This window comes from Acidobacteriaceae bacterium (assembly GCA_035944135.1).
Classification (GTDB): Bacteria; Acidobacteriota; Terriglobia; order Terriglobales; family Acidobacteriaceae; genus Granulicella.
This window is the reverse complement of record DASZBM010000008.1, coordinates 230686-283340: the sequence shown is the minus strand read 5'-3', so window position 1 is coordinate 283340 and position 52655 is coordinate 230686. Positions and strand designations below refer to the sequence as shown.

The following is a 52655-nucleotide window of genomic DNA, read 5'->3' as shown; positions in this document are numbered from 1 at the left end:
GCCCTTGCCGCCGCGCGACTGGAGGCGGTAGGCGTCGACGTCGGTGCGCTTGCCGTAGCCGTTCTCGGAGACGGTGAGGATGAGGCAGGGGGTGAGGCCGAGCTTCTCGTCGAGCTTCTGGAGCTTGGCGGCGGCTTCCTCAGAGAGCGCGGGCGCGGCGGCCACACGGCGGCCTACCAGCAAGCGAGGAGGCGGTGAGCTCCTATACGACACAAACTTTTTGTGTGACTGGTTGCTGTCCTGGACGAGTGCCTTGGGTTCAGATCGGGCCGTCCTCTTTGGCCTGATCCGAGCGGCGTGCGGAGCTGATCACAGCTGCCGCAAATGAAAACGGGGCTCTCAACTCTTTGACCCGGAGGAGAACCCATATTTTCGGATGGTTGCGGGGGCAGGATTTGAACCTGCGACCTTTGGGTTATGAGAAGCGGCACCATAAACTAAGTGCTTTAGAATCAGTCGTCCGCTTCTTGCAAACTGCTGCCCCACAACGCCTATTGCCGACGTAAATACAGTCGATTCAGGTCGATAGAGAACACCAAAGGCCGCCCGGTTATCCACAATCGGCTTTTCAATTAAGAGAGGATGCGTGGAACACTCTCTAAGAGTTGGCTATGGCTTCAAAGCACGGGGATTTGCGTTTGATGCAGGGAGATGCGTTCGACCTTTTTCAAGAACTGGCCCCCGGCAGCGTGGATTTGGTTATCACAAGTCCCCCCTATTGGGGGCACCGCGAGTACGGCCTCGGCCACAATTGGGACTTGTTCAATGACATCCCGAGCGTTCGGAAGATAGGTGAGGTGTCTCCCGGATACGAATGGTACAGGAGCAATGCTGGAGTCTTGGGTTTAGAGCCGTACCCAGAGTGGTATATCACTCATCTCACCGAGATTTTGGACCGTGCAGCGAGGTCGCTGAAGCCCACCGGCAGCATGATTGTCAATATCGGTGACACCTACTTCGCTCGATGGAGCAGCGTGAGGGACGCGGGTCGTCAGGGACTTTCAGAAGAGGGCAGGTATCGGAGGAAGACACCGCTCGGAGGATTCCGACAAGAAAAGCAGCTTCTTCTGATTCCGGCTCGGTTTGCAATCGCTATGCAGTCACGTGGCTGGATACTGCGCAACGACATCATCTGGTACAAGCCGAACGTGACGCCCCGCCCCGAGGGCGACCGGCTGAAGTTGTCACACGAGCATCTTCTCCACTTCGTCAGACGCGCAAGTGTAGGGCGTCCAAAATATTATTTCGATTCGAAGGCGGTAGCAGACCGCCACAACGATGTTTTGCTGGTTAACGTGGCTCCGGGAGAAAACGGGCATTCGGCAACCTTCCCGCGTGACCTTATCAGACCTCGCATTTTGACCTGTTCACCACCGTCTGGGGTCGTGCTTGACCCGTTCTCCGGTACCGGCCGGGCGCTCGAAGTCGCGCTTGAGGAAGGTCGGAAGGCAATCGGCTTCGAGTTGCAAAAGAAGTTCAGTGACGCTGCTATTTTGAAATTGACATGCCACCAAAAACCGCGAAAGTAACCCCAGAAAACGAGCTGCCCCCCGGCAACTATGTGAGCGAATGGCTCGGACACCGTGTGTATCCATCTGTGAAGATGGATGTTTCGCAGTTCTTGGGCAAATCATTCGGTTCGTGCCCGTTCCTCTCGGAGGCTCTGCAAAAGCCAACGACCTGCGTCAAAAATGAGAATTCCTTTGGCGTTTGCACCGTGAGTTCTGGCAGCAACGGTTCGATTCAGGACTGGCTTGCATGTCCGTATCGTGTTATTTCGAGTGACTTGATTAAGAGTGCGTGTGAGCGCATTTTTGCTCAAACAGATGTTGTTCAGCCGGTGCCCGTCACTTTGCTACAGGTTCCGCCAGAGCTTCAAAAGTTCAAGGAAACTATTCCCTCTGGAAAGTCCGGATACGTGTTTTTCCAAGCAAAGCTTGGCGGTGAAATATCCGTCATTGGAACATCTAAGTCGCCAGAAATGTCGTTCGATGTCACGCTCGTCGAAGTTCGAAACGACGATGGAAACTTTAAGATAGGGCGGTACGGCATCGTCGAAATTCAAACGATGGACTTTCACGGTTCCTATCGAGCGGCTGTGCAAAATCTGCGCGATGCCCTGAGGCTCCATCGAGGAGATTTTCCGGATGCACTTCGCAACAACATGAGATGGACGTGTGAGGGTGTCGAAGGACCGAACATCGCCAATGTATTCAAGCGCACGTTCTATCAGATACTCATCAAATTCCAACTGGCGGGCCAGGGTGCCGCCGCTGGAACTGTCCTCGCCATTCCAGAAGCCGTGTGGGATAGCTGGCAACCATTTTTGGGAGCACCGGAGTTGCAGAGCGTTAGCGAGAATGTTTTCACACTTAAGCCGGTTGACGACGCTCCCAACTCAAGCTCAAGCACTAACGCTTACATAACAGTGTTTGACCTCGATGGTAATGCTGATGCCGCGATAAGCCCGGTCAGAGTGAAAATGCATATCAAAGTGGACGCAGAGCAGTTGGCCCATCACGCGTTCAAAGTGGTTCCGTCAGGAATGCTCAAGTCTTTGTCAGAGGCGGATTCGATTCTCACCCGCATCAAAGAAAGACTTGCAAAATATTGGCCAGAGCTAATCTAGCGAGAAGCACAGGATGCACTTTAGACGCTTCCTCCACAGTCCGAGAAAACTGTGAAGGAAGCATCCGTCTGGGCTGGATTCAACGGGCAGACCTAATCGCCTTTCCCAGATGGTTCGCCCAGTCCTCTGCAACTTGCTTCGACAAATCGTGGCTCCCGCTTTTCTCCGAGGAATACGAGAAAGCGACCGCGCTCGACTTCGGGTCGATTACTGCAATGCTCGCGCTGTAGTTGGTACGCTTGTGTAAAGGACTCACCAGAGAACCATTACCGCTAGTACCGCCGTCAGTTTCTCTCCAACTACCGGTCACCACGTAATCGGCTTGGGACTTATCAAGCACAATGGTAACCGGAACATTCTTCGCCAGAAGCGCAGCCGATAGGTAATTCTCAAAGCCGTTCATCGGGGCGATATAGACCTTGGCGTTTGCTGGTACACCTCCAGCGAGGGCGGCGACACTAGTCATTGCGAAGGCAACAAACAAAAAGAGCGACAGAAACAGACGAGTTTTAGATGACACTGATGACTCCTCCACGAGTTGTATTGAGACACGACTGCCTGATTTGAAGACGAGCTTACCTAAACTCTTCAAGGGCATACGACGACTTAGCGGTTTTGTTGCGGGGCTATCTTATCACCACTCCTTTTAAGCATTGAACTCCCCGCAAGGGGCTACAGATTGCTGTGCTGGTGGGAGAATGCGTCAGAGGGTATAGCTCGACTGACTCAGTGTTGTTTCGTAGCGTATCCGATACGCTTCGCGTCTCATGTAGCTACGCGGCGTACTTCAGAATGCGTTGCACTTGAACAGCGGACCATTGACCGCCACGCGGCGCAGGTGTTCCCTCAGCATTCAACGCTTCTGCAATCGCTCTCAGTGTGACCAACCCTTGGCGCTGCTTCTCTTGAATGAGAGGCAGCACATCCGCCCGGTATTTGGCCGCGTTCTCGTGGCGGGTCCGCAGAGCTGCTTTGCGTCCTTTATGCCCCACCTGAGTGATGTCCCAACGTAGACCGCCTAGCTCTGTTCCACGCGACTTAGCAGCGGCGAGCGCAGCCTTCGTGCGGGCGCTGATGGCTTTGGCTTCGTACTCCGCCATCGCCGCCATGATGTGAACCGTGAGCTCGTTTGCTTGTGGCAGGTCCACCGCAACGAACTTGACGCCGCTCTCCATGAGGGTGGAGATGAACGCGACGTTACGCGCGAGTCTATCGAGCTTCGCGACCAACAAGGTCGCGCGATGCAGACGGCAAAGGGAGAGGGCTTTTGCCAGCTCTGGGCGGTCGCTACGCTTGCCGCTCTCGACTTCAACCAATTCAGATACCAGCGTCCACTTGCCGCCGTCCAGAAAGCCTGCTACGGCCTCACGCTGAGCTTCTAGGCCGAGGCCGCTCTTGCCCTGCCGCTGTGTCGAAACCCTCAAGTAGCTGACGAACTTCCCATTCATGTCCCGATAACCCCGTGTAACGTCTTTAACGATGCTCGTTGTTAGAAACGTAACACTTCACACCACAGGATGCAACACTACCTTCCCGTCCATCGACCCATCCTCGGCGCATCTTTGAGCTTTGTAACTCACGAGACAAAAGGATGGTAACGTCCCTAACCAACCCTGCCGTTGACCCCACGGCGGAGGCGCCCGGCGACCGTTCACACTCGTCTGCTCATGGCGCGGCCAGAGTCAGAGAAGCGGCACCGCAGTTGCGATGAACTCGTGAGGCGCCTACTGCAACAGGTGTCGTGCAGCACATTTCCAGCAAACACGAGGGTCTGAGAGACGATTTGCGAGTCGAGATTGAAGGTGGGGAAGTGGGGGAGAACACCCAGGACTTCGAGGGGGACTTGAACTCCCAAAGAAATATGAAAGAGTTTTGCCGTTTCTTCTTGACACAACCGACATTCTGTGCTTGACAAATCGGCAACTTTCCTGTAGCATAGATAGATACTGGATAGCTGCCAAGAGCACCAGTCAGCGGGTTGAGCGTTCTACCACTTTACGTTCCCCCCGCTTTTTTATGTCGGCGAAGGTCGCCACCATAACAACCCAATAAGGACCAGTACTTGTAATAACGTAAGAGCATTTTGTCGGTAGACCTCTGCCGATAACGATGCTTTTGCTCAGTACTGGTGCGGGTTGACATCATTCCCTGCTATGGGTCACTGGGTAAATCTTGGCTATTTCTATTCCCGTCATCAATCGCGTATCCCACGAGATTGAATCACTTCTTACGCAGCGCGGTTTCATGGAAGACGCTGTTCGCCTCAACAACTGCTTCGGATATAAACACTGCCATAGCGCGTACTGCATGAAGTGCGCCAGTCGGAGAGTCTACCGCCAGCGGAAACACCTGCTGACTAAGCTCCCTGCTCTGCTCTCCGAAAATCCCCGCTATCAACTGTGGTTTATCACCGGTGCTGCTGCCGATAGCCCTGACGTGTATGCCTCTTCCCGCGCAGCCGTTACCGGCATGAGGCGGCTTCTGAAGCACGCACGCGTGAAGCATCGGGTTGTCGCGCAATTCTCTGTTCTGGAGATTGCTCACAAGCCCGGCAGAGAGCATCCTTGCGCTCATGTGCATACGCTTGCCGTAACGAAGACATTAGACAAGGGCAAATACCGCATCTCCAAAAAAGATTGGATTGCGATGTGGGAGGAGGCATGCGCTCTGCACCGGAAGCCTCTGCTCGTACCGTGCTTCCCACGGCAGGGACGCCCCTCGAAGACCAGACGTGTAACAAAGACCAGACGTATCGCGTACGCCAAACGTGCTACCGAGAAGAAAGCTCACGAGAGCCTCGTGGCTAAATTAGTACCGCGTGACGGACGCCACATTCTCCGCGTAATTCGTTACGTCACGAAGTGGGCGAATCCCAGAAGAATCGCATACGACTACCGCCGTCTCATGAATCCCAATCCCGACGTTTTCTTGGAACGGGTAAAGGCTCTCAAGGGTGTGCCTCGGTTCTTCGGTGAACTGCATGCTCCGGCGTGATTTGATGCCCATTGCCCGCGTTTGCAGGGCCGTGGAGCCATCGAGAGTGGCCGGGGACACCTCAGACCTATCGAAATGTCCTTGGGGCTTACTACAGCAGCGTTCGCGTACACGGTACGCTTGTGCTTCCCCAACTCTCTGGCGGGGCTGGTTTCACCTCAAATCGGATTGCCTATCGCGGCACTTGGCTGCGAACGTGAACCGAAGCGAGAAGACAGGGGCGATAATCTCCGCTTTGTGGGCACCCCGTATGCCTCGGGACCATAGGTATCTCGATGATTGCTTCGGCCTGCGAAGCGACCTCGAACAATACATCTGAACTGTTGAACCCTCCGGTTCTCAGTTCGACCATCAAGCCGCGTCGCAACTTTTTGGGTAAGCGGCTTCCCAGAACCTCTAAACTCAAGAGCACGACTGGTTCTACTGCACGGAAAGAAGACCTCGTGCAACGTAGACGATTCCAAAAAGGAAGTGTGTATCAGAACAAAACCAAAACTCTGTGGAAGGGCGGATATTCAGAGTACGTCCTGAACGAACACGGAGTGGAGGTCCGCAAACGTCGTGAAGTCATGCTCGGGCCGGTCAAGAAGGCTGACGGCGCGACAACAACAAAACGAGAGGCTCAGCGCCTTCTACAACCGTTCCTTGACAAAGTGAACTCGTCCATCGCGTCGCCAGCTACGGCGCGAAAGTCCGCAACCTTCATGGCCTTCTCGGAGGTGTGGGAACGAGATTACCTGTCGCTCTGTAAGCCCGCCACTCAAGTGAGCGAACGGAGCAACCTAAAGCGGCTCAAGGCAGCTTTCGGTGAGAAGGACATCAGGCTGATTGATGCCGGAGACCTTCAGCGGTTCATCGCTTCCAGCACGGCAGAGGGCCTGAGTCCGAAAACCATCCGTAACCTGTGGGGAACAGTAAGCCGTATCTGGGACGCTGCTCACGCACAGAAGTTTGTGGACGCGGTTCTCCCAAAGCCCAAGTTGCCGCGCAGACGGAAACCTAAGCCTCGGACCTTCACTCTGCCCGAAGTCGCCAAAATCATCGCTTCGTCCCAAGGAGGACACCGGGTGTTCTATTGGCTCGCTGCGGAGACGGGACTCAGGGCAGGCGAACTGGCTGGTTTGAAGCTGGATGATATCGACGGGGAACGGCTTAGAGTGGACAGCTCCATCTGGGGTGGTAATGAACAGGCGCCGAAGACAGAGAATGCGCTTCGGACGCTTGCCATCTCACCCCAACTGCTCGGACTCCTCTGGGAACAGGTCATGCGCCAGAAGCAAAGAGGGCACGAGTACCTGTTTAGCAGTTCAACAGGAACGCCTCGGGACATGAACTGTTTCCGTGGACGGAAGATGAAGAAGCATCTCGAATCTGTCGGAATCGTGAAGGCAGGTTTCCACGCATTCCGCCATTTCAACTCTGGGATGATGCTCGCACTGGGCGTTCCTCTCACAGTGGTCAAGGAGCGAATGGGTCATGCTGCCATCGGCATCTTCACAGTGGATGTGTATGGGGGACAGCCGGACTGGCAACATAACCTCGATGCCGCTCGAAGGATTGGCGGGGAAATCGAGCGAGCAGTCGCGAAGGAGGAACAGCAGCAAACGGCTGAGGCCGATGTCAGCCTAACTACAGTTGCAATACCGGAAACGCAAACGGCTCAGGAGGTCTAATCTCCTAAGCCGTTTATTTCCTACAACTAATCTTGGTTGCGGGGGCAGGATTTGAACCTGCGACCTTTGGGTTATGAGCCCAACGAGCTACCGGGCTGCTCCACCCCGCATCCCTATGATGCCACTCGCCGGCGCCCGGGTCAAACCGGCGCTGACCGAATGAGAGCCCGATCGCCCAAGCAATCGGGTATTCACCGGGAATGCTCAGCTCCGAGCGGAACTTTTCCTTCCAAGTAGCGTCTGATTTGATGGACGGCGCCTGCCCGAAGTGTCTGCAAACCGCTAGCGATACCTCGGCGCCGACAGGAGCACACAGACTATGAGCCTCAAAGGCTTTTCTCGTATCAGCCACCCCATCCTCGTTGGCAGCTTCGTCGTGGGCACTGCGGCCTTCGCCCAGAACCAGCCCACGCAGGGCAACATGCCGGACGCCCAGATCGAGGCCAACGTCCTCCGGGCACTGGCCAGCGCCCCCGAGCTTTCGACCCAGAACATCCAGTCCGCCACTGTCTATGGCACCGTCACCCTGACCGGCAACGTGCACGACGAGGCGATGCGCACCAAGGCTGAGAACCTGGTCGCGCGTGCCGTGGGTGTCAAGAAGGTCGTTGACGAGCTTGCACTCGGCGACTCTCCCGCAACCTCCGATCAGGCCGCTGTCGATCAATCTGGCGATCAATCCGCTCAGGCCGCTCAGCAACCGCCCGCTGGCGGTCAATTGCAGTCAGACGGCAGCTACGCTCCGGCCCAGCCACCCTCGGAACAGGCCGAAAACACTGCTCCTCCAATGCCGAACCAGCAACAGCCGGACTACAACCAGCAACAGCCGCAACCGCCCAACGGCACCCAGCAGGCGCCGGACGGCAGCCAATATCCGGGCGGCTATGGCCCTCCGCAAAACCAGCCTCAAGCTCCTTACGGCCCACCTCAGGCCAATCAGCAGTACCCCGGCGGCTACGGTCCTCCACAGGGTCAGCCTCAGCAGCAGCCGTACGGCGCACCTCAGGCTAATCAGCAATACCCCGGCGGTTATGGACCTCCTCAGGATCAGGGTCAGGCGCAACCATACCCCGGCCAGCCGCAACAGTATTCGGGTCAAGCACAGCAGTATCCTGGTCAAGCACAGCAGTATCCTGGCCAACAGCAGCCCTATCAAGGCCAGCCGCAACCATACGGCCCGCCGCCTCGTCGTCCGCTATACAACAACGGTCCGGACCAGGCCTACGCCCCTCCCGGAGGACAGCAGGCAGGGCTTTCGGTCACAATCCCCGAAGGAGCGATGCTGCGCATCCGCATCAATCGCGGCCTCGACTCAAATCACATCAAGCCTGGCACACCGTTTGACGGCACCGTCATCAATGACGTAGCCGCCGATGGTGCAATTGCGATCCCGCGCGGCGCCTCCGTGCAGGGCACCGTCGTTGACGCCACCAAAGCCGGTACGCTGAGCGGTCGCGGCGAGCTCAGCCTCGCCATCAACAGCGTCACACTCGCGGGCGTCAGCTATCCGCTCGAAACCAAACTCTGGGAGCAGCACGGCCGTGACAAATCCACCACGACCGCCAACAGCGCCCTTGGGCTCGGCGCCCTCGGAGCCATCCTCGGCGGTATCGCCGGCGGAGGCACGGGCGCTGCCGTTGGAGCCGTCGCCGGTGCCGGCGTCGGGGTCGCCGGATCCGCCTCATCGCCCAGCGGACGCGTCATAGTTCCTCCCGAGGCAGTCATCACCTTCCAGCTCGCCCAGCCGGCCGTCGTGAAGACCGTCTCCGAGCAGGAGATGGCTCGACTTGCCTACGCTGCCGGTGCCAACCCCCAGCAGCCGCCGATGCGCCGTTACTACAGCCCCTATTACGGTTACTACTACGCTCCCTACTATGGCCGCTGAGGTCTGATACCTGAAGACAGAAGGGCTGCGAATCCGCAGCCCTTTCTCTTTTTGAATCAGCGCTTGCGCCGATTGGCACATTCCGCGCACGAATGTTCCCTGCCCTGCTGATTTATACTCAGAATGAAGCCCCTGCAAGCAGGCGTGATGCGTCTCGGCAGCGAGACACCAATTATCCTGCGCAAAAATCCCGGGCACACGAGACCACTCCATGTCTCGTTTTGAAGTGAAGGTCGTCAACCAGGCATGATCCGCATCTTTCAGCAGGACAATAAAGCCACCAAGATCATCTTCGGTCTCATCATCGCCGCCGCCAGCGTCGCCATGGTCATTACCCTGGTACCCGGCATCTTCAGTGGTGACGACACATCGAACAATACCGCGGTCTTCGCGACCGTTCGCGCTCCCGGACTCTGGGGCCGCCTCTTCGGTGGCAGCGATGCCATCACGATGCAGGAGGTCTCGCAGCAAACCGAGCGCCAGATGCAGCAACAGCACTACCCAGACTTCGCGCGCCCCATTCTCATGAACAAGGTCGGCCAGGAGCAGGTCGAGCGTGCTGTCCTCGTTCGCGAAGCCGACCGCCTCGGCCTCCAGGTCTCCGACGACGACCTTCGTCGTGAGCTCCAGACCGGTCCGCTCTCGCAGTACCTCTTTCCCGGCGGCAAGTACATCGGCGATCAGGGATACATGAACTTCGTCGAGCAGTTCTTCGGCGTCGGCGTCTCTCAGTTTGAGAAGGAAGTCAAAGAGGACCTTGAACTCGCACGCCTTCAATCCCTAGTCACCGGCAGCGTCACCGTCTCTGACAGCGCCGTCCGCGCCGCGTACCTCCAGCAGGGTCAGAAGGTGAAGTTCAACTACGCGGTCATCTCCGCTGACGACATCAAGAAGACCATCAATCCTTCTGACGCCGAGCTGCAGGCCTTCTTCAACCAGAATTCCGCGCGCTACGCCAACGCCGTACCTGAGACCCGCAAGCTTTCCTTCTTTGCCTTCGACGACGCCAGCCTTCCCGGCGGCAAGCCGCAGGTCAGCGAGGCCGAAATTCAGGCCTACTACAACGGCCATCAGGATCAGTTCAACGTTCCTGCGCAGGTCAAGACACGTCACATCCTCATCTCCGCACCCAAAGGCGCCGACACGGCCACCGACAACGCTGCAAAGGCGAAGGCACAGGACGTCCTCAAGCAGCTTCAAGCTGGCGGCAACTTCGCAGAGCTCGCCAAGAAGTACTCCGATGACCCCGGTTCCAAGGACCAGGGCGGTGAACTTCCCCTGATGCCGGCCAGCAACCTCGATCCCGCCTACGCTTCAGCGGCGATGGCCCTCAACCCCGGCCAGACCTCCGGTCTCGTTCGCTCGCAGTTCGGCTATCACATCATCCAGACCGAACAAAAGCAGGCCGCGCACACCAAATCCCTCGCCGAGGTGCATGACTCCATCGTCGCCGCACTCGAGAGTCAGAAGGCTGCTTCGGCCGCACAGAACTACGCCAACCAGCTCGTCACCGAAGCCCGCAAAGACGGCCTCGAGAAGACTGCGCAGGCACACAACCTCCATGTCGTCACGACCGATTACATCGCCCATGACGCCACAATCCCCAGCCTGCCTGATTCCACCGGCCTTCTGACCGCAGCTTTCAGCGCCACCAAGAATGCTCCTCCGCAGAGCGCATCGACAGGCGAAGGCTACGCAGTCTTCCAGGTACTCGATATCAAGCCCGCGCACGCGCCCGACTTCGCATCCTGGAAGTCGCACGTTCTCGATGACTACCGCGAGCAGAAGGCGCCTGAGCTCCTCAACGCGCAGCTCATCAAGCTCGCCGATCGCGCCAAGGTCCTCAACGATCTCTCCAAGGCCGCTGCCGAGATGAAAATCCCGGTCAAGACCAGCGACCTCGTCGGCCGCGACGCCCAGGTCCCTGATATCGGTTCCATGACCGGCCCCGCATCCGTGCTCTTCTCGCTTCCGAAGGGCGGCATCTCGGGCCCGATCAATGAAGGCCCCAATGGCTCTGTGGCTCAGGTTGTTGACAAGCAGGAGCCCACTCCCGATGACATCGCCAAGAACCTCTCCGCAACCCGGGAGAAGCTCCTCGACGATCAACGCCAGGAGGCCTTCGGTCTCTTCGCTACCTCCCTGATGCAGCGTTACCAGCAGGGCGGGGCCATCATCTACAGCCGTAAGCAACCCGGCGGCCTGCCGTAAACTCGTCGCACTGCGCAGGCAGGATCGCGGCATCCCGCCTGCGCATGACATACGTCCTACGCTTCAGGTCACAAGCGGGTGAAGGAGCGCAATGACGTCAGAGCGGGTTTCAGGAGTTCTGCTGCACATAACCTCGCTTCCCTCCTACGGCGGCATCGGCGACTTCGGGCCGGCCGCCTTTGCCTTTGTCGACTTCCTGGCCGCAGCCAAGCAGCGGCTCTGGCAAGTCCTCCCGCTTAATCCCACCGGATACGGCAGCTCGCCCTACTCCGCGCTTTCCGCCTTCGCCGGCAATCCGCTCTTGATCTCGCTCGAGCGCCTGGTCGATGCCGGTTGGCTTTCCCCACACCGCATCGAAGGTCTCCCCGGCCACAACGGCCCCTGCAAATTCGAGCTCGCCTTCGAAGCCAAGCGCCCACTTGTCGAAGAGGCCGCCGCCAACTTCCTCGACAACGCAAGTCCCGACGACCGCGCCCGCTTCCAGCGCTTCTCACAGGACAACATCTCCTGGCTCACCGACTGGGCCATGTTCGCCGTCCTTCGTCACCGCTTCAACTACTCCGGTTGGATCTCCTGGCCGTCCGAGTACGCTCTCCGTCAGTCCGACGCGATGACTGCACTCCTCAATGACTCCAGTCGCGAGATCGCCATCGAGCAGGTCATTCAATTCTTCTTCGCCGAACAGTGGAACGCTCTCCGTTCCTACTGCGCCGAACGCAAGATCAAAATCCTCGGCGACATCGCTATCTTCGTCAGCTACGACTCCGCCGACGTCTGGACCCACCCCGAAATCTTCGAGCTCGACGATCAGCGCAGGCCCACCCGCGTCTCCGGCGTCCCACCCGACTACTTCTCCGCTACCGGACAGCGCTGGGGAAATCCGCTCTACAAGTGGAGTCTGCTTGAAGAGCGCGGCTTCGACTGGTGGATCGCGCGCGTTCGCCGCTCGCTTGCCCTGTACGATCTCATTCGCCTCGATCACTTCCGCGGCTTCGAAGCCTTCTGGTCCATTGCCGCCGATGAAGAGACCGCGATGAACGGTCACTGGGTCAAAGCTCCAGGCCACGCCCTCTTCAATCGCCTCAAAGAAATCTTCGGCGATCTCCCCTTCGTCGCCGAAGACCTTGGCCTCATCACTCCCGAAGTCGACGAGTTGCGCGAATACTTCGGCATGCCCGGCATGCGCATCCTTCAGTTCGGATTCGCCGAGCGCGGCGGCCACACCTACCTGCCCCACCGCTACATCGCCAACACCGTCGTCTACACCGGCACGCACGACAACAACACCACACTCGGCTGGTGGCGCGAAGACACAACGCCCGACGAGCGTAACAACGTACAGATCTATCTCGGCCCCGTCGACCAGCACAACGACTGCGAGATCGTCTGGCAAATGATCCGCGCCGCCGCCGATTCTGTCGCCAACATCGCCATCTATCCGCTGCAGGACGTCCTCGAGCTCTCGAGCGAAGCCCGCATGAACCGCCCGGCCGCCGCCTACGGCAACTGGTCCTGGCGCTTCGGTCTCGACGAGCTCAAGTCAGAGTTCGCTCACCGCCTCTGCGCCATCACCGAGATGTCCGACCGCGACGGCTACCAGAAGCCCATCGAGGGCGAATCCGCCGGCAGCCCCACCGACTCCGCCGCTCTCCGCATTCAGGAAGGCGCCGCCCGTTAGCCGACAACTTCACAGCGCAACCGCGTAAACTAACACCAGACCACACAGGAGATTCTGCAGTGCCTCTTTCCGGTGAAGCCATCCGCACCATGAACTACGTTGACGACATCTCCGTCACCCTGCGCCGCATCCTCTCCGTGCTGCCCGTACTGTCTGACGAAGAGAAGGCCCGCGTCGCCGACCACATCCGCCAATCCGAACCCAGCTACGAGTCTGTCCTCGCCGCACTCACCTCAAAGTAAGCCCGCACCGATGCATACCTCCTGCCCGCTGCGCCGCATTGCGGTCATCGGTGCAGGAGCGGCAGGCCGCGACTTCGCCCTTCGCTCCGTTCGCGCCGGCTTCGACGTCATCCTCGAGGACGTCATGCCTTCCCGCCTGCGCAGCGCCCACCACGCCATCGCTTCAGAAACACCTGCAGGCGCGCTTCATCTCGCCTCCACCGTTGAAGAAGCCGTTCGCGACGCCGACCTCGCCATCGACTTCGTTCCCGACGAGCTCGAGTCCAAGCTCGAAATCTTCTCGATGCTCGACCGCATGGCGCCTCCCCGCACCATCCTGGGCACACCAACCACCGCACTCAGCATCGCCGATCTTGCCTCCTGCACCTATCGCCCGCAGTTGTGCTTCGGCCTTCGCTTCCCGACTCAAATCTCCGCCGAACTGATCCACACATCGCGCACATCGGCCGACGCTCTCTCCGCCGTCGCCAGCTGGCTTGCCGCAATCGGATTCGCCGTGACCTCTCTGCGCGATACAGCCGAAGCTTCTCTATAGCTGAAATGAAATCTGCACAAAACCTGGTCACGGCGCACACCCCCAGATTCGCGTCCTATCAGCCCAGGTGATTCTTCTCAAAGCAATCGTCGCTGTGATCCACGCGATCCTGCAAACTGCGGCATCCGTTCTGCTCGCCGGTACTTCTCTCCTGATCGTCATAGCCATTGCCATCGCAGTCGTCGTCGCGCTGATTGCAACGCTCGCCGGCGGGCTCGGCTTCGGCGGAGTTCACTGGCTGCGCCGCCGCTGGCGCGACCGCCGCAACCCCGGTTCCAGCGATGATCCACCCTCCTCGTAAATCCCTCCGCTCTGTATAGTGAGGCCATGCACCGTCGGGTCCTCGCAGGAATTTTTTTCCTTTTGCCCTGCCTCGTCGCGGCCCCGCAGACTTCTACTCCAACGGCAGCTGTCAGCACCGCGACCGACTCCGCCGCTGCCGACCCACCCGCTCCTCTGCCCGACATCCAGACGCTGCTTGCCCGCGTTCGCGCCCGCTACGACGCCCTCGAAAGCCTCCGCAAAACCTACGTCTGCACCATGAGCCAGGTCGCCGACGAGTTCTCCTCCAACGGCAGCAAGAAAACTCACACCGACGAGTACCAAGCCTTCTACGTCGCCAACACCGAAGTCCTCCAGCACCTCTCGCACGACGGAAAGCCGCTCTCCGCCCAGGAAGCGCAAAAGGAACAGGAACGCGTCGATAAGCAGGTCGCCAAACTGAAATCCCAGCAGAACAAACCTGCAAGAGACGAAGTTCGCCTCAGCGCCAGCGCCCTTCTGAGGCTCGCAACGTTCAGCAATCCTCGTCGCGAAGTACTCAACGGCCGTCCCACTCTCGTCTTCGATTACGTAGGCAATCCGCACGCGCCCGCCAAAGACCTCAGCGAAGAGATCATGCGCGAACTCACCGGCACGCTCTGGGTCGATGAGCGTGACAACGCAATCCTTCGCCTCAACGGAACCCTGCAGGAGAACTTCCACATAGGCGGTGGTCTGCTCGTCAATATTAAGAAAGGCAGTTCGTTCGACTTCACCGAAGCGCCCGTCAACGGCGAAATCTGGTTCCCCCAGCAATTCACCGCACACGTCGATGGTCGCTTCCTGCTCCTGAAAGGTTTCAACGGCAACGCCCGTGACACCTTCTCCGATTACCGCAAGCTGAAGACCTCGATCACCATCCTGCCCGGAACCAAAGTACTCGACGACTCAAACGCCCCGGTCACCACTCAACCCACCGCTCCGCAGCTGCAGCAGTAACCTCATCACCCGCAACAGCTCATTAACGGAGACAGGGACAGCCTTCGCTGTCCCTTCTCACATCTCGTAGCGTCCCTACAAGCCTCAAAAAAGTTGAATCTGTGGGGGTGCCGACTGATCGATGACTACAGCGGCTGAACGTCAGACGCCTGCCAGCCCTTGGGCCCCTTCACAACATTGAACTGAACGGCCTGACCTTCTTGAAGGCTCTTGAAACCGTTCGTATTGATTGCTGAGTAATGTACGAAGACGTCCTCGCCGTTCTGCCTACTGATGAAGCCAAAACCCTTGGCGTCGTTGAACCACTTCACCGTTCCCTGTTCCATGTCTCGTAAATCCTTCGTGTTGTGACTTTGACGCTGAATCCAAATCGGGGCTTCGGCCGGTTGAAACCTGCGGAAAACCAATCTGTTTCAAACGATGTGGGAATGGTAGCACGGCGGCCTAAATTTCCACCAAAAAATTCATTCATAGGCTGATTGCACTGTGTTTAGTGCAACTTAGCCTGCAATTTACCCGCCTCCACATGGCTCCGGACGATCTCCTCAGCAGCCGCCAGCACCTCCTCCAGCGTCATCGCCGTTGAGTCCAGAATCACCGCGTCCTCCGCTGGCCGCAGCGGCGATTCCGCCCGATTTCGGTCCCGCGCATCCCGCTCCCGCAGCTCTTTCAACACTGACTCTTCAGTAACCTTCGCCTGCTCCGGGACGCGCTGCCGGTAACGCCGGCTCCCACGCACCTCAGGCGCCGCATCCAGAAAAATCTTCACCTCGGCGTCCGGAAAAACCGCCGTCCCAATGTCCCGGCCTTCCATCACCACGCCGCCGAGCTCGCCCAGCTTCCGCTGTTGTCCAACCATCCACGCCCGCAGGCCCGGATGAACCGACACCTTGGAAGCCGCCTCCGTCACATCCGCATCCCGCACCCGCCGCGAGACATCCACGCCATCCAGGATCACGCGATTTCCCTCAGCCTGCGGCTCCAGCGCAATTCGCGTGTACTCGGCCAGGTCCATCAGCGCCGGCTCATCCTCAAAGGCGAGGTCATTCTCGATGGCCTTCAGAGCCAGTGCGCGATACATTGCCCCGGTCTCCAGGTTCAGAAAACCAAACTTCCGCGCCAGATGCGCCGCGAGCGTGCTCTTTCCAGCTCCCGCCGGCCCGTCAATGGCAATCACCGGCCGCTCCCGTCTCGCCGGCTCTCGCCCCACCCTGTCGTTCGCTGCTGTCTCACTCATGCGTTGCAGCTACTCCTCGGTCTCTTTCCGCGGCCCGCGCGTTCCCTCACCCTTACCTCTGGCCCTCATATCCTTGGCCTTCACATCTCTCGCTCGCGACGGCTTCGACTCGCCTCCAAATTTCCCCTGGCCGCCACCCGGCTTCGCAGGTCCACGCTTCGCACCAAATTTCGGTTTGCCCGCAAATCCCGACTTCGCTCCAAACTTTGGTTTACCGCCAAAGCCCGGCTTGCCTCCAAACTTCGGTTTGCCTCCCGGGCCACCGCCGAATCTCCGCTCACCAGCCGGACGCGAACGCTCTCGGCCCTCTGTCGAACGGAACGGGCGCTTGCCGCCCTCGCCTTCCTCTCTTCTGCGATACGGCTTCGCAGGCCCTGCACTACTCCGCTCGCCTCCACCCTCAGGCCGTGCACGGAATGGCCGCGCGCCGCCTGCACCTTCACTACGCGGACGAAACGGCCTCTCCCCACGCCCACCTTCGGGCCGCGGACGATACGGCCGCTCTCCGCCACTGCCTTCGCTGCGCGCACGGAATGGCCGCGCCTCGCTACCACCTTCACGCCGCGGACGGAATGGACGCTCGCCTCCACTGCCTTCACGCCGCGGACGAAACGGACGCTCTCCTCCGCTGCCTTCGCTACGCGCACGGAATGGCCTCGCCTCGCCACCAGCCTCACGCCGCGGGCGGAATGGCCGTTCTCCGCTCCCGCCGCGATCCGATTCAGCGCTCCGCGGACGAGCCGCACCGAAGTCTCTCTTCGGCCCCTTACCAAACTGTGGCTTCCTGCCGAACGCCGGCTTCGCGCGGAACTCTCCTCCAGCTCTCTCGCCGGATTCTCTGGCAGGCCGCTCGCCTTCCTTCCTCTCACCTTCATCTCGCCGCGGACGAGGCTTGCGATCCTCATCCCACGGACGCGAGAAGCTCTTCTTCGCGCGATCTCCGCCTGACTCCGCCCGATCCCGCTGGAACGGACGCCGCTCCCGCTCGCCGAAACTCTTGCCCTCGGCGCTGCGTGCAGGCCTGCGCTCCCCGAATGGCTTCGCCGGCCCGCGACGCGGGTCACCTTCTCTGCGAACTGGACGATCACCGCGCGGTCCGCCTTCCCTGCGAACCGGCCGCCCACCACGCTCGCCACCTTCTCTGCGCACTGGCCGCTCACCACGCTGTTCGCGCGGCGCGCGAGGACGGTCAAATCTCCGAATCCGCTCTTCTTCAACCGGCTCCGGAGCAGCTTCCGCCTCACCCTCCGCCGCCACGGCTTCAACCGCAATCTGCGGAAACTCCGGCAGCGCCCCCGGAATGTACACCAGCGTCTTGCCCTCGAGCACCACCGGCTCAAGCTGTCTCGCCGCCGTCAGCCCATGCAGCACATCGCGCACGCGCGATCGCGCCGCCAGCGGCGACAGAAAGATCTCAATCTCCTCTTCCGTTGCTGCAAAAACCTGCGCCAGGTACGAAGAAATCAGAGCTGACAAAGCGGTCGGCTGCCCCGCATTCGCCCCCGCCTTCATCTGCTTCGTAAAACGCCGCGAGGTCAGCTCCCACATCGTGCCGGCCCCGTCCTGCTGCAGCAGCGGAATCACCCGCATCTGCCCCCACAACTCGCTCAGCGCGCGCGCAATCGCATTCTCTGTCACCTCGCGCCCGAGCTCTGTCACCAGCTCCGCAGCTGTCATCGCCGTGCCCTGCGCCAGCGCCTCATACACCTTCAGCGCCAGCGGTGACACCTTCACCGAGCCAGACGTCGAAGGGGGCTGCTTCCAGTTCTTGTCGCCGCGCAACGTGAACACAAACCCAAACATCTGCGCCGCCACCACAAAATCCGGCAAATCGCCCGGCCCGCCCAGCAAATTCAGCGGCAGCACCGATCCCTCCGCCACCATCCGCGCCACCAGCCCGCGCGCCGTCTCGCTGTCTGCTGCCGTCGGCGCACTCACACTCTTTCCCAGCGTCGCCTCCACCAGCGAAGGCGCCGGAACAGGCAATTGATTCCCCCGCGGGGCAAACAACACCAGCCCCGCTTCACTCACCCACTCGCGCGCCGCCTCAATCGTCAACAGTGCTTCGCTACCCTGGTGCCAATGTTCACTTCGCGCGGCAGTCAACTGCGCCACATCAAACTGCGGTGTAGAACTCAAAACAAACTCTCTCAGACTGCGGAGCTTCCTCCGCGTGAACGGCACTCGCGCCGCGTACTCACGGCCTCGAACAGGCCCAGATGGTATCCAGACAGCATCAACCTCCGCCCGCGGCGGAGGTCCTCAAAATCTTTCCTGCAATAAGATGCGCGGCGTCAAATCCGCTGGAAGGCGCGCTGAATCTCTTTTAAAGAATACCGCAACGCAATCGGCCGCCCATGCGGACAGCTCGTCGGGTGCTCCGTCTTCGCCAATTCCCCCAGCAGCCAGTCGATCTTCGCCCCCTCCAGCGGCATATTCACCTTGATCGCCGCATGGCATGCAATCGACGCCGCAATCCGCGTCCGCCGCAACTCCTCGTTCTCCACCTGCGCCGACTTCTCCGTCACCCCGAGCACTTCCTCCAGCATCCGCTCCAGCTCCCTGCCCTCCAGCCCCACCGGAGCCGCCTTGATCGCCAGCGTCCGCGGCCCGAACGGCTCCGCCTCAAACCCGTTCCTCTCCAATTCCTCCGCAATCTCCGCAAACGTCACCATCTGCTCCGGCAGCAGATCCACCAGCACCGGCATCAGCAGCCTTTGCCGCTGCACCTTCTCCACCTCGCGCTCGCGCAAAATCTTCTCAAACAGCACGCGCTCATGCGCCACATGCTGGTCGATAATCCACAAACCCTCCTCATTCACCGCCAGGATGAACGAGTCCCGCAACTGGCCCAGCGGCCGCAACGACGCCAGCGAATTCAGCGTCCCCCGCTGCTCCTCGCCCCCGACACCTTGGGTGCCCCATTCACGCGCAGCTTCATCGCGCGTGGGTGGGGTCGCACTCCCGTCCCCATACCCCACCGCCATCCCCGCGCCTTCAAACCCCAGCCTTCCCGGCGACGGAGCCACCACCCTCTCTCTCAACTCAAAACTCGCCACATCGCCCGGCTCAACTACACCCTCGCTCTGCGACACCATCTGCTCGCCCGGCCGAAATACCGGCTGCTCCACCCCCGGCAGCGGACTCACATCCACCATCAGCGACTCCCCCGCCGTCGGCGCCGCGCTCAGCGCCTGCAAAAAGCTCGCCGCCGGCCGAGCCTGCATCAGCGCTGTCCGCACCGAATCCCTCACAAAATCGTGCACAAACGCACCCTGCCGGAACCGCACCTCCGTCTTTGCCGGGTGCACATTCACGTCAATCTCCTGCGGCGGCATCTCCAGAAACAGCAGCACCACCGGGAACGACGTCGGCGGAATGATGTTCCTGTACGCCTCCGTCAGCGCATGCAGCACCAGCCGGTCGCGAATCAACCTCCCATTCGCAAACACATAGATCGAATTCCTATTCAGCTTCTGCAGCTCCGGCTTCGACACAAAACCCGTCATCCGCAGAAACCCCGGCTCCGGCGGCTCCCAATCCTCAGCCCGCTTCCACGGCGGAGGCTCCGGCAGCCCCGCGCGCGCAAAATCAATCTCCGCCGCCACCGGAATCAAGCTCTCGAACGTCTCGCGCCCAAAGATCTGAAACAGCCGCTCGCCCGCATCCGCCACCGCCGGCGCCATCACCAGCGCCTGCGTCGACGTATGCAGCTCAAAATGCTTCGTCGGATGCGCCAGCGCATAATGCGTCACCAACGCCGCCACATGCCCCAGCTCCGTCTGCTCGCTGCGCAGAAACTTCCGCCGCGCCGGCGTATTGAAAAATAAATCCTTTACCGCGATCGTCGTTCCCGCCGGCAGCCCCGCATCGTCCACGCGCAGCAGATTCCCACCCGCAATCTCCAGCGACGTCCCGACCGCATCCTCCGGCGCGCGCGTCTCCAGCGTCACCCGCGCCACCGACGCAATCGACGGCAACGCCTCCCCGCGAAACCCCAGCGTCGCAATACTCAACAGATCGTCGCTCGACCGCAGCTTCGACGTCGCATGCCGCTCAAACGCCAGCAGCGCATCATCGCGCCCCATTCCATGCCCGTTGTCGACAATCCGAATCAGCTTCCGCCCGCCGCCCTCAACCTCCAGCCGAATCCGCGTCGCCCCCGCATCCAGCGAGTTCTCCAGCAGCTCCTTCACCACCGAAGCAGGGCGCTCCACCACCTCACCGGCAGCAATCTGGTTCGCCACCTGGTCTGAAAGAACGTGAATTCTACCCATGGAAGAAAGGTACTAGGTTCTAGGTATTAGGTACTAGCTTGCGGCTGCGGCTCAGTGGATTGCAGCTTGCTCAGCATTGAATGCAGCATGCGACCCACTTCATTGCAAAGCGCCTGTGATCGATCGACCTTGTCGGACTTTCCATAGGAGAGCTCTCGGGTCAAAAGCAGTTGCGCCTCAAGCTCGTAGCATGAACCCTTCGCCATTGAGGTAAAGTTCGCCAACTGCAAACGGGAGTGCCTTCCGTGCCCTTCTGCAATGTTGCTCAATATGGACACGGAAGCCCGGCGCATCTGGCTCGTGAGACCGTAGATCTCCTCCCGAGGAAAGTCTTTCGTCAGGTCGTAGATCGCAACTGACAACTGCATGGAGCGCTGCCAAACAATCAACTCACGAAAATGCCGAACCCGACCTACTGCAGAATTCCCCACAACCCTTACCCACTCCTCAGCTCTCTCGGCCTTCCACTGGACCCTGGCACCTAGAACCTAGAACCTAGAACCTCGCTTACCGATCACCAATCAAATGCAGCCGCATGAAATTCGTCGCGCCCGTCCGCGTCGCAGTTCCCGCCACAATCCCCACCACATCCTTCGACCGCACAAACCCGCCATTCTCCAGCGTGTCTTCCGCCATCTCCACCAGCTTGTCGGTATCCTTGAACCGCTCGCAACAGATCGGCCACGTTCCCCACAGCAGCATGCAACGGTTCACCACATCCTCAAACGGGCTCATCGCATAAATGGGCGCATCCGGCCTGTACTTCGACAGCAATCTCGCCGTATTGCCCGTCTCCGTAAAGATCGCAATCGCCGCCAGATCCAAATCCTGCGCCGAGTGCGCCATACACTCACAAATCGTCTCCGGAATATTCAGCGACTTCCTGTGCGCTCCCATCGTCACCGGCCGCGGCAGCAGAGCCATCTGCGACTCCGTCTCCACCACGATCTTCGCCATCATCGCCACCGACTCCACCGGATACTTGCCCGCCGCGCTCTCCGCACTCAGCATCACCGCATCCGTGCCGTCGTAAATCGCATTCGCTACATCCGACGCCTCCGCGCGCGTCGGCCGCGGATTTTCAATCATCGACTCCAGCATCTGCGTCGCCGTAATCACCGGCTTCTTGTACTCAGACGCCCTCCGAATCAAATGCTTCTGAATCGCCGGCACCTTCTCCGGCGGCACCTCCACACCCAGATCGCCACGCGCCACCATGATCCCGTCCGCAGCCTCCAGGATCGAATCCAGGTGGTCCACGGCCTGCGGCTTCTCCAGCTTCGCAATCACCCACGCCTCGCTGCCCAGCGCCGCCACTCTTCGCTTTACATAGAGCACGTCTTCGGCAGTCTGCACAAACGACACAGCAATCGTGTCCACACCCTGCTTGATCGCGAACTCCAGGTCCGCCTCATCCTTCTCCGTCAGTGAAGGCACCTTCACCGGAATCCCCGGCAGATTGATGCCCTTCTTCTCGCCCAGCATCCCGCCGTTGATGATCTCCGTCACCACATCCGCGCCGCGCAGCTCCACCACGCGCAGCTCAATCAATCCGTCCGAAAGCAGAATCCGATTTCCCGGCTTCAGATTCTCCGCCAGCGTCTTGAACACCGTGCTCACACGTTCCGCCGTGCCCTCCACCGCGTCCGGGGTAATGACCAGTTGTTTTCCGGTCTCCAGCATCACCGGCTTGTGGTCCACCAGCACGCCCGTGCGAATCTTCGGCCCCTGCAAGTCTCCGAGAATGCAGATCGGCTTCGCCTCTTCGGCCGCAACCTTCCGCACCATCGCGATCAGCTCTGCCTTCTGCTCATGCGATCCATGCGAAAAGTTCAGCCGCGCTACATCCAGCCCTGCCCGCACCAACTGCCGGAACATATCTTCCGTGCTCGATACCGGTCCAAGTGTCGCTACAATTTTCGCTTTACGGGCTATGCCCAGGCCCGCACCGTTGTCTCTGGCGTCCATCAATTTCTCTCTTTTCACTCAGGCGTCAGAGCCCGTTTGTCGATCTCCACCTGATCAATCAGTCATTCTACCTGCACTGATGGTCGACGGTTCTTCCACAGCGCCGCTGCCGCGTCCCCACCGCGCCGCGCCCGCGCATATTGCGCATTGAACTCCGCTCCAATCAGCACCGTCAGCGCAATAATGTACAGCCACACCATCAACGCAATCGCCGCACCCAACGATCCGTACACGCGTCCGTAATTCGCAAAGCGCGTCACATAAAACCCGAACGAAAGCGTCGACGCAAACCACAGCGCCGTCGCCATCGCCGCCCCCGGCAGGCTCGCCCTCCACGTCCACTCCCGCCGCAGCACGAGCCACGGTTCGCGCATCATCGGCTCCATCTCGGCCCGCACATGCCGGCTCATATCCGTCCCCAGGTGATACACCACCGCAAGAATGCCCACGCTTGTCCCAATCGCGATCGTCCACCGCAACACCACCGACGCCGCAAAAAATCCGGGTCGCACAAAAGCCGGAATCTCCGCCGCCAGCCAGTGCGTGAACAAATGTCCAAAGACGACCAGCGCACTCGCTGCCGTCATCGGCAGCAGCGACAGCGGCACCAGCGCCAGCGCCCTTCCGCGCCGGCTCCAGAAACTTCCCCGCGGAAGCGGCAGATGATGCGCCCGCCGGAACCCCTCCATCAGGGTCGCCATTACATTCCCCGCGCCCAGCAGGCTCACCACGCCCGAGCTCAGCAGCGCGCCCGCCGTCTGTGACGTCTGATGCGTCGTCGCAAAATACCAGTCCATCAGCGGGCTGATCATCGAGGGCAGCATCCGCTCAAAGAAATCCGCCATCTGCACCTTCAGCGGGAGCCACGGCGGCAGCAGCGCCACAAAGGCCGCAATCACCACCAGCGCCGGGAAAAGCGCCACCATCGCCGAGTACGCCGCGGCCTGGGCCACCGTGAACGCATCGTGTTCCACCGCCGCAAAGAACGTGCGCCGCAGCAGCCGGCCAAAACCGACTGCGCGCTTCGCGGGCGCGATCACCACGCGTTCCATTGCGGCCTGCCCTGTCATTTCGTGCCGTTTCTCAATGGAATAGCTCCCGGAGCTGTCATCCTGTGCGGAGCTTCATCGCGCCGCGAGGAAGCGCAGTCGAAGGACCCCGGCACAGCCCGGCTCGCAACGAACCTCGGACCGTCTTCCACTGCCGCAACTGCAACTCCACGAAACCACACTTAACGCGGCTTCCATGCTTCAAGGAACGTCGTCAAATCCGAGCTCTGCATGTTGCGCATGTTTTCAAACTCGCCGTTCTTCTGCCCATACACCACTGTTCCATCCGGCCGCAGCACGCTCATCGCCGGCACGCCCTTCTTCAACACCACACCATACTTATCGCCAATATCAATGTTTTGGTCGATGTGTCCGATATTGACATCAACCAGCACGTAATACTTGTCCAGCAACTCCTTGTTCGGACTCTGGTGCATGTAGTAATTCAGCACCTGGCAGTCGCCGCACCAATCCCCGCCAAAATCCAGCAGTACGCGCTTATGCTCTGCGCGCGCCTTCGCCAGGGCTGCCTGGATGTCTGAGTGAGCAGCCTGCACATCCGGATAGATATGCGCGCGTGGAATCGGCGCCGACTGCGCCGCGGCCATCAACGATCCCAACCCCAGCACCGCCCCGACGGCAACAATCCGCATCCCGTTTCCGACCAATCTCCTGTACATCCCCCAAACTCCTTTCGGTTGCACTCCAATGATGCGCGAAAGACGCTTCCGATTCCAACTCACTTTGCCTCCGCCCATGGCGCCGCATCTAAAACTACATGACAGACCAACACGACACCGCACATCCCCATCACCTCAAGGAGGAACTTCACAAGCAACTGCACGAGATCCCCCAGAAGCTGAAGGAGATTCCCTCTCACCTCGAACAGCAACCACCCAACAAGCCCAGCTTCCTCACCGTTGTCGTCCTCTCCGGAGTCGCCGTCATCATCCTCTTCATCCTGGCGCTGATCGCTCTCCACGTTTTCCACGGTCGGCTGGAATCTCCATTCCGCGCCCACCCGTCCTCGCAACTCGTGTTGCCGTCCGCAACCTCTTCCCCGACCCTAACCTGATCCAACTGCAGACTGAAAACTGGGAAACTGGTAACCCCCAGCCATAGTTCCGTCCCACCCAACCTCAGCGCCGTCTCGTTAAGGGCACGGCTTAAGCCGTGCCGTAAAAGCCATCCCGAATCAGGGGCTTTAGCCCCTGGGGTACTTGACAAAAGCGCACTCATCTCAAGCCACCCTACGCCAGACCCTGACCGCATCCAACCCGGTAGACACACATAGGTCCAAGGCTAAATCCCCTGTTTTGAAGATTTTGCGCAAAAAAACGGGGGGAGGGGGGTACACCCTCTACTGCCCCATGTAGTACCCGTCCCGCGTCTGCACATCCATCTTTTTCTTGGCGTCATCGCCCGTCAGCGCCAGCGAAATCTGGTGATACCGATCCTTCGCCGCATCTCCCGAAGGCGTAAAGCCCAGCCGGTACTGCGCCCGCAGCTCCTCACCAATCTGCTTGTAGATGTCATCGATGGTCTGCTTCTTGCTCACCTCGAAGACCCGTCCACCCGTCTCCCCGCAGATCCGCTCCAGCACATGCTTCCCATCCACGTACGGCTTGTGGTCCCCTCCGCCACCCCGAGGGTTCTGCCCCCCACCATTGCCTCCGCCCTGCGGATATCCGCCGCCCGGATACCCTCCACCTGGATATCCCCCGCCGGGATATCCTCCCCCCGGATACCCCCCGCCATACCCGCCCCTGCGCTGCTGCGGCCGGTTGAAGTCCTGGTGCTGTTCACCTTTGTAATAAATTCCGTAGACGATCGTGTCCGCGCGCTGCGCCGCTTCAATCGCGTCACCCAGAGCTTCCTTGCTGCCGCGGTCCACGCCATCCGTCAGCACCACCAGCGCACGCCGCTTCCCCGCCTGCTTGGACATGACCTCGTCGCCCGAGAGATAGATCGCGTCATACAGCGCTGTTCCGCCGTGGCGAATGTATCTTCCTTCGCTGTCGGTGTTTGGGCCGGAGGTGGTGTCGTCCGTATTGTGGAAGCTCGGACTGGACGTGCCCAATTCTTTCAGCGCGCGCTGCAGGCGAGGCTTGGCATCGGTTACGTCCTGCAGCAGTTCCACCTCTTTCGCGAATTGCACGACGAACGCCTTATCCGAGCCGCGATTACCGCTGGAAGGAGCGAGCATCGTATCCAGAAACGACTGGCTCGCCGTGCGCTCCGAGTCCGTTTCGTTGCGCATGCTCATGCTCACATCGACAAGCAGGCCGAGCGTCAGCGGCACATCCGTGTCGTGGTCGAAGTAGCGGATAGGCTGCGGCTGACCGTCCACCTGCAACGAGAAATCTTCCTTCTTCAGATCGTTGATCAGCGCGCCCTTCTTGTCGCGCACGACCGTTGGGATCACCACCAGGTTGGCCTTCACCGCCATGGTGCTGGCCGAGCCGCTGGCAGGAATATCGTCCGCCGGTTTGGCGTTAGCCGTGGTTGCTGCCTGTGCGGGCGCAGGCTTCGCATCCTGCGCCCACACGTATCCACTCCCAGCGCACAACAGCGCAGCCAAACCCGCACTCCAGAGACCTGACCTCATAACTGTGTAGACGTGCCTTTCCTGCAGCGGTTTCGGCCCCTCTACTCGTCGTTCTCCTTCAGCTTCGCCAGGACGCTGAAGTCCTCGAGCGTCGTCGTGTCGCCCTTCACGTCGCCGGTCGTCGCCAGCTCCCGGAGCAGCCGCCGCATGATCTTGCCAGAGCGTGTCTTAGGTAGTAACTGGGTAAACCGAACATCATCTGGCCGCGCCAGGGCGCCAATCTCCTTCGCTACCCATTGCCGCAGTTCCTGCTTCAGCTCCGCAGTCGGCTCATGACCCTGCTCCAGCGAAACGAACGCGGCAATCGCCTGCCCCTTCATCTCATCCGGCCGTCCGACCACCGCAGCCTCGGCAACCTTGGAGTGCGCCACCAGCGCCGACTCAATCTCCATCGTCCCAAGACGATGCCCGCTCACGTTGATCACGTCGTCCACACGGCCCATCAGCCAGAAGTAGCCGTCCTGATCACGCCGTGCGCCGTCACCGGTGAAGTAACAACCCGGCACATCGGAGAAATACGTCTTCACGAAGCGTTCATGGTCGCCCCAGATGGTGCGCGCACGCGAGGGCCATGGCTTGCGAATCACAAGCAGGCCGCCCTGTCCCGCAGGAACCTCGTGACCATCGCGCGTCACCACTTCCGGAGTTACGCCGAAAAACGGCTTCGTCGCAGAACCCGGCTTCGTCGCAATCGCACCGGGCAACGGCGAGATCATGATCGATCCGGTCTCGGTCTGCCACCATGTGTCCACAATCGGGCAGCGCTCCTTGCCGATCTCGCGGTGATACCACATCCACGCCTCAGGATTGATCGGCTCCCCAACGGTGCCCAGCAGGCGCAGGCTGCGAAGGTCGTGCTTGTGCACCCACTCGTTGCCCCACTTCACAAAGGCGCGAATCGCCGTGGGCGCGGTGTAGAAGACCGTCACCTTGTGGTCGTCGATGATCTTCCAGAAGCGGTCGCACTCCGGCCAGTTCGGCGCGCCCTCGTACATCATCACGGTCACGCCGTTCTGCAGCGGACCATAGACGACATAGCTGTGCCCTGTGACCCATCCGATATCCGCTGAGCACCAGTACACATCTTCGTCGCGCAGATCGAAGACGTACTTCGACGTGAGATACGTCTGCACCGCGTAGCCGCCCGTCGTGTGCACCAGGCCTTTCGGCTTGCCTGTCGTTCCGCTGGTGTAAAGGATGTACAGCGGGTTCTCGGCATCCATCTCCTCGCACGCACACTCGGCCGAGGCCTTCGCCATCTCGTCGTGCCACCACACGTCGCGGCCCGCTTTCATCGGAACCGTCTTTTCGGGCGCCCGTTGATACACGACAACCTTGCGCACACCCGGACATTTTTCCAGCGCTTCGTCGACGATGTGCTTCAGCTTTACTTCGGCGCCGCGACGATAGCTCAGGTCTTGAGTGACCACAATCTGGCAGTCCGAATCGTTCACACGATCGGCAATCGCATGCGCGGCGAATCCGCCGAAGATCACCGAGTGCACGGCACCGATCCGCGCGCAAGCGAGCAGCGCAATCGCGAGTTCCGGGCTCATACCCATGTAAACCGCAACGCGATCACCCTTCTTCACGCCCTGAGCTTTAAGCACATTCGCGAACCGCTGGACCTGCTCATGAAGCTCCCCATAAGTCAGCTTCCGAATTTCGCCCGGCTCACCTTCCCAAAGCAACGCCACCTTGTCACGGCGCGAGCCTTTCGCATGCCGGTCGACACAATTGTGCGAAAGATTGAGCTTTCCGCCCGTAAACCACTTGGTCTCGTGCCCCTCGCCGTCGATCACCTTCGTCCACGGATGGAACCACTCCAGCTCGCCGGCCGCCTCAGCCCAAAACCCTTCCGGATCCTCCACGCTGCGGCGGTACAGTCTTTCGTACTCCGCCTCCGAGCCAATCCACGCTTTAGCTGCGAACTGCGCGGGCGGCGGAAAAACGCGGTTTTCGCGTAGCACCGACTCCAGTGCACTCTCGTTCTTTGTCTGCGCGGCCGCGCCGCTCTGCTGGCTCTGTGTTTCGGTAGGCATCTTGCGAGAACAATCTCCGTGATCTTCCGGTTCGCGGCCTCGATGCATCTGCATCGCCGCAGAATCCGAAGCTACGCCATCCGTTCGAGCAGTTGCAACACACAGGAACTTACGCGGGCGTGCTGCTTTAGGAAAGCGAACTCGCGAGTGTGTGCGCTTTCGCGGCGCTTTTCGCAGCTAAAGAGGTCATCAATTTTCCTCAGAAATATCGATCCCCAATACCCCAAACGGGGCAGCACAGACCTGTAACGTTACTATGCTGGCTCCGCCGAAGTGCTATGGTCACATGACCTTGCGGGCCCGAAACTCAACTCAACCACGATGCTGTCCGGGCCGCGTATAGCGCATGTACACGCCTCTCGAAACGGCATCGTCCATAACAACTGAATCTTTGGAGCCGCCGAAGTTATGATCGACGGCTTCATCGTGAGGATGAAAGATCGGCGTGACGTGCCATCGTACAAAGTGTGACCTTCGGGCAGGAAGCCATCGGACAGTTCCGGGGCCTCGTCTCCGCGGTCGGCTGCGCCCCGGTAGTGATGCACTCGACTTCGGCGGGTGGCTACCAGGCAGCAGTGAAGGACGTCATAACGTCCGCTCCTCGCGAGCGCCTTACACGGGAGCGCGCCAGGCCCAGCCTGTGGCCGCCGCTCTAACTGCGGCCGGTAATCTCCTCGCGCAGCGCAATTACCTCCGCGCGCAAGCCTTCGAGAGCCTGCATCAGCTCGGAACGCTCCACCTGGTCGCTGCTGGGCTGCTTCCCCTTGACGTAAAACGTCCCGTTAGGCTCGAGGACGCAGGTCTCGACCTCGGCCGGATCGCTGAAGTTGTTCTTGTTCAGCACGGAGATCAGTTCCTCGCGGGTCATGGATTCGCGGCGAAGCGCCTCCTCATCGACCTCGCCGTTCTGGATCAACGTGCTCGCCGACCCCTCCAGCGCGGTATTCACCTTGGGAGCGCGGAACAGAAGCCACATCAGCAGCCAGTTGGCCGCCAGGAGGGTGAACGCCCCAATGACCCCTCCCGTGACGGAATTGTCATCTCCAATGATGGCGTTTTGAACCGTATTGGACAGCGTCAGCAGAACAACCAGGTCAAACGGATTGAGCTGAGCCAGCTCCCGTTTGCCGAAGAGCCGAAGAAAGACCACCAGGCAGAGGTACATGATTACCGACCTGACAATCTTTTCCACAACAGGAATCGGCAAGTGAAACATATCAGTCGAAAGAGTTTGCAGCAGTTGGTGGGTCATCAGCGCCTCCGGAAAACCGCCGGGCGCGCCTGTTTCGTGCCCCACCCAGCCGGTGCAGCCATCTTACGGGCATCCCCCGGTAAGGCTCGGGGAGGTCCGGTACAGCCCGAAACCGGGTTTAAGGAGTCTAACTGAGTGCAGTTTGGGGACAGACCAAGGTGCACTTTTCTACTGAAATCTGCCGGGAATTGCGAGGCGCTCTGGTATCGTTTGAGTAACTGCCAGATAGCCCGCCGCAAAGCATCGGCTTCACCTGAACGACAGCGATAAGGATCGACCAGAGATGCCCAAGCCACTTCGCAGCGACGACCCGAATCCGCAGCCGGTGCAATTCGCCCACTTCGGCGTGCTGAATGACGGAACCCGGAGCAAAGGTGCCACCGTCACCGCCGTTATCGTCAATTGCACGATCGCCGCATTAATCGTGATTCTCGGGATGGTGATCAAAACCAATCCGATCGTCGCCAAGCGGGTCACGGAACTGATGCTTCCGCCACAGCCGAAGGTTCAGCCGGCGCCGAAGCCGCCACCTCCGCCACCGCCGCCCAAGATTAAACTGCCGCCGCCGCCCAAGATCGAGACGCCCAAGATCAAAATGCCGGAGCCGGTAAAGCTTCCTGAGATCAAGCCGGTTGCCTTGCCGCCGACTCCGAAGCCGATGATGGAGCCGCCGGCGGCGAAGAAGGTGACGCCGCCGCCCGCCCCCGTGAAGGTGAACCTGGGTGTCGCCATGGCTGCCGCGGTTCCGAACCATGATGCCAACCCGACGGCCGTTCGCCTCGGTTCGGCAACCAACCCGATGAAGCCGCTGACCGGTCCCGCCGTTTCGGCCGTCAACATGGGCAATGCCGGGATGCCGGGCATGAACCGGTCGAACACCGGCAGTGGCCCGGTGAAGGTCAGCATGGGTTCCGGCTCGCCGGACGGCCGGATGGGCGGCCGTGACAATGCAGTTCGCGCAGTGGCTGGATTGGGAACCGGCGTTACCGGTGGAACTGGCCGCGGGCCGGCCGGTCCGGTCGCAGTGGCCATCCAGCCCCAGATGCAGCAACAGCAGGTTGCACGGCCGCAGGTCATGCAGTCCAGCCTGGCGTCAGCGCCCAAGGTTACGTATAAGCCCACCCCGGTCTACACGGAGGAGGCTAAGGCAATGCATCTGGAAGGCAACGTCTCGCTGCGCATCCGAGTTACAGCCAGCGGCGGAGTCCAGGTGTTAGGCGTCGTGCATGGTCTGGGCCACGGCCTTGATCAGTCCGCAATTCAGGCAACCGAGGCGACGCGCTTCAAGCCCGCCCTGGATACAACGGGACGCGCCATCGACTGGGAGGGTGTCGTATTAGTGAACTTCCAGATGAGCTAAATACTGCTGAACTTTACGAAATCGCTTTATCGTGTCTATAAACCCGTGAAACGCGACGTCCCCGCGTCGTGCCCAACGTAGAAGTTCGCCTTCGGCACCGCACCCAAGGAGCACCCCCGCACTATGAACCTTCCGAACCGGCTTACCACAGCCCTCACCGCAGCACTCGTGGCGGCGACTGCCCTGCCGGCAACCGCCGCCGTCTTCGGGAAAAACAAGAAGAAGGCAGAAGCCGCCTATGAGACGCGCAAGCTCACGCCTGCGCAGAGTGCCCTGATCGATAAGTCCATCGCTCGCGAGCAGGTGGTGATCAAGACGCTTCGGCAACGCGCTCCGATCGTCGAAACCTACATTCAGAACATGCGTCCGGATCCCGTTATGGGTCAGATCCCGGACTCTGACGTTCACTTCCTCGCACGAGTGAACTTCGGCAAGGTCATCAATGACCAGGGGTACGTCCAGGAGAGCCACGACACCCACGGCTTCTTCCGTCATTCGCTCGGCTATCTGACCTCGCTGTCCGGTAGTCTGCACCTGACCTACCATGAGTCGGGCTTCGTGCAGATGCTGCTGGTCGACTCCAACAGCTACAACCGGCAGATGTACACCTTCAACTTCCTGCGCAACGACTTCCTCGGGACGATCCCGACGGTCGTGTTCGACGTGCAGCCGACAAAGAAGTCGGCGGTGGGACGGTTCGCAGGACGCATCTGGATTGACCGCAACAGCGGCAATATCGTTCGATTCAACGGAAGCTTCTCGGGTGGCGAGAAGGACGTCCGCGAGTACTACCACTTCGATTCCTGGCGGACCAATGTTCAGGATGGCCTGTGGCTTCCCACCTCGGTCTACATAGAGGAGAGCGATCCAAAGAGCCCACAGGGAACTCTGAAGTTCAAAGCGGTTAACCACATCTGGGGCTACTCCCTGAAGGTTCCGCAGTCCGATGCCGACCAGACCGATCTCCAGGTCGTCGGTGCGACCGATGAGAGCCAGCAGGCCGCGGATGTTTCGCCTCTCCAGGCGCAGCGTCAGTGGGTGGAGCAGGCTGAGGACAACGTCATCGACCGGCTCTACACCGCCGGGTTGATCGATGCTCCGAGCGATTTCGACAAGATTCTCGAGGCGCTCGCGAACAATATCCTCGCGTATAACAACATTCCTCTGGACCGTCCGATCAAGGTCCGCACACTGCTCACTGAGCCGCTCGAGTCGCTCTCGGTAGGTGACACCATCCTGCTCTCGAAGGGCCTCCTGGACACCACCGCGGTACCAACCGCCGACGGTGCACAGCAGATGGGTAACCTGAATGCGTTGCTCGCCTTCCAGGTTGCACATATCGTGCTCGGTCATCACATCGATACCAAGTACGCCTTCAGCGATCGTCTGATGTTCCCCACCGAGTCAGCGTTCGAGAAGCTTCCGATGCACCACACGGATGCGGATAACGCCGAGGCCGCCAAGAAGGCTGTTGAGCTTCTCGGCGCTAAGGAGCTCGAGGGTGGTGAGCAGTACATCAGCCTTTATCTGCAGCAACTCCAGGCTCGCGAAAAGGGCCTGAAAGCGCTGACCGAGCCACAAATCGGCGATGGTCTGCTTCGCCCCGACGGCACCTTCTGGCTACAGGCTCTGGTGGCCAAGGGACCCAAGCTCAACAACAGCGACCTGAAACAACAGGCCGCCATGCCTCTCTCTCAGTTCCTCCGGAGAGACCCCTGGACGGACCAGGTGATCAAGCTGAACACAGCCTACGAGCCGCTGCTTAGCGCCCGCGATAAGCTGCCGTTCGAAATCACCCCCGTCTACTTGAGGCTTGCCTACTGGACGCCTCCCGCAGCTCCTGCCGGTCCGCCCGCACCTGCTTCCGGTACAGGAACATCGGCCCCAGCGCAGCCTGCTCCATCAGAAAGCTCCAACCCTCCGGCACCACCCGCAGCTGACAACGCCAGCGCGGCTCCGGCGGCGCCTGCCACCCAACCTCAGAATTAACGGGCAGCACCTACCGGGCCCCGAAAATCAGACCCCCGCAGCGTCCCTGAGTTGCATCCATAACTCAGGGACGCCCGCGCAAAGGAGAGTCTCCTGTGATGAAGAAGACCTGTCTGCTGTTCCTCTCTCTTTCCCTCGTTACCATACTTCCGTCGGCATTACACGCTCAGGCAACGGCGGCGGCGACCAGGGGCGGAGCTTCACAGATTGGCGCCGGCTACACGTATTCGAATGAAGATGAGTACCCTGGCAAGCACCTGCAGGGTGCGAGCATCTACGGCACATTCGACCTCAACAACCATCTCGGGGTTGAGGGTGACGTTCATATGGCTTCCATATTCAAGTCCTATTTCAACTACAAGGAGACCAGCTACGACGCCGGTCTGCGCTGGACGGAGCACTACCGCAAGTTCTCGCCGTATGCCAAAGGCCTCGTGGGATTCGGTCATTCCTCGGCGGTCACTCCACAGCAGATCGTGGGTGGAAGCACCCCCGGAAGCTACTTCCTCTTCGGCCTTGGCGGCGGACTCGACTACAGCCTGAGTGACAAGTTTAACGTTCGAGTGATCGACTTCGAATATCAGCGCTGGCCGAACTTTCCGCCCCATGGCCTGACGCCCCCGCTATTCACGTTTGGCGTGGCTTACCGCCTCCGCTAAAGTCACCTAAATTACCAACCTTGAATGCCCTGAGAGACCTCAGGGCATTTTTGCGCGTCCAATCGGGTTCAGGGACACACTCTCGCGGCTCTACGGAGCCCCACGGAGCCTCTTCTGTTGAAGCGCTTACTTCTTCTTCCCTTCCTAGCGGCCCTGGTCATTTCCCGTTCCGCCCACGCCCAGGCATCCGCTACTGCGAGCCGCCTGGCGGATCTACAACTCGGCGCCGGATACACACTTGCGCACTCCGATTACGTCCCGAACAACATTGGAGGTTTCGCCTTCTACGCTGACTATGATCTGCTGGGCCACTACGGCCTCGAGGGCGATTTCCACTACGCCAAGGATCCCAACCCCGATCCACTCGTTCCCAGCAACCACTTCTCCGAACACACGTACGAGATCGGCGGCCGCTATTTGCGGCACTACTATCGTGGTCGGCTGGTGCCATACGGCAAAGGGCTCTACGGCCGCGGAGTGGTCAATTTCCCCGCGCATCAGATCTTTATTCCGGGCGGAATCGAAACCTACATCGACAACATCGCCTACAATCTCGTCGCGTTCGGCGGTGGCGTGGACTACCGATTCAAGAACCGCATCAACCTGCGCGCCGATTTCGAATACCAGCACTGGTTCGCGCATGACCAGGAGCTGCCGGACGGCCTATCGCCTTATTTTTTTACATTCGGTGCGGCTTACCACTTTCCGGCAAAGGGCCCTTTCAAGATGAGCCGCTGAGTCAGCAAGAGATCAGAAGATTAGATATCGGAAACCAAAAAGAAAGGCCCGGCGAGTGCCGGGCCTTTCTTTGTAGCGAAGCTACATCCGAGAATCTCTGTTCTCTTGTCTCTTAGAAGTGGTACGCGATGCCAATTGCCGGTGTTTGGTTGACGTAATAGCGGTTCGTCTTCCAGTTTGGATAACCAAAGTCTGGAGCCTTGGTGACGAATCCGCGATACTCCACACGGATATCAAAGCTCGGGCTCAGCTCATACGCCAGACCGCCGCCGAACAGGCCGCCGATATTCGTGTTCTGCTTGGTGTCGAGGTTTGAGGTCCCGTTGTCCTTAATCGGCGTGAAGATCATTCCACCCACGCCGGCCTCGACGAAGGGGTTGAAGCGTCCATAGGTTCGGGAATAAACGTAGGCGCCAGTGGCCTCCTCCTGCCGAGTGTGCACGAAGCCGCTGTAGCCGCTGACGCTGTTGTAGCGGATCGTATTCTGCGCGAACGAGTAGTTGAGCTCGAGGGCGCTGCGCGGCGTCAGCATGTAGCGGTAGCTGACTAGTGCGCCACCTGTCATCGTCGTATGCATCGGGAAGACGCTGAGTCCGTTCACGTCAGGAGCCACGACTCCCGTAAAGCTGATACTGGCATCCTGCCGGCTCTCCTGCGCATGTCCTGCGGTAACAAAACCCAGCAGCAGAGCGCCCAGCAACATCATTTTCTTCATGCGTAGCGAAACCCCTTCACCAATCGAGCACTTCTCCCCGGTCCGAATCGGCCGTCCCGAAGACGAATTGCCAGCGGGTCGTGGGGCGCTCTGATGCCTAATTGTACCTGTACAAACGCCGACTGAACTGCAAGGCCCCTTCTTTCCACAGCTCTGCAGCAAGCGAATGGGCGCGGATTGCTCCGCGCCCACTGATGGTTCGTGACTTAACTTTGCGGCCGAGGTGGCGGCGGAGGCGGAGGTGGCGGTCCTCCGGCGGGTGCCCCCTCGGGTCCTCCATTCCGCATGCGATCGCGCATCTGTTGCTGCATCGTCGCAAATTTCGTCTTCTGATCCGGCGTTAACAGCGCCTCGATCTTGTCGTTCTCCGCCTTGCGGAGCGACATCGCCTGCGAGCGCCGATCATCCTGCGAGAGCGACGAATTCGAGCGTAAGGCTTCCATCTTCGTACGGCTGTCTTCGAGGATGGTCTTCACCTGCGATGTCTGATCGTCCGTCAGGTTCAGCTCGTGCTTCATTCGCTCTGCCCGGCGACCGGGATCCATCATGCCGCCGCGAGGTCCGCCGCCATTAGGCGGTCCCATCTGGCCCTGCGGAGGAGGCGGTGGCGTCTGATCCTGCGCGACAGCAGCGCCTGCCGCCGCAATACTCAGTCCACACGCAAGCACGGCCGAGCGAACCAATATGTTCCTTTTGCTTGTCATACCTCACACTCGCTTTCTGCGAAAGTGCGCCAGGTCGGGCCCAAATCGGCGGCGCGCACCGACTACACCATAGAGACGACTGCCCGCGCAAATGGTTCCAAAGAGCAGATCTGAATTTTTGCGGGTCCAAACCCCGCTGGAGATCAAGCCCGTTCCGTGATGAAGCAGAAGGGGTCGCCGTGCTCCTGTGCATGCCCCTCCACGAGGCGCAGGAAGGCCTGGGCTGCATGGGAGAGGGTCGCCTGTCTGCGCAGTACCAACCGGAGCCGGCGCTCCAGCGGAAGCTCAGGAACGGCAATGCCCACCAGGGCGCCGTTTTCCAGCTCGCTCTCTACAGTCAGCTTGGGGACGAGCGCGACGCCGTCTCCCTGCTGAACAAATCGTTTGATGGCGTCCAGGCTCGGCAGCTCGACCTCCATCTTCAGCGGCTGCTTGTGCCGCTTGAACGCCGCAATCACCTTCTGCCGCAGTGGCGAGGGCACGTTATGCGCAACGAAGCTCTCGCGTCCGAGCCGCTGCAGCGTCGCCTTTCCAGCCTTCGCGAGTGGATGCGACGGACTCACCACGCACACCAGCTCATCGCGATAGACCGCTATCGAGCGCACCTGGGGATCTTCCGGCCGGAAGCTGACCACGCCCATGTCGACCGCATGCTGAAGGACCTCATCCGATACGCGGCTGGCCAGTGTTCGCTGGACGGCTACCTTCACCCGCGGATGCTCGCGCCGGAAGGCATGAATCAGCGGCAACAGATACAGGCAGGTGTACTCATTCGCGGCCAGCGTCAGTTTCCCAGTGTGCATCGATCGGAGGTCTGCCAGGGCCGCACTGGCATCGGAGCGCAGGTTCAGCATCTTTTGCGCATATTCCTTCAGGACCTCGCCGGCGTCGGTCAGGGTTCCGTCGCGCGAACTACGCTCCAGCAGGGTCTCGCCCAGCTCGGACTCCAGCTTCGCGATAACCTGGCTCACGGCGGGCTGCGTCCTATGTAAACGTGCCGCCGCCCGCGAGAAGCTGCGTTCCTCCGCCACTGCCAGAAACGTCTCCAGTTGAAAGAGATCCATCCCAGTCCTTATCCTTCTTTGTCGGCCACTTACGCCTGCAACTGTGGGCTATAGAGGCATTAGAAGTACGAATACATCGCTGCACCATCATAAGGGCAGGTTATGCTGAATAACAACGGAAAGGTCACCGGCCATGGCACTCTCCAACCAGATCGTCTTTTTTGACACCACACTGCGCGACGGCGAGCAGTCACCCGGCTGCACGATGCACCACAACGAGAAGCTCCGGATGGCGCACCAGCTTGCTACGCTCGGCGTGGACATCATTGAAGCCGGGTTTGCCATCGCGTCGCAGGGCGACTTCAACTCGGTGAACGCGATCGCCAAAGAGGTGAAGGGTCCGCGTATCGCTTCCCTCGCCCGCTGCAAGCGTGAGGACATCGAGGCGGCCGCACGCGCCGTTGAGCCTGCCCCCAAAAACCGCATCCACACCTTCCTCGCCACCTCCGACCTGCATCTCGAGGCGAAGCTGCGCATCTCTCGCACCCAGGCGATTGACCAGGTGGGCGAGTATGTCCGCCTCGCATGCAGCTACTCCGACGACGTTGAGTTCTCGACGGAGGATGGCACGCGCTCTGATGTCGACTTCCTCATCCAGATGGTCAATGTCGCCGTGCAGGCGGGCGCCACGACCATCAACATTCCGGACACGGTCGGCTACACCACGCCGGCGGAGTACAAGGCACTGTTTGAAAAGGTTCGCGCGAACGTGCCGGACTCCGACAAGATCATCTTCTCCACGCACTGCCACGACGACCTCGGCATGGCCGTAGCCAACTCGCTTGCAGGAGTTGATGGCGGCGCAAGACAGGTCGAGTGCACGATCAACGGCATCGGCGAGCGCGCCGGCAACGCCGCACTCGAAGAGATTGCCGCCGCGCTCACCACGCGCCACGACCGCTATCCGTACACCTCGAACATCGTGATGAACCAGCTCTATCCCACATCAAAGCTCCTCGGCGAGATCATCAGCTTCACCTGCTCACCCAATAAAGCTGTCGTCGGCGCCAACGCGTTCGCGCACGAGAGCGGCATCCACCAGCATGGCGTGCTCGCGAACCCGCTTACGTACGAAATCATGACGCCCGCATCGGTCGGCTTCACAGGACAGAACATCGTGCTTGGCAAACACAGCGGCCGCCGCGCTCTTGAACACCGCCTCTCCGAACTTGGCCACAAGCTCTCGAAGCCCGAGCTCGACGCTGTCTACCTGCGCTTCACCGAACTCGCCGACCGCAAAAAATCTATCTACGACCAGGACATCCTCGCGCTGCTGCACGAGCCCCTGGCTGAGGTTGCCAACGTTCCGTAACCCAAATGGTCGTGGCGCATCTTCGCGGTCGTTGCGCCCTTAGCGTCAATGCTTTCGCCTTCGCTGTTGCTTTTCTTTCTGTCATTCCCGAAGGGAAACTGCTTCTCTTCCAGCACCCGTTGAGGAACCCATGAAGTTAAAAATCGCTATCCTCGCCGGAGACGGCATCGGCCCCGAGGTCACTCGCGAAGCTGTCAATATCCTCAAAGCCGTCGCAGAATTCGGCGGCCACGAGTTCACCTTCCCCGAAGCGCAGATCGGCGGCGTCGCCATCACCGCGGCAGGTACACCCCTGCCGCAGCAGACCATCGACATCTGCCTCGAGTCCGACGCCGTTCTCCTCGGTGCCGTCGGCGACAACAAGTTCAACCACCTCACGCCGGACAAGCGCCCGGAGGCCGGCCTGCTACAGATTCGACAGGCGCTCGGCGGCTTCGCGAATCTGCGCCCTTGTCTCGCGTTCGCCGCGCTGGGCGATAATTCTCCGCTTCGCCCCGAGGTCACCAAAGGCGTCGACATCCTCTTCGTCCGCGAACTTCTCGGCGGCCTTTACTTCGGCCAGCCGCGCTGGTGGAACAAAGAGACCGGTGAGGCCATCAACACGATGCGCTACACCAAAGATGAGGTCATCCGCGTTGGCCGCATTGCCTTTGAGCTCGCACGCAAGCGCCGCAAGAAGCTCACGCAGGTGGACAAGGCCAACGTGCTCGAGTGCTCGCAGCTTTGGCGCGCGACCATCGACGAGCTCAAGGCCGAATACCCCGACGTCACCGTCGAGCACCAGCTCGTCGATTCAATGGCGATGCACCTGATGAATATCCCGCGCAACTTCGATGTCGTGCTCACCGAAAATCTGTTCGGCGACATTCTCTCCGATGAGTCCGGCATCATCACGGGATCGCTCGGCATGCTCCCCTCCGCTACGCTCGGCGGAAAGGTCAATCTGTACGAGCCCGTGCATGGTTCCGCGCCCGACATCGCCGGTCAGGGCAAGGCCAATCCGCTCGGCGCGATCCTCACTGCCGCGATGTTGCTCCGCCATTCCGCCAATCTCGAGGAGGACGCGCGCGCGATTGAGGTCGCCGTCGACAAGGTCCTCGCCGCCGGGCACCGCACGTCGGATATTGCGCGCGGCAGCACAGGTGCCAATGTCACCACTCACGAGATGGGCAAGCTCGTACACGAAGCACTGGCCCAATCCATCGATAAACAACAATCGCTCCACGCCGTCTAGACCATCCAGCAATGCGCCGCACACTCCAACTCGCCGCCTTCGCGCTGCTCCTCACGGCAGCCGCGGCAATGCGCTCGCAGATCACAAGTTCCGACACTCTCGTCGCGACACCGCCGCACAATCCCGCGCGAGGTCCCGTGAAGCCCACCGACAGCCTGCAATGGCTATGGTCCTTCGCGAAGCCCGAGCCGATCGGCCGCGCCAGCGACCTTCGCTACGACGCACGGTTCCATACGCTGCTCTCCGACGATTTCAACCAGCGGCAAGCGATGTGGGGGCCTGACCCAGACCGCAATCCACCGCTCGATGCCGTCATCCCGCTCTTCCTCTCGCGCTACGGCACCGTGACCGCACAAGGCAATCGCTATCTCACCATCGACGGTTGCGTTCCTGACTTCTGCGCCGCGCACGGCTTGCTCTGGGTTGATCTCGGGACACCTCACCCGCTCGTGATCTTCGCCGGCGTGACCTGGTCAGCCGAGTCCCACACTACGGACGAAGCCGCCGCCAGGTACGACCTCTGGCTCTATCCCAACCGCGAGCTCAGCCCCGACGATCTGCCCATTGCGTTCACCGAGACCATCTCGCACTGGGACGCACGCCTCGCCGCCGCGCATCGTCTGGTTCCGCACATAGAGCACACGCTACTCGTCGAGCCCAACGGCGCGCCGCACGAGCTCTCGCCGTCTCTCGTCGGAGCCAACACCATCGCTCCGCAACCCGACACCACCGCGCAGGATGATCAGCCCGCGCGCAGCACGCAACTCAAACCACGCAACTGAATCCAGGTCGAGAACCATGAACACGAACTCCAGCACCAACCAAAAACCCCAAACGATGTTTGAAAAGGTCTGGCGAAACCACATCGTGGCCGAGCCCGAAGGCGAGCCGACCATCCTCTACATCGACCTCCAACTCGTACACGAGGTCACTTCGCCGCAAGCGTTCGATGGCCTGCGCCTGGCCGGCCGCAAGTTGCGCCGCCCTGATCGCCACATCGCCACGGTCGATCACAACGTGCCCACCACGTCTGCGCACGACCGTCTCGTCATCGCCGATCAGATCTCCGCCGCACAGGTCAACGCGTTGCGCAAAAACTGCAAAGAGTTCGGCATCGAGTTCTTCGACGTGCAGGACCCCGGCCAGGGCATCGTGCACATGATCGGCCCCGAACTGGGCGCAACCAAACCCGGCATGACCATCGTCTGCGGCGACTCGCACACTTCGACACACGGAGCCTTCGGTGCGCTCGCATTTGGGATCGGAACGAGCGAAGTAGAACACGTGATGGCCACTCAGACCTTGCCGCAGTCAGAGCCAAAGACCTTCCGCATCAACGTCGAGGGCGAGCTTCCCTTCGGCGTCACCGCGAAGGACATCATCCTCGACATCATTGGCCGCATCGGCACCGACGGCGCCACAGGCTACGTCATCGAGTACGCCGGCTCAGCCATCCGCGCTCTCTCGATGGAAGGCCGCATGACCATCTGCAACATGTCCATCGAAGCAGGTGCGCGCGCCGGCATGATCGCGCCCGACGAAACGACCTTCGCCTACCTCAAAGGCCGACGCTTCTCGCCCAACGGTGAAGCGTGGGATCGCGCCGTCGAGCACTGGCGCTCGCTCGTCACGGACGATGGCGCGACCTTCGACCGCGAACTCAACATCGACGCGACAAAACTCGTGCCCACTGTGACCTGGGGCACGTCGCCCGGCATGGTCACTACGATTGACGGCGCAGTTCCCTCACCCGAAGACGCACCAACCGAGGCGGACAAAAAGTCCTTCACCCGCGCGCTCGAGTATATGGACCTCAAGCCCGGAACGAAGCTTGAGGACATCAAGGTCGACGCCGTCTTCCTCGGCTCCTGCACCAACGCACGCATCGAAGATCTCCGCGCCGCCGCCAAGGTCGTGCGCGGTCACCACGTCGCGACAACCGTCCGCGCGATGGTCGTTCCCGGCTCGCAGCGTGTGAAGCATCAGGCCGAAGAAGAAGGTCTTGACGTGATCTTCAAGTCCGCCGGCTTCGAGTGGCGCGAGCCCGGCTGCAGCATGTGTCTCGGCATGAACCCCGACATCCTGCAACCCGGCGAGCGCTGCGCCTCCACCAGCAATCGCAACTTCGAAGGCCGCCAGGGCCGCGGAGGCCGCACGCATCTCCTCTCGCCCGAGATGGCCGCAGCCGCCGCCATCACTGGCCACCTCACCGACATCCGCAAGTGGAAGCATGAGCACGCGGAAGACTTCAACGCAGACCAGATCCTCGCGCCAGGAGGTTCGCGCTAATGGAACCCATCAACATCCTCACCTCCACCGCCGTCCCGCTGCCGCTGCCCAACATCGACACGGACCAAATCATCCCCAAGCAGTTCCTCAAGCGCATCGAGCGCACGGGTTACGGCGACTTCCTCTTCTACGACTGGCGCTACAACCTCGACATTCCTGACCATGTCGAACCTCGCCGCGACTTCATCCTTAACAAGCCTGAATACAAGGGCTCCGAGATCCTCATCGCCGAAAAGAACTTCGGCTGCGGCTCCTCGCGCGAGCATGCCGCATGGGCCATCAACCAGTACGGCTTCCGCGCCGTCATCGCACCCAGCTTCGCCGACATCTTCTTCTCGAACGCCGGCAAGAACGGCATCATCCTCGCCGCGCTCACCGACGCCGAAGTCGAAACCCTCATTCAACGCAGCACCGCAAACCCGAAACACCTGATCACCATCAACCTCGAAGCCCAGACCGTCACCGACGAGCAGGGCTTCCACGCCCACTTCGACATCGACCCATTCCGCAAATACTGCCTGCTGAACGGCCTCGACGACATCGGCCTCACCCTCCGCCACGAAGCCGACCTCAACAAGTTCGAAACCAAACACGACCACGAGTTCTGGTCCGCACCGAAGGCCAACGAAGCCGCATAGTCGAAAAGGAAAATCGAAGTGTCAGACGCACCGAAGAATCTCCCCGCAGGCAAAACAAACTCCGTCGTCCTCACCGAAGGCCCTTCGCGCGCCGCTGCGCGCAGTTACTTCCGCGCCGTCGGCTTCAGCAAAGAAGACCTGCACAAGCCCATCATCGGCATCGCCAACACCTGGACCGAGGTCGGCCCCTGCAACTTCCATCTCCGCCAGGTCGCCGAGGCCGTGAAAGAAGGCATCCGCGAAGCCGGCGGCACGCCCATGGAGTTCAACACCATCACCGTGCACGACGGCATCACCATGGGCACCGAAGGCATGAAGGCCTCGCTCGTCTCGCGCGAAGTCATCGCCGACTCGATCGAGCTCGTCACGCGCGCCAACTCCTTCGACGGGCTGGTTTGTATAGCTGGATGTGACAAGAACATGCCTGCCGCCATCATGGCCCTCGCGCGCCTCAACATCCCCGGCCTCATGCTCTACGGCGGCTCCATCGCGCCCGGCGTGCTGCATCAGCCCGATGGCACCAACAAAGAGATCACCATCCTCTCCGTCTTCGAAGCCATCGGCTCGCACGCGGCCGGCCGAATAAACGACGACCAGCTCGAAGCCGTCGAAGCCGCAGCCTGCCCCGGCCCCGGAGCCTGTGGCGGCCAGTTCACCGCCAACACCATGGCCATGGCCGGCGAGTTCCTCGGCATCTCGCCCATCCAGCTCTCCGGCGTACCGGCCATGAGCAAAGAAAAGCACGCCGCCAGCCGCGAAGCTGGCCGCATGATCATGGAACTCGCGCGCAAGCAGGTCAAGCCGCGCGACATCCTCTCGCGCGACGCCATCGACAATGCCATCGCCGCCGTCGCCGCATCCGGCGGCAGCACCAACGCCGTGCTTCATCTCAAGGCCATCGCGCACGAACTCGGCATCGACCTCACGCTCGAAGACTTCGACCAGATCTCTGACCGCACGCCCTTCATCTGCGACCTCTCGCCCGGCGGCAAGTACGCGGCCACGGATTACCAGAACGCCGGCGGTTCCCGCCTGCTTGCCGCGCGCCTGAAAGCGCACGGTTCGTTGAAAGACATCCCCACCGTCAGCGGCAAGAACCTCTTCGCCGAAGCCGACGCCGCGGTTGAAACTCCCGGCCAGGTCGTCATTCACAACTGGGACAAGCCGCTCAAGCCCACCGGCGGCCTCGTCATCCTGCGCGGTAATCTCGCGCCGGACGGCTGCGTCATCAAGGTCGCCGGCCACGAGCGCCTCAACCACACCGGCACCGCCCGTGTCTTCGACCGCGAGCAGGACGCGTTCGACGCTGTCGAGCACGGCAAGATCAACCCCAACGACGTCCTCGTCATCCGCTACGAAGGCCCCCGCGGCGGCCCCGGCATGCGCGAGATGCTCGCCGTCACCGCCGCCATCAAAGGCATCCCCGAGCTGAGCGAAACCGTCGCGCTGCTCACCGACGGCCGCTTCTCCGGCGCCACGCGCGGCCTCATGGCCGGCCACGTCGCTCCCGAAGCCCAGCTCGGCGGCCCCATCGCCGCCGTCCGCGAAGGCGACACCATCACCTTCGACATCCCCAACCACAAACTCACACTCAATATCTCCGACGAAGAGATGAAGTCGCGCCTCAAAAACTTCAAAGCTCCCGAACCTCGCTTCAAACGCGGTGTCTTCGCCAAATACGCCAACTCAGTAAGCAGCGCCAGCGAAGGCGCCGTGACAACCTAGTTGTTTCCGGGATACGGCTTCAAGCATTTCCCTGGAGCCACCACAAATTGAAGTCATCCCTTTCAGGACACCCTTCATGATCCGGACCGCCCCAGCAGCTGTTGCAGTAGCAAATCCGCCCACCCCGATGGAGCATCACAGGTTTCATTTCCTTGATGCACTTCGAGGTATCGCGGCTGTTCTGGTCGTATTCCGGCATGCCCCTCAGATCTTTCAGCGGGGCCTCTATACGCGCAACAGCTACTTGGCCGTAGACTTCTTTTTCTGCCTCAGTGGATTTGTCGTCGCATTTTCGTATGAAGGGCGCCTTGCGAGTTCTATGAAGTTCCGCGACTTTGCAGTCGCTCGCATCATCCGCCTCATGCCCATTGCAATCCTTGGGGCCGCCATCGGAGCTATTGAGCTTGGCCGTGACCGATATTTGGTGGGTCATTTGTTCATCGGACGACTGGCCGGCTTGTTCCTCATGAATTCCGTCATGCTCCCGCACCTGCCGAAAGAGATGTTTCCACTGGATGAGGTCATGTGGTCGCTGTGGGTGGAGCTCATCGCCAACTTCGCCTATGCTGCTCTCGTTCGTGTTCGTCTTGCAGGAACAGGTCTGCTGTTTGGCATCTCCTTTCTGTCATTTGTTGGATTGGCGTATGAACGTAAGGTTCATGGAACGTTCGATCTGGGATACGCACCGGCAAATGCGCATGTCGGTCTGCTCCGCGTGGGAGTTTCGTTCTTTATTGGAGTGCTCGTCCTGCGTCTGTACAGAAGGTGGGCGCCTTCCAGGCTCCACAACCGCAGGGCCATTCTTGCGATGCTCTTCGTGGTTGGTGTTCTCGTTTTTTCGTTGTGTAACAACGCCTGGTTTTCAGGACTCGCAGCAGTGGAGATGTTGACCGTCGTCGTCGTGTACCCGGCCATCATCTACCTCGGAGCTCGCGCCATTCCACCCAGCGCATTTGTCGCTCCCTGTGTAGTCCTCGGCACGGTTTCCTATGTTGTCTATATCCTTCATCCGCCTTTGTTATGGTTTCTGGGCCGACATGCTGTTTTGCAGCTTGGAGCAGCACATCCGGGTCTCACCAGGCCGACAATGCTGATATATACCGCTTTCATCGTGGCGCTTTGCTGGGCGGTTGCACATTTTTATGAATCTCCCATACACCAATGGCTCAGCCAGACCTATCGGACACGTGCAGTCAGGAGACTTGCATGAACAATCAACACCCCACGCTCACCGGCAGGTTCGCTTACTAACGCAACATTACACAGCTCGCACTCACGAGACCTCATTGATCGAAGCCCTCAAATCCCTCTTCAACCTTGCCACCGCGGCACGCAACGAAGGCCACGATGACGAAGCCGAGCGCCTGTACAAGGAAGCTGCCGAAGAAGCCCGCGCACAGGACACGGTGGGCCGCGCCGAAGCGCTCATCGGTACGGCTCAGATCCGGCGTCACCGGGGCGATCGATCAGGTTCTTCGATCTATCTCTCCGAGGCCATCACTCTGCTCCGCAACGAATTCGCCACACAACCCGAGTGCATCGCGCCAACGCTCGCTTACGCGCTCACGCATGCCGCCGAACTGCGCAGCGAACTCGGGGAAAATGCAGTCGCGGGCACACAGATCGAAGAAGCCATACGCCTCTACCGCGCCATTGAACCTCTGCCGACGCTCGACCTTGCCAACGCGCTTCGCGTCTCCGCGATGAACAACGAACGTGAAGCGCTCTCCGCCTGGACCGAAGCGCAAACTCTCTACATCACGATCTCGCAGAACCCCGGTATCGACGAAGCGCAAAAGCACCTCGACTGCCTCCAACAGATCGCACCGGAAGCAGCTAACCGGCCCCGCAGCTAACACAGCAGGAGACCACCGTATGGCCAGCAAGAATCAACACCCCACGCTCACCGGCTCCGAGATCCTCTGGGCCACGCTCGCGGGCGAAGGCACCACCACCGTCTTTGGCTATCCCGGCGGAGCCATCCTCCCCGTCTATGACGCGTTGCGCAAGTTCCCCACCATCCACCACGTTCTGGTGCGCCACGAGCAGGGCGCTGCGCATATGGCTGACGGCTACGCGCGCGCCTCTGGCCGACCCGGCGTCTGCATGGCCACCTCCGGCCCCGGCGCGACGAACCTCGTCACCGGCCTCGCCACCGCGATGCTCGACAGCATCCCCATCGTCGCCATCACCGGCCAGGTCTCGTCCAAAGTTCTCGGCAGCGACGCCTTCCAGGAGATCGACATCACCGGCATCACGCTGCCGATCACCAAGCACAATTTCCTCGTCACCCGCGCCGAAGACATCGCTCCCGCCGTCCGCCAGGCCTTTCAGATCGCCACCTCCGGACGTCCCGGCCCCGTGCTCATCGACATCACCAAGGACGCACAACAGGCCTCCGCTATCTTCGACTTCGACGCCGCCAAGCCTGCGCCCTATCGCCCACATCCGATGCTGCGCGCCGAATCTTGCGCAATCCGCGAAGCCATCGATCTAATCCAGCACTCCAAAAAACCAGTCATCCTCGCCGGCCACGGCATCGTCGAATCCGGCGCGGAGCGCGAAGTACTTGCCTTCGCAGAAGCGCTGCAGATCCCCATCGCTTCGACCCTGCTCGGCTTGGGCGCCATCCCCGCCGGCCATCCACTCTCGCTCGGCATGATGGGCATGCACGGCGAATCGTGGGTCAACAACGCCATCCAGCAGTCCGATCTCCTCCTCGCCTTCGGCATGCGCTTCGACGACCGCGTCACCGGCAACCTCGCCAGCTACGCTCCCAACGCGAAGAAGATTCACGTCGAGATCGATCCCTCCGAGATCAATAAGAACGTCCGCGCCGACGTCGCCCTCATCGGCGACCTCAAAGAAGTGCTGCAACTTCTCCTCCCCCTGTTGTCATCCCGCAGCGAAGCGGAGGGATCTGCTTCTCGCGCATGGCTGCAGGAGATCAACAAGTCCAAAGGCACCGCCGCCGTCCGCGACATCATCAATCTCCCCGACAACGGCCACCTCTACGCCGCGCACGTCATCCACGACATCTGGAAGGAAGCACGTGAAGCAGGAAGATTAGAAAACACCATCATCGTCACCGACGTCGGCCAACACCAGATGTGGGAAGCGCAATACTTCAAGCACGAGTCCCCGCGCTCGCTCGTCACCTCCGGCGGCCTCGGCACCATGGGCTTCGCTTTACCTGCCGCCATCGGCGCAAAGTTCGCCTGCCCTGAAAAAGACGTCTGGGTCATCGCCGGCGACGGCGGCTTCCAGATGACCGCAGCCGAGCTCTCCACCATCGTGCAGGAAAAACTCGCCATCAACATCGCCGTCATCAACAACGGCTTCCTCGGCATGGTGCGCCAGTGGCAGGAGACCTTCTACGAGAAGAACTACTCCGCCTCGCCCATCCTCTCGCCGGACTTCGTCATGCTCGCCGCCGCGCACGGCATCGACGCCGCCAACGTCACCAAGCGTGCCGAGGTCACACCCACAGCTACGCGCGCACGCACTAGCGGCAAACCCTTCCTCATCAACTTCGCCGTTGAAAAAGAAGACGGCGTCTACCCCATGATCACGCCCGGCGCCGCCCTCCACGAGATGGTCCGCCGCCCACAAAAAGACCCGCTCCTCGAAACCGCGGAGGACGAGTAATGCGCCTTACTTTTGCGGCTACAGGTTTGATGGTCATCATTGCGACGGGCTGCAAATCCGCGCCCGCGCCCACTCCCGCACCTTCATCACCCGTCATCGCGAAACCCGCCTATTCCCCACGCCCCACCATCACCCCGCCACCCTTCCGCGTCTTCCACACCACCGACAACTCCATCACCCTCGTCACCGACGCTAACGCCACTGACGACCAGATCGCCGCCATCCTCTGGCAGCTCCACGACGCAGCCCGCGCCCACACCTTCGACAAACTCCACATCTCTCAACAATTCGTCGACAAGCGCGACCCCATGATCTGGTTCCACGTCTACCGCGGCGCAAAATGCGCGAGCGAAAAATACACCACCGGCAAACTCCCCTGCGGCCCCAGCTATCACGCCGCCGGCGACTACACCCTCGGCAGCTTCTCCAACAAGAACCGCGACGACGCCGTCCTGCTCCACGCCGACGACAAACAAACCGAACTCTGGAATCCCGACGCTCCACCCACGTCTTAGCTTTATTCACTGTTCACTACTCACTATTCACTGAGACCTCCATGCTCCACACCTTCGTCGCCATCGTTCAAGACAAGCCCGGCACGCTCACCCGCGTCGCCTCGCTCTTCCGCCGGTTGAACATCAACATCGTCTCGCTCACCGTCGGCGAATCCGAGCGCCCCGACACCTCGCGCATGACCATCGTCTGCGAGGCCCACGAGCACGCCGCGCATCGCATCCGCGCCTCGCTCTACAAGCTCGAGACCACCATCGACGTCGACGAGGTCAACCGCGCCGAAGCCGTCGTCCGCGAGCTCTGCCTCATCAAGGTTGCCGCCGGCCCCAACCAGCCGCACGGCGTCCACTCACGCTCGCAGATCTTCGAGCTCGCCAACGTCTTTCGCGCGCGCGTCGTCGACCTCGCACCCGAATCCATCATGCTCGAGATGACCGGCTCCGCCTCCAAGATCGAAGGCCTCCTGCAGGTCCTTCGCGAAACCGGCTACGAGGTCCTCGAGGTCTCACGCACCGGCCGCATGGCCATGCGCCGCGGCCACCACACCGGCCGCGTCCTCAAAGCCCTTGGCAGCAAAGCCGACGAACCACAGAACGCCGCCGCCGACCCCGACGTTCTCTCACGCAATGAGATCCTCCCCACTGAATTCGAGGACTAGGACACTGAAGCCATGAACCGCCGCGAGTTCCTCAAGACGAGCACCGCCGCCTCTGCCGCAGCACTCTCGCCGAGCACACTCCATGCGCTCGCGCCTGATCCCGCGTCGCCTTTGCGCCAGCTCGACTACTCGCAGGTCGCCCTCCTCGACTCACCCTTACGCACGCAATTCGATTACAACCACGCTTTTTTCCTCGCGCTCGATAACGACCGCCTGCTCAAACCCTTTCGCCAGCTCACCGGCATGCCCGCGCCCGGCGAAGACATGGGCGGCTGGTACTCTCCATCCCCTGATTTCGACCCACCCAAAAATTTCACTGGCTATGTGCCCGGCCACACCTTCGGCCAATGGGTCTCTGCGCTGTCACGCATGTACGCCGCAACAGGCGACAAAGCCACGCAACAAAAAGTCCACGCACTGCTCACCGGTTTCGCCGCAACCGTCTCGCCGAAGTTCTACGCCAACTACTGCCTCCCCTGTTACACCTTCGATAAATCCATGTGCGGCCTCATCGACGCACATCAGTTCGCGCAGGATCCCATCGCACTCGACGTCCTCGGCCATGCAACCGACGCCGTGCTTCCTTACCTGCCGGACCACGCGCTCACACGCCGCGAGATGGCCGCGCGCCCGCACCCGAACATCGCCTACACCTGGGACGAACCCTACACGCTGCCCGAAAACTTCTATCTCGCATACCTTCGCAGCAACAACCCGCGCTATCGCCAGCTCGCGCAGCGCTTCTTGCAGGACAGCGCCTACTTCACACCGCTCTCACAAAATCACAACGCGCTCATCGGCGAGCATGCCTACTCGCACGTGAACGCGCTCAACTCCGCCATGCAGGCATATCTCGTCGACGGCAGCACAATGCACTTCGATGCCGCGCGCAATGGCTTTCGCTTCGTGCAGGATCAAAGTTTCGCCACCGGCGGCTGGGGACCGAATGAAACCTTCCAGGATCCTACGTCCAACGGTCTCGCCGACTCACTCCACACCACGCACGCCAGCTTCGAGACACCGTGCGGATCCTACGGCCACTTCAAGATCACACGCTATCTCATCTGCGCCACCGGCGATCCGGCCTACGGCGACAGCATGGAGACCGTGCTGTACAACACCATCCTCGGCGCGCGTCCCATCCAGCCCGACGGCACCAGCTTCTACTACTCCGACTACAACAACGACGCACACAAGTTCTTTCATAACGACAAGTGGCCCTGCTGCTCGGGCACCTTCCCGCAGGTCACCGCCGACTACGGCATCAGCTCCTACTTCGCCACGCCACGCGGCCTCGCCGTGAACCTTTATCACCCTTCGCGCGTCTCGTGGAAGCAAGCCGGCGCGAACGTCACCCTCACACAAACCACCAGCTATCCCAGCAACGGCGAAGTAACTCTCGCGCTCAACACCGACCGCACTCGCAGCTTCCCCATCGCTCTCCGCACCCCTGCATGGGCCGGCCCCGCAACGCACGCTCTGGTCAACGGTCGCACGGCGCCCGGCCTCGCTGCACATCCCGGCACATGGCTGGTCATGGACCGCGAGTGGCGCAACAACGATCGCATCGAGCTCACACTCGACATGCCGCTGCGGCCCGTTCCGCTCGATCCCAACCACTCGAATCTCGTCGCGCTGATGCGAGGTCCAGTTGCGCTGTTCGCTGTTCTGCCGGCCTCTGACAAAGTCACTCGCCAGCAGCTTCTCAGCGCGAAGCAAACATCGCCCAGCTCAAACCAGCACACCGTCGCGACCGATAGCGGCAGCATCAACTTCCTGCCCTTCACCTCCATCACTGACGAGCACTATCGGCTTTACCAGCAGACCTGAATCGCTCGCGCAAAGTTCATCACCAAGTACTCCACAAAAAAGGAAGCAACAACATGGCAAAGACCTACCACGATCAAGACGCTGACCTCTCTCTCATCCAGGCCAAGAAGGTCGCCATCATCGGCTACGGCTCGCAGGGCCACGCGCATGCGCTCAACCTCAAGGACTCCGGCGTGCACGTCAAAGTCGGCCTGCGCCCCGGCTCCGCGAACGCCAAGAAGGCCGAGCTCGCCGGCCTCGAAGTCACCTCGCCCGCCGAAGCTGCCAAGTGGGCTGACGTCGTCATGCTCCTCGTCCCCGACCAGACCGCCGCGAAGGTCTACAAGGAGATCGAAGCCGGCCTGCAAATCAAAGGCTCCGACGGCCAGCCCAAGACCCTGATGTTCGCGCACGGCTTCAACATCCGCTTCCGCACCATCACTCCCCCGACAGATCTCGACGTCTCGCTCGTCGCTCCGAAAGGCCCCGGCCATCGCGTGCGCGAGGTCTTCACCGAAGGTGGCGGCGTTCCCGCGCTCGTCGCTGTCGAGCAGGATGCCTCCGGCAAAGCTCTTGCCAACGCGCTTTCCTATGCCAAGGGCATCGGCGGAACACGCGGAGGAGTGCTCGAAACCACCTTCACCGAAGAGACCGAGACCGACCTCTTCGGCGAGCAGGCCGTCCTCTGCGGTGGCACCGCCGCACTCGTAAAAGCAGGGTTCGAGGTCCTCACCGAAGCCGGCTACCAGCCCGAACTCGCCTATTTCGAGGTCCTCCACGAGCTCAAGCTCATCGTCGATCTCATGTATCGCGGCGGACTCGAGTACATGCGTTACTCCATCTCCGACACCGCCGAGTGGGGCGACTACATCGCCGGCCCGCGCATCGTCACGCCCGCCGTCAAGGACGCCATGCGCGGTCTCCTCAAGGACATTCAGGACGGCAGCTTCGCGAAACGCTTCATCGAAGACCAGAACACCGGCCGCAAGCAGTTCGAGAAGTTCCGCGAGCAGGAGCGCAACCACCCCGTCGAGAAGGTTGGCGCCGAGCTCCGCAAATCCATGCCCTTCCTCGACCCCGTCAAGGTCGAAAACGGCACCGTCGTCAAAGCGTAAACCTCAAAGCGCCCTCAAGAAAACCGGGTGCCCCATTCATGACGACAGCCTTATCGTCGTCATGAGTGGGGTATTCTTCTGGAGCCTGACTGTCTCCCGCGGAGCGCGCGATGCCTCTCTCCATCTCCGTCGAAAATCTCCTCGCCTGGAATGACGCCACTACGCAGCACTGGCGCGACTTCTTCCACGCCAATCCCCTGCAGCTCCTTCTGCCCTGCGACATCCGCAACAGCAAGACCGTCGCTGACACGCTGCAGCACATTGTCGCCGTCGAGCTCCGCTACGCCCAGCGCCTCGCCGGCCTCCCCGAATCTTCCTACGACGAAATCCCCAAAGACTCCATCGACACGCTCCTCACCGCGCACACGCTCGCCTTCGATTTGGTGCGCACCCTCCTCGCGAACCCCTCCTACGACTGGTCCACCGAGATCACCTTTGACACCCTCACTCTCGGCCGCCTTCGCGCCTCTCGCGAGACCATCCTCCTGCACCTCACCCTCCACAGCATTCGCCACTACGCGCAGCTCGCCACGCTCCTCCGGCAGCAGGGCTTCAAACACACCCAGCCCATGGACTACCTCTTCATCGCCGCGCAACGCGCCTGATCCGCCGCGACCACCCGCACCCCAACCTCATCCAACCGCCATGCCCACTGCTCTTCGCCTGAACGCCTTCGGCCTCGAACACCTCGCACTCGAGGCTGCCCCACTCCCGGCGCTCGGCCCCACCGACGTCCACGTGCACCTCCACGCCGCCTCGCTCAACTACCGCGACCTCATGGTCGCCCTCGGCCAGTACAACCCCAAAATGGCCCTCCCGCGCATCCTCGGCTCCGACGCCGCGGGCGAGGTCGTCGCCGTCGGCCCCGCCGTCACCCTTTTCAAGCCCGGCGACCACGTCTGCAGCCTCTTCTTCCAGGATTGGCTCGACGGCGAAATCCAGCCG

General features: G+C 60.7%; 47 protein-coding genes and 1 tRNA gene (1 of these 48 running past the window's edge). 30 read left to right on the top strand and 18 right to left on the bottom strand.

Going from position 1 to position 52655, the window contains the following annotated elements; translation table 11 throughout:
* The coding region (locus VGU25_13795) for a DNA gyrase C-terminal beta-propeller domain-containing protein (protein HEV2578275.1) at window positions 1-183 on the bottom strand (183 nt) is incomplete at its 3' end.
* Between the two features lie 428 nt (window positions 184-611).
* Between VGU25_13795 and VGU25_13790 the strand changes: the two genes are divergently transcribed.
* Both VGU25_13790 and VGU25_13785 read left to right on the top strand, forming a co-directional pair.
* A complete protein-coding gene (locus VGU25_13790; GenBank protein HEV2578274.1) occupies window positions 612-1529 on the top strand; it encodes a site-specific DNA-methyltransferase in 918 nt (305 codons plus the stop codon).
* A complete protein-coding gene (locus VGU25_13785) occupies window positions 1505-2629 on the top strand; it encodes a hypothetical protein (GenBank protein HEV2578273.1) in 1125 nt (374 codons plus the stop codon). Before VGU25_13790 ends, VGU25_13785 begins: the two co-directional genes overlap by 25 nt.
* A 79-nt stretch (window positions 2630-2708) precedes the next feature.
* Here the strand turns inward: VGU25_13785 and VGU25_13780 are convergent, their stop codons facing one another.
* The gene (locus VGU25_13780; protein ID HEV2578272.1) at window positions 2709-3149 is read right to left on the bottom strand and encodes a hypothetical protein; all 441 of its coding nucleotides are present in this window, start codon (window positions 3147-3149) and stop codon (window positions 2709-2711) included.
* A 253-nt stretch (window positions 3150-3402) separates the two neighbouring features.
* Window positions 3403-4077 (bottom strand): recombinase family protein, encoded by a 675-nt coding sequence (locus tag VGU25_13775; GenBank protein ID HEV2578271.1) that lies wholly within the window; start codon window positions 4075-4077, stop codon window positions 3403-3405.
* A gap of 1821 nt (window positions 4078-5898) precedes the next feature.
* Here VGU25_13775 and VGU25_13770 point away from each other — a divergent pair.
* Window positions 5899-7296 carry a site-specific integrase gene (locus tag VGU25_13770; protein ID HEV2578270.1) on the top strand — a complete coding sequence of 466 codons (1398 nt, stop codon included), beginning with the start codon at window positions 5899-5901 and terminating at the stop codon, window positions 7294-7296.
* 33 nt (window positions 7297-7329) lie between these two features.
* Here the strand turns inward: VGU25_13770 and VGU25_13765 are convergent.
* A tRNA-Met gene (locus VGU25_13765) sits at window positions 7330-7406 on the bottom strand.
* Window positions 7407-7615: 209 nt separating this feature from the next.
* Between VGU25_13765 and VGU25_13760 the strand changes: the two genes are divergently transcribed.
* The 7 genes from VGU25_13760 to VGU25_13730 all read left to right on the top strand — a co-directional run bounded on the left by VGU25_13760 (window position 7616) and on the right by VGU25_13730 (window position 15107).
* Window positions 7616-9181, top strand: a complete 1566-nt coding sequence (locus tag VGU25_13760; protein HEV2578269.1) for a BON domain-containing protein — start codon at window positions 7616-7618, stop codon at window positions 9179-9181.
* A 246-nt stretch (window positions 9182-9427) separates the two neighbouring features.
* A complete protein-coding gene (locus VGU25_13755) occupies window positions 9428-11392 on the top strand; it encodes a peptidyl-prolyl cis-trans isomerase (protein ID HEV2578268.1) in 1965 nt (654 codons plus the stop codon).
* Between the two features lie 91 nt (window positions 11393-11483).
* Window positions 11484-13070 (top strand): 4-alpha-glucanotransferase, encoded by a 1587-nt coding sequence (malQ, locus tag VGU25_13750; protein ID HEV2578267.1) that lies wholly within the window; start codon window positions 11484-11486, stop codon window positions 13068-13070.
* 59 nt (window positions 13071-13129) lie between these two features.
* Window positions 13130-13312: a hypothetical protein gene (locus VGU25_13745; protein HEV2578266.1), complete on the top strand. Its 183-nt coding sequence runs from the start codon at window positions 13130-13132 to the stop codon at window positions 13310-13312.
* Window positions 13313-13322: 10 nt separating this feature from the next.
* A complete protein-coding gene (locus VGU25_13740) occupies window positions 13323-13847 on the top strand; it encodes a 3-hydroxyacyl-CoA dehydrogenase NAD-binding domain-containing protein (GenBank protein HEV2578265.1) in 525 nt (174 codons plus the stop codon).
* A 67-nt stretch (window positions 13848-13914) separates the two neighbouring features.
* The gene (locus VGU25_13735) at window positions 13915-14148 is read left to right on the top strand and encodes a hypothetical protein (GenBank protein ID HEV2578264.1); all 234 of its coding nucleotides are present in this window, start codon (window positions 13915-13917) and stop codon (window positions 14146-14148) included.
* Window positions 14149-14210: 62 nt separating this feature from the next.
* Window positions 14211-15107 carry a hypothetical protein gene (locus VGU25_13730; GenBank protein ID HEV2578263.1) on the top strand — a complete coding sequence of 299 codons (897 nt, stop codon included), beginning with the start codon at window positions 14211-14213 and terminating at the stop codon, window positions 15105-15107.
* Window positions 15108-15232: 125 nt separating this feature from the next.
* On the opposite strand, the gene VGU25_13725 is transcribed toward VGU25_13730, so the two are convergent.
* The 8 genes from VGU25_13725 to VGU25_13690 form a co-directional block, all read right to left on the bottom strand.
* Window positions 15233-15433, bottom strand: a complete 201-nt coding sequence (locus VGU25_13725; GenBank protein ID HEV2578262.1) for a cold-shock protein — start codon at window positions 15431-15433, stop codon at window positions 15233-15235.
* Window positions 15434-15597: 164 nt separating this feature from the next.
* Window positions 15598-16344, bottom strand: a complete 747-nt coding sequence (cmk, locus tag VGU25_13720; protein HEV2578261.1) for a (d)CMP kinase — start codon at window positions 16342-16344, stop codon at window positions 15598-15600.
* A gap of 9 nt (window positions 16345-16353) precedes the next feature.
* The gene (locus tag VGU25_13715) at window positions 16354-18483 is read right to left on the bottom strand and encodes a hypothetical protein (GenBank protein HEV2578260.1); all 2130 of its coding nucleotides are present in this window, start codon (window positions 18481-18483) and stop codon (window positions 16354-16356) included.
* Window positions 18484-18638: 155 nt separating this feature from the next.
* Window positions 18639-20621, bottom strand: a complete 1983-nt coding sequence (gene mutL / locus VGU25_13710) for a DNA mismatch repair endonuclease MutL (protein HEV2578259.1) — start codon at window positions 20619-20621, stop codon at window positions 18639-18641.
* Window positions 20622-20647: 26 nt separating this feature from the next.
* Window positions 20648-21052: a four helix bundle protein gene (locus tag VGU25_13705; GenBank protein ID HEV2578258.1), complete on the bottom strand. Its 405-nt coding sequence runs from the start codon at window positions 21050-21052 to the stop codon at window positions 20648-20650.
* 76 nt (window positions 21053-21128) lie between these two features.
* A complete protein-coding gene (gene pyk / locus VGU25_13700) occupies window positions 21129-22589 on the bottom strand; it encodes a pyruvate kinase (GenBank protein ID HEV2578257.1) in 1461 nt (486 codons plus the stop codon).
* Window positions 22590-22651: 62 nt separating this feature from the next.
* Window positions 22652-23659 (bottom strand): YihY/virulence factor BrkB family protein, encoded by a 1008-nt coding sequence (locus VGU25_13695; protein HEV2578256.1) that lies wholly within the window; start codon window positions 23657-23659, stop codon window positions 22652-22654.
* 161 nt (window positions 23660-23820) lie between these two features.
* Entirely contained in the window at window positions 23821-24318 is a 498-nt protein-coding gene (locus VGU25_13690) for a thioredoxin family protein (protein HEV2578255.1), read from the bottom strand.
* Between the two features lie 98 nt (window positions 24319-24416).
* On the opposite strand from VGU25_13690, the gene VGU25_13685 reads away from it, so the two are divergent.
* On the top strand, window positions 24417-24713 hold the full coding sequence (locus tag VGU25_13685) for a hypothetical protein (protein HEV2578254.1): 297 nt from the start codon (window positions 24417-24419) through the stop codon (window positions 24711-24713).
* Between the two features lie 285 nt (window positions 24714-24998).
* Here the strand turns inward: VGU25_13685 and VGU25_13680 are convergent, their stop codons facing one another.
* The 3 genes from VGU25_13680 to VGU25_13670 all read right to left on the bottom strand — a co-directional run bounded on the left by VGU25_13680 (window position 24999) and on the right by VGU25_13670 (window position 29540).
* A complete protein-coding gene (locus VGU25_13680) occupies window positions 24999-26219 on the bottom strand; it encodes a VWA domain-containing protein (protein ID HEV2578253.1) in 1221 nt (406 codons plus the stop codon).
* Window positions 26220-26287: 68 nt separating this feature from the next.
* A complete protein-coding gene (gene acs, locus VGU25_13675; protein HEV2578252.1) occupies window positions 26288-28288 on the bottom strand; it encodes an acetate--CoA ligase in 2001 nt (666 codons plus the stop codon).
* A 652-nt stretch (window positions 28289-28940) separates the two neighbouring features.
* Window positions 28941-29540: a YetF domain-containing protein gene (locus VGU25_13670; protein ID HEV2578251.1), complete on the bottom strand. Its 600-nt coding sequence runs from the start codon at window positions 29538-29540 to the stop codon at window positions 28941-28943.
* A gap of 283 nt (window positions 29541-29823) precedes the next feature.
* Between VGU25_13670 and VGU25_13665 the strand changes: the two genes are divergently transcribed.
* The 4 genes from VGU25_13665 (at window position 29824) to VGU25_13650 (ending at window position 34286) form a co-directional block, all read left to right on the top strand.
* The gene (locus VGU25_13665; GenBank protein HEV2578250.1) at window positions 29824-30900 is read left to right on the top strand and encodes a TonB family protein; all 1077 of its coding nucleotides are present in this window, start codon (window positions 29824-29826) and stop codon (window positions 30898-30900) included.
* Between the two features lie 123 nt (window positions 30901-31023).
* The gene (locus VGU25_13660) at window positions 31024-32889 is read left to right on the top strand and encodes a hypothetical protein (protein HEV2578249.1); all 1866 of its coding nucleotides are present in this window, start codon (window positions 31024-31026) and stop codon (window positions 32887-32889) included.
* Window positions 32890-32987: 98 nt separating this feature from the next.
* The gene (locus VGU25_13655; GenBank protein ID HEV2578248.1) at window positions 32988-33548 is read left to right on the top strand and encodes an outer membrane beta-barrel protein; all 561 of its coding nucleotides are present in this window, start codon (window positions 32988-32990) and stop codon (window positions 33546-33548) included.
* 117 nt (window positions 33549-33665) lie between these two features.
* A complete protein-coding gene (locus VGU25_13650) occupies window positions 33666-34286 on the top strand; it encodes an outer membrane beta-barrel protein (protein HEV2578247.1) in 621 nt (206 codons plus the stop codon).
* A gap of 112 nt (window positions 34287-34398) precedes the next feature.
* Here the strand turns inward: VGU25_13650 and VGU25_13645 are convergent, their stop codons facing one another.
* From VGU25_13645 to VGU25_13635, 3 genes are all read right to left on the bottom strand, one after another.
* Window positions 34399-35001 (bottom strand): outer membrane beta-barrel protein, encoded by a 603-nt coding sequence (locus VGU25_13645; GenBank protein HEV2578246.1) that lies wholly within the window; start codon window positions 34999-35001, stop codon window positions 34399-34401.
* Between the two features lie 206 nt (window positions 35002-35207).
* Entirely contained in the window at window positions 35208-35705 is a 498-nt protein-coding gene (locus VGU25_13640) for a hypothetical protein (GenBank protein ID HEV2578245.1), read from the bottom strand.
* A 143-nt stretch (window positions 35706-35848) separates the two neighbouring features.
* Window positions 35849-36769, bottom strand: coding sequence for a LysR family transcriptional regulator (locus VGU25_13635; GenBank protein HEV2578244.1), 921 nt, complete (start codon window positions 36767-36769; stop codon window positions 35849-35851).
* A 133-nt stretch (window positions 36770-36902) separates the two neighbouring features.
* Here VGU25_13635 and VGU25_13630 point away from each other — a divergent pair, with 133 nt between their 5' ends.
* The 15 genes from VGU25_13630 to VGU25_13560 form a co-directional block, all read left to right on the top strand.
* On the top strand, window positions 36903-38081 hold the full coding sequence (locus VGU25_13630) for a 2-isopropylmalate synthase (GenBank protein HEV2578243.1): 1179 nt from the start codon (window positions 36903-36905) through the stop codon (window positions 38079-38081).
* Between the two features lie 130 nt (window positions 38082-38211).
* Entirely contained in the window at window positions 38212-39315 is a 1104-nt protein-coding gene (leuB, locus tag VGU25_13625; GenBank protein HEV2578242.1) for a 3-isopropylmalate dehydrogenase, read from the top strand.
* 11 nt (window positions 39316-39326) lie between these two features.
* The gene (locus VGU25_13620; GenBank protein ID HEV2578241.1) at window positions 39327-40097 is read left to right on the top strand and encodes a hypothetical protein; all 771 of its coding nucleotides are present in this window, start codon (window positions 39327-39329) and stop codon (window positions 40095-40097) included.
* Between the two features lie 16 nt (window positions 40098-40113).
* Complete coding sequence (leuC, locus tag VGU25_13615) at window positions 40114-41604, top strand: 3-isopropylmalate dehydratase large subunit (GenBank protein ID HEV2578240.1); 1491 nt, start codon at window positions 40114-40116, stop codon at window positions 41602-41604.
* The gene (gene leuD, locus VGU25_13610) at window positions 41604-42242 is read left to right on the top strand and encodes a 3-isopropylmalate dehydratase small subunit (GenBank protein ID HEV2578239.1); all 639 of its coding nucleotides are present in this window, start codon (window positions 41604-41606) and stop codon (window positions 42240-42242) included. The genes leuC and leuD overlap by 1 nt, the downstream gene beginning before the upstream one ends.
* An 18-nt stretch (window positions 42243-42260) precedes the next feature.
* The gene (ilvD, locus tag VGU25_13605; protein ID HEV2578238.1) at window positions 42261-43967 is read left to right on the top strand and encodes a dihydroxy-acid dehydratase; all 1707 of its coding nucleotides are present in this window, start codon (window positions 42261-42263) and stop codon (window positions 43965-43967) included.
* A 76-nt stretch (window positions 43968-44043) separates the two neighbouring features.
* On the top strand, window positions 44044-45177 hold the full coding sequence (locus VGU25_13600) for an acyltransferase (protein HEV2578237.1): 1134 nt from the start codon (window positions 44044-44046) through the stop codon (window positions 45175-45177).
* 76 nt (window positions 45178-45253) lie between these two features.
* Window positions 45254-45823 (top strand): hypothetical protein, encoded by a 570-nt coding sequence (locus tag VGU25_13595; GenBank protein HEV2578236.1) that lies wholly within the window; start codon window positions 45254-45256, stop codon window positions 45821-45823.
* A 19-nt stretch (window positions 45824-45842) separates the two neighbouring features.
* Window positions 45843-47615: a biosynthetic-type acetolactate synthase large subunit gene (gene ilvB / locus VGU25_13590; GenBank protein ID HEV2578235.1), complete on the top strand. Its 1773-nt coding sequence runs from the start codon at window positions 45843-45845 to the stop codon at window positions 47613-47615.
* Window positions 47615-48130, top strand: a complete 516-nt coding sequence (locus tag VGU25_13585; GenBank protein HEV2578234.1) for a hypothetical protein — start codon at window positions 47615-47617, stop codon at window positions 48128-48130. The genes ilvB and VGU25_13585 overlap by 1 nt, the downstream gene beginning before the upstream one ends.
* A 41-nt stretch (window positions 48131-48171) precedes the next feature.
* Window positions 48172-48786 (top strand): acetolactate synthase small subunit, encoded by a 615-nt coding sequence (ilvN, locus tag VGU25_13580; GenBank protein HEV2578233.1) that lies wholly within the window; start codon window positions 48172-48174, stop codon window positions 48784-48786.
* A 12-nt stretch (window positions 48787-48798) separates the two neighbouring features.
* Window positions 48799-50616, top strand: coding sequence for a beta-L-arabinofuranosidase domain-containing protein (locus VGU25_13575; GenBank protein HEV2578232.1), 1818 nt, complete (start codon window positions 48799-48801; stop codon window positions 50614-50616).
* A 53-nt stretch (window positions 50617-50669) separates the two neighbouring features.
* The gene (gene ilvC, locus VGU25_13570; protein HEV2578231.1) at window positions 50670-51710 is read left to right on the top strand and encodes a ketol-acid reductoisomerase; all 1041 of its coding nucleotides are present in this window, start codon (window positions 50670-50672) and stop codon (window positions 51708-51710) included.
* A gap of 110 nt (window positions 51711-51820) precedes the next feature.
* Complete coding sequence (locus VGU25_13565; protein ID HEV2578230.1) at window positions 51821-52315, top strand: DinB family protein; 495 nt, start codon at window positions 51821-51823, stop codon at window positions 52313-52315.
* 40 nt (window positions 52316-52355) lie between these two features.
* On the top strand, window positions 52356-52655 hold the start of the coding sequence (locus tag VGU25_13560; protein ID HEV2578229.1) for an NAD(P)-dependent alcohol dehydrogenase. It continues 729 nt past the right edge of the window; 300 of the gene's 1029 nt are visible here — the first part of the coding sequence; its start codon is at window positions 52356-52358; the stop codon falls past the right edge of the window.

Excerpts from the sequence above, each read along its gene's own strand:
- ilvN (HEV2578233.1), top strand. The coding sequence starts at position 48,172 with ATGCTCCACACCTTCGTCGCCATCGTTCAAGACAAGCCCGGCACGCTC.
- VGU25_13655 (HEV2578248.1), top strand. The coding sequence starts at position 32,988 with ATGAAGAAGACCTGTCTGCTGTTCCTCTCTCTTTCCCTCGTTACCATA.
- cmk (HEV2578261.1), bottom strand. The coding sequence starts at position 16,344 with ATGAGTGAGACAGCAGCGAACGACAGGGTGGGGCGAGAGCCGGCGAGA.
- VGU25_13695 (HEV2578256.1), bottom strand. The coding sequence starts at position 23,659 with ATGACAGGGCAGGCCGCAATGGAACGCGTGGTGATCGCGCCCGCGAAG.
- VGU25_13665 (HEV2578250.1), top strand. The coding sequence starts at position 29,824 with ATGCCCAAGCCACTTCGCAGCGACGACCCGAATCCGCAGCCGGTGCAA.
- VGU25_13635 (HEV2578244.1), bottom strand. The coding sequence starts at position 36,769 with ATGGATCTCTTTCAACTGGAGACGTTTCTGGCAGTGGCGGAGGAACGC.
- leuC (HEV2578240.1), top strand. The coding sequence starts at position 40,114 with ATGAACACGAACTCCAGCACCAACCAAAAACCCCAAACGATGTTTGAA.
- VGU25_13630 (HEV2578243.1), top strand. The coding sequence starts at position 36,903 with ATGGCACTCTCCAACCAGATCGTCTTTTTTGACACCACACTGCGCGAC.
- leuD (HEV2578239.1), top strand. The coding sequence starts at position 41,604 with ATGGAACCCATCAACATCCTCACCTCCACCGCCGTCCCGCTGCCGCTG.
- malQ (HEV2578267.1), top strand. The coding sequence starts at position 11,484 with ATGACGTCAGAGCGGGTTTCAGGAGTTCTGCTGCACATAACCTCGCTT.
- pyk (HEV2578257.1), bottom strand. The coding sequence starts at position 22,589 with ATGGACGCCAGAGACAACGGTGCGGGCCTGGGCATAGCCCGTAAAGCG.
- ilvB (HEV2578235.1), top strand. The coding sequence starts at position 45,843 with ATGGCCAGCAAGAATCAACACCCCACGCTCACCGGCTCCGAGATCCTC.
- VGU25_13770 (HEV2578270.1), top strand. The coding sequence starts at position 5,899 with ATGATTGCTTCGGCCTGCGAAGCGACCTCGAACAATACATCTGAACTG.
- VGU25_13690 (HEV2578255.1), bottom strand. The coding sequence starts at position 24,318 with ATGTACAGGAGATTGGTCGGAAACGGGATGCGGATTGTTGCCGTCGGG.
- VGU25_13785 (HEV2578273.1), top strand. The coding sequence starts at position 1,505 with ATGCCACCAAAAACCGCGAAAGTAACCCCAGAAAACGAGCTGCCCCCC.
- VGU25_13725 (HEV2578262.1), bottom strand. The coding sequence starts at position 15,433 with ATGGAACAGGGAACGGTGAAGTGGTTCAACGACGCCAAGGGTTTTGGC.
- VGU25_13685 (HEV2578254.1), top strand. The coding sequence starts at position 24,417 with ATGACAGACCAACACGACACCGCACATCCCCATCACCTCAAGGAGGAA.
- ilvC (HEV2578231.1), top strand. The coding sequence starts at position 50,670 with ATGGCAAAGACCTACCACGATCAAGACGCTGACCTCTCTCTCATCCAG.
- VGU25_13600 (HEV2578237.1), top strand. The coding sequence starts at position 44,044 with ATGATCCGGACCGCCCCAGCAGCTGTTGCAGTAGCAAATCCGCCCACC.
- mutL (HEV2578259.1), bottom strand. The coding sequence starts at position 20,621 with ATGGGTAGAATTCACGTTCTTTCAGACCAGGTGGCGAACCAGATTGCT.
- VGU25_13660 (HEV2578249.1), top strand. The coding sequence starts at position 31,024 with ATGAACCTTCCGAACCGGCTTACCACAGCCCTCACCGCAGCACTCGTG.
- VGU25_13670 (HEV2578251.1), bottom strand. The coding sequence starts at position 29,540 with ATGACCCACCAACTGCTGCAAACTCTTTCGACTGATATGTTTCACTTG.
- VGU25_13575 (HEV2578232.1), top strand. The coding sequence starts at position 48,799 with ATGAACCGCCGCGAGTTCCTCAAGACGAGCACCGCCGCCTCTGCCGCA.
- VGU25_13760 (HEV2578269.1), top strand. The coding sequence starts at position 7,616 with ATGAGCCTCAAAGGCTTTTCTCGTATCAGCCACCCCATCCTCGTTGGC.
- VGU25_13620 (HEV2578241.1), top strand. The coding sequence starts at position 39,327 with ATGCGCCGCACACTCCAACTCGCCGCCTTCGCGCTGCTCCTCACGGCA.
- acs (HEV2578252.1), bottom strand. The coding sequence starts at position 28,288 with ATGCCTACCGAAACACAGAGCCAGCAGAGCGGCGCGGCCGCGCAGACA.
- VGU25_13790 (HEV2578274.1), top strand. The coding sequence starts at position 612 with ATGGCTTCAAAGCACGGGGATTTGCGTTTGATGCAGGGAGATGCGTTC.
- VGU25_13645 (HEV2578246.1), bottom strand. The coding sequence starts at position 35,001 with ATGAAGAAAATGATGTTGCTGGGCGCTCTGCTGCTGGGTTTTGTTACC.
- VGU25_13640 (HEV2578245.1), bottom strand. The coding sequence starts at position 35,705 with ATGACAAGCAAAAGGAACATATTGGTTCGCTCGGCCGTGCTTGCGTGT.
- VGU25_13565 (HEV2578230.1), top strand. The coding sequence starts at position 51,821 with ATGCCTCTCTCCATCTCCGTCGAAAATCTCCTCGCCTGGAATGACGCC.
- VGU25_13755 (HEV2578268.1), top strand. The coding sequence starts at position 9,428 with ATGATCCGCATCTTTCAGCAGGACAATAAAGCCACCAAGATCATCTTC.
- VGU25_13585 (HEV2578234.1), top strand. The coding sequence starts at position 47,615 with ATGCGCCTTACTTTTGCGGCTACAGGTTTGATGGTCATCATTGCGACG.
- leuB (HEV2578242.1), top strand. The coding sequence starts at position 38,212 with ATGAAGTTAAAAATCGCTATCCTCGCCGGAGACGGCATCGGCCCCGAG.
- VGU25_13775 (HEV2578271.1), bottom strand. The coding sequence starts at position 4,077 with ATGAATGGGAAGTTCGTCAGCTACTTGAGGGTTTCGACACAGCGGCAG.
- VGU25_13740 (HEV2578265.1), top strand. The coding sequence starts at position 13,323 with ATGCATACCTCCTGCCCGCTGCGCCGCATTGCGGTCATCGGTGCAGGA.